This window comes from Kordiimonas sp. UBA4487, from assembly GCF_002389025.1.
Taxonomy (GTDB): Bacteria; Pseudomonadota; Alphaproteobacteria; order Sphingomonadales; family Kordiimonadaceae; genus Kordiimonas; species Kordiimonas lacus.
Genome location: NZ_DGNR01000013.1, coordinates 287,259 through 341,723 on the forward strand (window position 1 = coordinate 287,259; position 54,465 = coordinate 341,723).

Here is a 54,465-nt window from a genome sequence, read left to right on the forward strand (position 1 = left end):
ATCACGCCTTCAGCCACTTCAGACCGGGCGCCCAGGAAACAGTTGTCTTCAATGATCACTGGGCCTGCCTGCAATGGCTCCAGCACGCCACCAATGCCGGTGCCGCCGGAGATATGCACATTCTTGCCGATCTGCGCGCAGCTGCCCACGGTGGCCCATGTGTCCACCATGGTGCCCTCATCAACGTAAGCGCCCAGGTTGACGAAAGACGGCATCAGCACCGCACCCTTGCCGATGAAAGCAGAGCGGCGCACGATAGCACCCGGCACAGCGCGGAAACCTGCGTCGCGGAAGCGGTTTTCGCCCCAGCCTTCAAACTTGGATGGCACCTTGTCCCACCAGTTGGTGTTCTGGCCCGGGCCGCCTGCAATGGCTTCCATGTCATTGAGGCGGAAGGACAGCAGCACGGCCTTTTTCAGCCACTGGTTCACCACCCATTCGCCGCTTTCCTTGCTGGCCACGCGGGCTTCGCCGCTATCCAGGAGGTTCAGCGCGGTTTCAACAGCATCGCGTACTTCTCCGCTTGTGGAGGCGGAGATTTCGTCGCGGTTGTCGAACGCGTCGTTGATGGTGGTTTCCAGTTGGCTCATGGGCGCGGTTCCTCAGGCGTTAGATCTTCACAAAAATCGCAAGAACAATAGCGCCCGAGCCCCCCAAGTCAATCGCAGGAACAGCGTGTACGCCCTAGAATTCCTTACCTACCGGTTTAAAAAAGCGTGCAGCCAGGTGGCCAGATTGTCGGTTTCCGCATGAACGGTTTCCGGATCGTGGTCGGCCTGGCCCCAGATGCTGCCTGTATTGATCCACACCGTTGCCATGCCCATGGCGTGGGCTGGTACCAGGTTCCGGGCCATGTCTTCGAACATCACGGCACGCTTCGGGTCGATGCCGTATTTGCCAACGAACTTGTCATAAACCTCAGGTTTCGGCTTGGGTTCAAGCGCGGCTTCATGGATGTCGAAGATGTCTTCGAACTGGTCATCGATGCCAAGGCGCTTCAATACCTGGGCGGCGTATTTCTCATCGGCGTTGGTGAACACGACCTTGCGGCCCTCAAGCCGTTCGATCGCGTTGCGCAGGTGATCATCACGCTCAATTGGCGCAAAGTCGATATCATGCACGCTGTCCAGATAATGGTAGGGGTCCACAGAATGGTGCGCCATCAGGCCCTTGAGCGTGGTGCCGTGTTCCAGCAGATAATGCTTCTGCACTTTCCGGGCTTCTTCAGGGCTCAGGCCAAGCAACGTCTGCACATATTCACCGATCTTCTGGTCAATCTGGCTGAACAGGTTGCATTCGGCGGCATAGAGCGTGTTATCAAGATCGAAAACCCAGACATCGCGTGGGTCATCAAAGGTGGGGTGAAAGCTTTGCTTTTTAAAATCCAACATGGTTTCTATGATACTGCCATAAATGTCATTAAAGCTAGATTAACCGTGAGCGGGATAGTTTTTATGACAGGGGACCGGATTTCAGGCAATCTGGGTTGAAAGTGAGAGGGAAACAGTGGCCACACTGAAGAAAATGGCAGGTATTTCAGGCAGTTTGCACCGGTCGAAGTCTAGTGCCTTCCGCATCAATGCAGCGGGTGACGTGTTGGACAAAAGCCCGTCGGCAGGGCCGCTGGTGGCCCTGTGGAACGATGACCAGGGCCCGTTGCACCATACGGTGCATGAGGCGCTGACGTCAGGCCTGCCAACCGATGCCCGTATCGAGGACGGCAAAGGTTCCACCTATTGGCTGGTCGCTGTGCCGCAGGGTGATGAGGTGGTCGTTGTCACGCGGGATACCACGCTGCCCGACAAGGTTACCGAAGCGCTCTTGAAAAGCCGGACCATGCTGAAGGAACTGCTTGACGGTTCTGTCGACCTGTCGTTCGAGCTTGATGAAAATCATACCTTCCGGTTTATCTCCCCCCACAAAGCTTTTGGTCAGGAGACCGAACAGTGGCTGGGCCGTAATGCCACCCGCATTTTCTGGCCGAATGGCGACGCACCAGTGCGCAACCCGTTCACGGCCCGGCGCGAGGCCCAGTTCGACAATGTTCCTGCCATGTTCGAAGGTGAGGGCCGGTGCTGGCTGCATTTCAATGTGCATCCGCTTTTGAATGAAAAAGGTGAGCAAATCGGCTTGCGCGGTACATGCCGTGATATGACAGAACGCTATATGGCAGCCAGAAAAACCAAGCAGGACGGCCTCCGCTTCATGCTGCTGCAGCGCATCACCCGCATTCTGAACACGGCGGAAAGCGCGGACGATCTGTTCGACAGTGCCTCAGCGGCACTCCAGGAAGTCTTGCGCGCCGACATGGTGTGGGCGGCCATGCATTATGAAGAGGGGCTCGTGCCCAGTTCCATCATGGGCACCTACCAGGAAATTCTGGATATGGACTCGATCTGGGAGCAACTGAATGCAGCCGAAGATGCAGTCCTGCCATTTGAAAGCACCGGCGACCGCCAGCACCTGGCGCTTCGGATGCAGCGGGGTGACAAAGGCCTGGGGATGATGATTGTCAGCCGGGACACCAAGGTCAGCCCCTGGTCTGACCTGGAGGTCGAGCTTTTGGGCGGTGTTGTTGAGGTGCTGACTGCAGCTTTCGGCAAGGCTGAGCTGATTGACACGCTTTACCGCCTGTCGAGCAAGGACGAATTGACGGGCCTGATGAACCGGCGCGCGCTTCGGGAAGCGGTGGAGCGGCGGCTGAAGCACCAGTGCCGCACGGGCCTTTCCGGGTGCCTGGTGTTCATTGATCTCGACCATTTCAAGGAAGTGAACGACACACTGGGGCACAGGGCCGGAGATCTGGCGCTCAAAAGCGTTGCCAGCCAAATGCAATCCATGATCCGCCCGTGTGATTTTGCTGGCCGCTATGGCGGCGACGAATTTATCCTCTGGCTGGAGGATATGGATAGTGACGTTGCGGCGCGGAAGGCCGAGGACCTGATCGCGGCCATGCCGGCTATCCGCGAGGATATTGGTGGCGCGGAGCTGCGGTTGAATGCTTCCATTGGGGTTTGCCCCTCTGTGGCTGGCCAGGACATGACGTTCGAGGAGCTGGCCGACCGGGCGGACGCCGTGCTTTATGAGGTGAAGGAATCAGGGCGCGGGCATGTGGCCATCGCGCCAGTGAGCGAAGGCCCATCAGAGGCCGAAGCGGGGGAAGAGGAAGACTTAGATGCTGGGTAAACTGAAGGCACTCCTGGGGGGCAAGTCGGATAAAGACAAGGCGCTTCCCGAAACGCTGACCAAGGAAGACGAGCAGCGCATCCTGGAAACCGGGTCCGATCATCAGCGCCAGGCGCTGGCAACCCGCACGGACGCGCGACCGGAAGTGCTCTATTATCTGGCGGAGGATGCGTCCCCCGAAATCCGCCGGGCCATTGCCCAGAACCCCTCCACGCCGATCCATGCGGCCGAAAAGCTGACAAGCGATGAAGATGACGAGGTCCGGTCCGAGCTTGCGCGCAAGATCGGCCGTCTAGTCCCGGGGCTGCAGCCGGGCGAACAGACGGCACTTCGGGAAAAGGCCATCAAGGTGCTGGAAGCGTTGGCCGCTGACCAACTGCCCAAGGTGCGGGCCTATGTGGCCGAAGAGATCAAGAGCGCAGACAGCGTGCCGAAAGCGATTGTCGACAAGCTGGCGCGCGACGTTGAAGAGATTGTCTGCGGGCCGATCCTGCAATATTCCCCGCTCCTGAACGATGACGATCTACGCGAGATTATCGCGGCTGGTGTGTCTGGTGGGGCGCTCAAGTCCATCGCAAGCAGGGCCTTGGTCAGCGAAGCGGTCTCGCAGGATATCGCCGCCACCCTGGATGTACCGGCGATCGCGGCACTGCTCACCAACCCGAATGCCCAGATCCGTGAGGATACGCTGGACCAGATTATCGATCATGCCAAAACGGTCGAAGACCTGCACGCGCCGGTGGCGCTCAGGCCGCAACTGTCGATCCGGGCGATGAAGCGAATAGCGGGCTTTGTAGCCTCGGCATTGGTCCATGCCATGATGGAGCATGCGGAACTGCCCGAAGAACAGGCCGAAGAGCTGCTGGAGCGGGTGCGCGACCGGCTGCATAGCGAACGCCTGGGCGATGATGAAGAAGACAAGCTGGCCAAACAGGCCATGGAATATTTTGAGAAGGGCGTGCTTGATGACAAGTTCGTTCACGACCAGATTGAGGCAAACCGGCGCGAATTGTTGATGCAGTGCCTCGCCGTGATGGCGGATATTCCGGCCAAGACCGTGCGCCAGATCATCAATTCGAAAAGCGGGCGCGCGGTAACGGCACTGGCCTGGAAGGCCGGCCTTGTCATGCGCACAGCCTATGAACTGCAAACAAAATTCGCCCTGGTGCCCAAGGCGCAGCTTCTGAACGCCAAGGAAGGCCGTGATTATCCAATCGACGATAATGAGCTTGAGTGGCATCTGAGCTATTTCGTAGAGCAGGCAGAATAGGACAGGCAATGACAGACACCCGACAGGAAAGCGACAGTCTTGGCACTATTGAGGTGCCGGCGGACCGCCTGTGGGGTGCGCAAACCCAGCGCTGTCTGATGAATTTCCCGATCGGGACCGATATGATGCCAGTGCCTTTCGTGCGGGCCCTTGGCTTGCAGAAAAAGGCGGCTGCCCTGGCGAACAAGGACCTTGGCCTGCTGGACGCCAAACTGGCCGACGCCATCGCGGTCGCGGCAGGGGAGGTGGCCGAGGGCAAGCATGATGCGGAATTTCCCTTGCCGGTGTGGCAAACCGGCAGTGGCACCCAAAGCAACATGAACGCCAATGAGGTGATCGCCAATCGGGCCAGCGAAATGCTGGGTGGCACGCGCGGCAGCAAAGAGCCCGTGCATCCCAATGATCATGTAAATATGGGCCAGTCATCGAACGACACCATCCCCACGGTGATGCTGGTCTCTGCGGTGCAGGAGCTTGAGGGCAAGTTGCTGCCTGCGCTTGCCGGCATGGCGAATTCGGTCGCCCAGTTCCGGGAAAAGTTCGGGGGTGTGATCAAGCTGGGGCGCACCCACTTCCAGGATGCGACGCCGATCACCCTTGGTCAGGCCTTCTCGGCCTATCAGGCGCAGGTGGATGCCGCCACGGGCGCCCTCAAACAGCAATTGCCGCGTCTGAGCCAGTTGCCGCAGGGCGGCACGGCGGTGGGCACGGGCCTGAATTGCCATCCTGATTTCGCATCTGGCTTCTGTGATTACCTGTCGTCCCTGAGCGGGCTACCGTTCAGCCCTGCCGCCAACAAGTTTGTGGGCATCAGCGCCCATGATGAACTGGTGGCGCTGTCAGGGGTTCTGAACGGCGCGGCGGCTGCGCTGATGAAAATCGCGGGCGATATTCGGCTGATGGGCTCTGGCCCACGGGGTGGGCTGGCGGAACTGATCCTGCCGAAGAACGAGCCCGGATCATCGATCATGGCGGGCAAGGTGAACCCAACGCAGGTGGAAGCGCTGACCATGGTGTGCGCGCAGGTCATGGGCAACCACACGACTGTCACCATCGCCGGCAGCCAGGGGCAGCTGGAACTGAATGCCTACAAGCCCGTGATTATCTTTAACGTGCTGCAGTCCATTCGGTTGCTTGCCGACGCCACGGCCAGTTTCACTGCGAGGTGCCTGGACGGCTTGAAGCCCGACCCCGACCGCATCGACACATTGTTGAAAAGTTCCCTCATGCTGGCCACCTCACTTGTGCCGCATATCGGGTATGACAAGACGGCGGAGATCGCTCGTCTGGCAAATGACGAAAAGTTGCTGTTGAAGGAAGCCGCGCTCAAGCTCGGATATGTGACGGAAGAAGATTTCGACCGCTGGACCGATCCGTCCCAAATGACCCATCCGTCTGATAGCTAGCTGGCAGCTAAGCGAAAAGCACGGCGTACCGTGCTTTTCCTGTTTGCCATAGTACCGTATCGGAGCTTAAGGGGTAGCTCAGAAGTCGATCTGGGCAGCCGACAGATCAGCTGACGAGATACCGTCCAGAAAGACGCCTGTGCCTTCACCGGTTTCGATGTACACACCGATGACGAACGATGCGTCTACGGTGTCCACCTGGTCGGTTGCGTGTGCGAGCAAGCTTTCAAGGTCGGTAAAGTCGATTTCAGTGTCAGTGAAATCAAGCCGGTCTTCTGCAAGGTCGAAACCGATGATGGTATCGTCCCCATGTCCTTCAAGGAACACGAAGGTGTCGGCTTTGTCACTGGCGATGAAAACATCGTCAGCCTTTGTGCCTTCGCCGCCGCCATCGATGGTAACGCCCTCACCGGGCTCCAGCTCTGGCGGTGGTCCAGCACCGTCACCGATGCCGCCGTCGGGCTCGACCGGCAGGATGGTAACTTCACCGTCCGTGCTTTCGGCGTCGCCTTCCGCTTCCGGTGGCGGCCCGGCACCGTCACCGATGCCACCGTCCGGCTCAACCGGCATGATGATGCCATCACCATCAGGGCCCTCTGTGCCGTCAGTGTCCTCGGTGTCACCTTCAAGTGGTGGTCCGGCGCCGTCGCCGATACCGCCATCAGGCTCAACCGGCATTGGGTCACCTGTCGGGATGGGGCCAGCCCCGTCGCCGATGCCGCCGTCCGGCTCCATTGGCAGGATCGGGTTGCCGTCATCGGCGGACAGCCCAAACAGCCCCCTGTAGTAATCGCGCGCCCCGTCCGAGAACAGGTCGAGCTTTACCGTGGTTTCGGGTGCGGCAATGCCACTTGATACCCCAAAATTCCACGCCCCTGTCATTTCGATCAACATACCTCTCCTTAAATTGATCTTCATGTCCAAAAAAACTGGCCAGGGTTGCGGCCAGCGGTTGTATTTTTGGTTTTTGGGGCTGAACCCAATATGAACGGAAAATTCAGAAAAGGGTTTTCCTGTTAAGGAATCACAATATTCATTGTTTTGTCACAGGGGTTAAGTGTGGAATATCGTTCCCGTCCGATATGGGTGGCGGCGGGGAATGCTAGCAGGGGTTGTGGCAATGAAAAGGGGAGGTCGAAGCACCTCCCCGGATGTTGGCTCAATCAGCGAGCGGGTCAGCTTGCAGGCCGGATCAGTGTACCTGCACCGCGCTCAGTGAAGATTTCAAGCAGCATGGCGTGGGTCACGCGGCCGTCCAGAATGACGGCGCCCTTTACACCAGCTTCTACGGCCTTGATACAGGTTTCGACCTTAGGGATCATGCCGCCGGTGATGGTGCCGTCTGCCCTGAGACGCGCGATGTCATCCGGGTCCAGCTCTGTCAGCATTTCCTTGTCCTTGCTCAGCACGCCCGGCACGTCCGTCAACAGGAAAAAGCGCCGCGCACCCAGTGCGCCAGCGATTGCACCGGCCATGGTGTCGGCATTGATATTATAGGTATTGCCGTCGTCCCCAGCCGCGATCGGTGAAATCACGGGGATGATGCCGTTGGCGATGGTCTGTTTCAGGATAGTCGGGTCCACATGGGTGGGCTCACCCACGAAGCCAAGGTCTATGACCTTCTCGATATTGCTGTCAGGGTCCGGCTGGGTTTTTTCCATCTTGGTGGCGGTGACCAGCTTGCCGTCCTTGCCGGACAGGCTGACCGCCCGGCCGCCCGCAGCATTGATGTCTGCAACGATGGATTTGCTGATCGACCCGCACAGCACCATTTCGGCAATATCAACCGTGGCTTTGCAGGTAACGCGCAGGCCGTCGATAAATTCGGTTTGGATCGACAGCTTCTTGAGCATCTCACCAATTTGCGGCCCGCCGCCATGCACCACAACAGGGTTGATGCCGACTTGCTTGAGGAGCGTGATGTCCTGGGCGAACTGGCGGGCGAGCGTATCATCGCCCATGGCGTGACCGCCGTATTTGATAACAAACGTCTCGCCAGCGTACTTGCGCATATAGGGAAGCGCTTCCACGAGCGTCGCCGCCTTCTTCTGCAGTTTTTTCATATCACGGTCCACTGTAATCATGGCCTTATCCGTCCAAGGGGGTGAGTGTTGGGTTTAAGGCCAAGGCTGGCCCTAGTCAAATCGATAACCGCCAAAGTTTGTTGGTCGGTCGTCGGTCAGCATGACACCCAGGGTCATCATCAGCTGTGCGGCATAATAGGACGCCCAGACGAAATAGCCGACATATTCGGGCACGGACATGAACTGGCGGGCGCCGAGCGCGGCGTCGGATGCCACAAACAGCACCGCCCCGATGCCGGTCAGGCGGAAGGGGAACTTGCTGAGGAGCGCTGAGGTTGCCATGGCAGTCAGGACTGCCGTGTAGGCATATACATACATGCGCATATCGCCCAGGCTGTCATAGAGCATATAGCCGGAGATAAAGGCGAACAGCCATAGAAGTGACGACAGCCGCACTGGCAGGGTGCGCACGTCACCCATGGGTTGGCGGTTGGTCATATAGAGCACAATGAAGAAGACATGGGCAGCCATGAAACCCATCAGGCCGCGCAGGAACGCCTGACCCGCCGGTTCGGTGGGGATCGCCAGCAGTACATCGCCGGCCACAGACGCCAGGAGTGCAAAAAACAGCAGCGCGTGTCCGAAGGTGCGGATATTGACGGCGACAAACAGTGCGAGGAATGTCACGGCACTGGCCTTTGTGAGCACGACCCAGAGGATACCGTCCGGGTACCAGCCACCGCCATAAAGGACAGCCCCAAGGAGTGACAAAACAATGAAGGTCTGTCCCAGCGCCTCAAGGACCGGGCGTTTGCGGCGGCTAAAGATGCGTGTCACGTGTTTGTCCTCCTCGCGCCACTATATGCAGGCTCCGGGGGTTGCCACAAGTCTTTGATTCAAATGTATCAATTTTGATTGCCGGAGGCCATAGCCGTGCACAGGGGCAGTTTTCAATTTGCTGCCTCAACGCGCGCTTTCAGGCGAGTTGCCTGATGCAACAACAGAAGGTTTGCCACGGGATAGAGGATCAGGATCTGGATCACCGTCAGTCCTGCGGCTATCAGCGCGGCGGCTATCAGCGTGCCGCCTGCCATGAAGGCGCTGTTGAACACATTGTTGGCGGCAATGGCGCGGGACCGGGCCTCGCGCGGGGTATATTCCTGCAGGATGGTATAAAGCGGCACGATTACCATGCCAGCCATCATGGCCACGCCAATCAGGGCCACCAGCATGGGCCAGTTTCCGACGGTCTTGACGAAGGCGCCGATACCCACAACCGTCTCGGCGGTATAGGCAACTTCCGGCGCATCAGGCAGGGCCAGCACGAACAACAGGCTGACCGCCCCAAGCCCCATCAGCGCTTTTGGCGCGAGCCGGGCGGAAATCTCGCCCTTTAGGATGCGGCTGCACAGCAGCGCACCAACGCCGATGCCGACGGAAAAACAGGCGATCACCAGCGTAATCACCGTCTTGTCGCCGCCCATGCGGGCAAAGACAATCTCGGGGATTTGCGCGATATAGATGGAGCCATAAAGCCAGATCCAGCTGATGCCGATGATGGCAGGCCGGGCGATATCATTTTGCCAGGCGCTTTTCAGAAGCGTGCCGGTTGAAGCGAAAATATTGGTCCTGATCGCAAGGTCAGGGGCGGCCTGGCCGGTTTTGGGAACCATGCGCCCGGTCAGCGTGCCAATGACGGCGAAGGCGATCATGAGGCCGGAGATGACAAAGTTCTCCCCGTCCTGGTTGATTACAAGGCCACCCACCAGTATGCCCAGAAGAATGGCGACAAAGGTGCCGGCTTCAATCAGGGCATTGGCGCCCAGCAGCTCCTCCGTTTTCACCAGGTCGGGCAGGACACCATATTTGATCGGGCCGAAAAAGGTGCTCTGGAGCCCCAGGCCCGACAGCACGGCAACCATCATGTAGAAATTCTGGAAATAGACCGCGAAGGCGCCGGCCACCATCAGGCCGACTTCCCAGATTTTGATCCAGACAATCTGGTTGGTTTTCTCGTATTTGTCGGCCAGTTGGCCGGCCAGTGCGGAAAACAGGAAATAGGGCAGGATGAAAAGGCCGATCGCCAGGTTGGTCAGGATCGAGGGTTGGATGCCCATGTCCGCCGCCAGCTTGACGGTGATCAGGATCACCAGCGCCTGCCGGAACAGGTTATCGTTCAGGGCGCCCAGAAACTGGGTGATGAACAGCGGCAGGAAACGCCTTGTGCCGAACAGCTGCCACTGGGTGCGTGCCACGGGGTCGGCCTATTCTGCGGCTGCGGTGCGGTGGTGCGCCAGCTCATGGCTGGCCTGGCGGATAATCTGGAACGAGCCCGACAGGAAGATGGACGCCATGATGCCGGCCACGATCAGGTCCGGCCAGCCGGTGCCCGAGACCCACACGCCGGACGCGGCCACCATCACCATCACATTGCCGATGGCATCGTTGCGGCTGCACAGCCACACGGAGCGCACGTTGGCGTCGCCGTCCTTGAAGCGCATCAACAGGAGCACGCTGGCGAGGTTGGCGGCAAGGGCGGCTGCCCCCACGCCGCCCATGATAACAGCGGCAGGTTGCTGAAGGTAAAAGACCGAATAGATGGTGGACCCAAGCACCCACAGGCCCATGGCCGACAGGCTGAGGCCCTTGAACAGGGCGGCTTTGGCACGCAGTGTGCCCGCCTTGCCGATCACATAAAGCGACAGCGCGTAGGTGAAGGTGTCGCCCAGGAAATCAAGCGCATCAGCCTTCAGGGCCTGGCTTTGACCCACGAAGCCCATGGGCATCTCGATGAGGAACATGGCAGCGTTGATGATGATCACCAGGACAAGCGCGCGTTTGTAGCGCGGGTCCATGCCTTCGAACTTCACTTCATGACAACAATTTGCACCCATAACGGCCCCTCTGGTTTCACCTTATTTGGCCTGATAATATGTTGGTGTGCAAGGCAAAATTCTGGATGATATTCCATTACATATTTGCATTTGGGGCCTGTCTGTTGCGATGATAGGAGCCTTCTGGGGGTGCAGACGGAGCAGTGACCATATGACAACAGTTCGCCGATTGATTGCCAGCCTGATGATCGCCCTTGGGGCGGCGCAGGCATCGCTTGCCTGCATGACAGCGCCTGTTGAGGAAACAGGCGACCGGGTGGCGGGTGTGCCGGTGATCACGGGGCTGGATGCGGCACGTTTGCCGCAAGGCCGGCATGATTTCTATTTCCGCGCCGGGTGGCGCAATACCGGTGAGCCCATCCATGTGCCCGTGGTGGTGGTGCGCGGTGCGCAGCCGGGCAAGACGCTTTTGCTGACCGCCGCTGTGCACGGCGATGAGCTGAACGGCATCGCGGTGCTGCACCGGCTGCTGGAAGGGCTGGACGCAGAGACCCTGTCCGGCACTGTCGTGGCTGTGCCGGGGCTCAATCAGCCGGGCATCAACGCCAACAACCGGCGGTTCCCTGTGGCGTCGGGCGGCGGGGCGCTGGTGGATCTGAACCGTAATTTCCCGGGCACGGATGAGGTGGGGGGCAGCACATCCGGCCGCTACATCGGCGCGCTTTGGGGTGGCCTGTTACGGCCCAATGCCGATTTCGCGGTGGACATCCACACCCAGACGAGGGGTGCGGCCTATCCGCTGTTTGTGTTTGCCGATTTCGGCAATGCGAAAGCGCGGGCGGCGGCGCACATGCTGGGCCCTGACATGATCAAGAACGACGCTGGCCAGCAGGGTACGCTGGAAACCAGCCTGATGAAGGAGGGCATCCCCGCCGTGACGCTGGAAGTGGGTGCGCCCAAACAGTTCCAGCCCGAGCTGATCGACCGCGCGGTGTGGGGTATTATGAACCTGATGCGGCATGAGGGGCTGCTGCCGGGCGATGCGCAGGAACCGCAGGTGAAAGCCATCGTGGGGTCCAATTACACCAATATCTATGCCGACAGGGGTGGCATTGCCGTGCTGCATGTGGGGCTCAAAGACGTAGTCACAAAGGGTCAGAAGGTGGCGACACTGTATGACGCCTTCGGGCATGTCATCCGCACCTACAAGGCGCCGCATGACGGCTGGGTACTGGCCATTTCCACAGACCCGGTCCGGGAGGCGGGCAGCATGCTGCTGCGTATTCTGCAATAGGCCATCACAGATATCTGATTTTTTCATGAGCCAAAGGCGCCCAAGTATCGTAGAGATGGCGCAATCGATTTGATGAAGCGGCAGTAGGATTTATGACGAGCAGGAAACCGACAGATCACCCAACCGTGGCCCACGGCAAGCTGGGCATCCTGATGCTCTCGCTTGGCACACCGGACGCGCCGACCTACACGGCGGTCCGGAAATATCTGGCGGAATTCCTGTCTGACCCACGGGTGATTGAAACGCCGCGCCTCATTTGGCTGCCGATCCTTCATGGCCCGATCCTGACGTTCCGCTCAGGCAAGTCAGCCAAGGCCTACGCCAAAATCTGGGACAATGAACGGGGGGAGAGCCCGCTCAGGACCTACGCCCGCAGCCAGGCCGAAAAGCTGCAGGCCGCGTTCGGCGCGGAAGCCGAAGTCGAGTGGGCGTTCCGCTACGGCACACCTTCCACCAAAGATGGCCTCACGGCGCTCCGCGACAAGGGGTGTGACCGTATCCTCCTGTTCGCGCTTTACCCGCAATATAGCGCCACCACGACCGCGACGGCGTATGAGAAAGCCTTTGACGTGATGCGTGAGATGCGCTGGATGCCTTCCGTGCGCACAGTGCCAGCCTATTTTGATACGCTTGAGTATCCGTCAGCACTTGCGGCGAGTGTGAAAGACAGCCTCGCGGGCCTGGATTGGGAGCCGGAGAAAATCCTGGCCTCCTACCATTCAATCCCACGGTCCTACTGGGACAAGGGTGACCCATACCCCTGCCACTGTTTCAAGACCAGTCGGCTGTTGAATGACGCGCTTGACCTCGAGGACGGCAAGCTGGTGACAAGCTTTCAGTCGCGCGTGGGGCCCACCGAATGGGTGCAGCCCTACACCGACAAGACGGTGGAACAGATGGCCAAAGACGGCGTCAAAAAACTCGCCGTGCTCGCGCCCGCCTTTTCACAGGACTGTCTTGAGACGTTAGAGGAAATCAATATGGAACTCAGGGAAACCTTCCTTGAGAACGGCGGCACCCACTTCCACTATATCCCGTGCCTCAATGACACAGAGCAGGGCATGTGGGTGCTCGAAAGCGTGGCCAGGAACGAGCTCAAGGGCTGGTTGGGTTAGGACGATTCCACATGAGGTAGTGACGTATCTTTCTAACCAAGGCCGGAATCAGAAGTATTGCCATAGCTAAAAGTGCGATCACATAGGGCAGGGCCGGAATATGCAACCCCTGCACCAGAAAGCGGTTGTTCTTTTCAATAGCCGCCCATTTGTCGCGGCTGGCGGCGGCAAAGCTAGGGTTAGAAAATACCTCTGCGATGTCGCGGCGACTGCGATACCGCACAATCACTAGCCGTTCAAAGCCATCAGGGTTTGCCCCAACCCAGTTACTGCCAAAGATGGGGTGGGACGCCTGACGCGCCAGCAGCGGCACCATCACGCTGCTGAAGCGCTCAAATGCCGCCTGTCCGGAGAGCGGGAGGGTCTCTGCGTCGTCATAGTTGGCTACATCGTGATATTTATAGAAATTGACGGTGTAAAAAGGGCCACCGTCGTCCTGCTCCAGAAATTGCCGGAATGCTTGCTTGTCTGTATCGGATTTAAAAACTGCCGGATGCATCCGTGCCATATAGGATGCCACCTCTTTTGATGAAAGTGGTTGTGAGGTGCCGCTGTACCAAGAAAGGGCGACTGTCAATCCAAGTATGACCACACTGCTAAACAGCGCCAATTTTGAGATCATCTTCATCGTCATTCTCCAGCCCGGTGAAGGCAGCTTGCAAAATGCAAGTGAATGGTCATAGCAAGATTACTTGTAAAATGCAAGTAGTTGGCGTATGACCATTTTTATGGATCACAACTCTGAAAACTGTCGCTCAAACTGCCCGATCAATTTCGTGCTGGAAACCTTTGGGGACAAATGGACGCTGTTGATCGTGCGGGACCTGATGTTTAAGGGAAAGCGCTACTATGGCGACTTCTTGGCGTCAGACGAAAAGATTGCCACCAATATTCTGGCTGACCGGTTGAAGCGGTTGGAGCGACATGGAATCATCGCGAAGGCGCCGGATGCCAGTCATAAATCGAAGGCGATCTATAGCCTGACGGATAAAGGCAAGGATTTACTACCGGTAATGCTGGAGATCACTGCATGGAGTGCCAAATATGACAGCCATTCCAACACGTCGCCCAGCTTTCTTGAAGCCTTCACCAAAGATCGGGCGGCGCTGATAGCATCCTTCAAAGCAGGGATCGACCAGGCATAACCGCTTCCAGGCAGGCCCTTTACTGCATCCCCATCATGCCGGTGATCTCGACAATCACCTCGCGCTCATATTCGCCTTCGAACTCAAGCGTCAACGGGAAGACCTCGCCTTTCTTCAGCGGCCCGGTGAGGCCCATCAGCATCACATGATAGCCGCCGGGTGCGAAGGCGAAGGTTTCGCCGGGCTTTAGGGGCACGCTCATCACATGGTCCATCTTCATGATGCCGTCTTCCTCATAGGACCGGTGGATCATGGTGGTGCTGGCAATATCCGTGCTGGCGCCCGTCAGCTCAATCACATCGTGGGTGTTGTTTGTGATGGTCAGATAGACGGCGGCAGAGACCGTGCGGCTGGTTTTGCGCGCCCATACTTTTTCAACCTCAATGCCTTCGCCTTCATGCTCGCCGTGTGCAAGCGCGGGAAGGGCAAGGCCAAGGGTAACAAGAAGGGCGAGCAGCAATTTTTTCATCGGTCAGGTCTCCTTGAAACAAGCAGATACCTGACCAGCCTTGCGGGTGCAAGGGACATCAGGTCGCAGGGACCGCTATGGATGCTGAAACAAGTTCAGCATGACAGATAGTGTTTACGGTGGCGAAGCCTCCAGGGTCGTCACCCTGAACTTGTTTCAGGGTCCATACTGCCCTGTACCAATATTTGGTAGTCAGGTCGCGCCTAGGCCGCATCCGTGGCGCAGATCAGCTCATGCTGGATTGCGGGTTCGAACGCCGAATGGCCAGCCACCGGTACGATCCTCAGGTTGGCCCATGGCATTGCCTGTGCCAGTTCCCACGCGCTGGTCGGCGGGCAGATGGCGTCATAGCGGCCCTGCACAATGGTGACGGGCACGCCCCTGAGCTTATGGGCGTCGTCCAGAATCTGGTTGTCGGTTTCAAGGAAGCTGCGGTGCTTGAAATAATGGGCCTCGATGCGCGCGAAGGCGAGCGCGAACACGGGGTCCACCGAATGGGCGCGTTGTTCCTCGTCTGGCACCAGGGTCACCGTGCTGCCTTCCCACAGGCTCCATTCCTTGGCGTAGGTCAGGCGGTCTTCTTCCCAGGCCGGGTCCACCAGGCGCTTATAGTAGGCACTGATCAGGTCATCGCGCTCTTCCTCAGGGATCGGGCTGATGAAACGGGCCCAGGATTCAGGGAAAATGCTGCTGGTGCCGCCCTTGTAGAACCAGTCCAGCTCGCGCTGGCGCGACAGGAAAATGCCGCGCAGGATCAGGCCGCGTGTGTGTTCGGGATAGGCTTCACCGTAGAGGAGCGACAGCGTGCTGCCCCACGAGCCCCCGAACAGGAACCAGCTGTCGATGTTCAGATGCTGGCGGATGGCTTCCATGTCAGCCACGAGGTCCTGGCTGGTGTTACTCTCGAGCGATGCGTGCGGGCGGCTTTTGCCGCAGCCGCGCTGGTCAAACAGGATGATGCGGTATTTCGCCGGGTTGAAGAACCGGCGCTGGATCGGGCTGGTGCCGCCACCGGGGCCGCCGTGCACAAAGACAATGGGAATGCCCACCGGGTTGCCCGATTGCTCCACATATATCTCATGCCCGCCCGGTACCTTCAGGCGTTCGCTCACATAAGGCTCGATGGATGGATAAAGAGAGCGGAGGGTCGTTGTACTGTCTGCGCGCACCGTGCTGTCCCGTAGTTTTTTGCCGTCTGAGGTTTTATTCAGGATAAGCGGCAGAGGTTAATAAAACAAGAAACACGATTGCGCGTCTGGCGGGCAATGAAAAAGGCGCCATGTGGCGCCTTCTCACTGTCATACTTGGGCGGTTATTCCGCTGCCTGGCGCCGTGACTTCAGGATACGTTCGGTCAATGCGAAATCACCCGGGTTGTCCACATCGATCGGCGCGTCCGCAAACGGCATGCGAACCACGCGTACGTCCAATTTCCAGCGCCGCGACATCATCCGTGCAAGCTGGTCGATGGTCGCCAGTTTATAGCGGTACAGCAACATGAACATCAGGCCGAAGGCCTTCATGATACGCTGTGGCTTCTTGCCGAACTGGCCGCCGCCTTCGAATATCTTGGCCGCCTTGAGCGCCTTGTCATTGGCCAGCGCATAGAGGTTGCAGCTTGACCAGCCGCCATCCTTCAGGTTGTGGAACGCCCGTTTGCCTTCGGGGTATGCTTCCAGAATCACGGATGCCGGGGTCATGGCAATGGCTGCGTCGGGCTTGCTTTCAGCAATGTCCGCGCAGAAATGCTCGACCATTTCCGTGGTATGAAGCGCATTGTCACCGGTGGTGATCACCATCGGATACGGGTCTTCGATCTTGGCGGTCGCTTCTGCGACAGACAGATACAAGTTGTCCGCGCTTGGCACAAAGTGTATTTCACCCTTGTTCAACATGGCCGCCAGCGTCGGCACAGACCGAAGCAGTTCTTCGCTTTCGATGGAAACAAACACCCGGTCGATGCCGCGGGCGTTCTTGATTTCGTTGACCACGCGCTCGAGCATCACAACATCGTCCAGCGTTACCAGGCATTTGTGGCTGACACCCTGGATTTGGGCAACGGCGTCGGCTGGTCCGCGGCGACTTGCTGCCAGCACGAGGGCGGTGGCTTTCTTTGTCTCAGTCATAGGGATGTCCCTCCTACCCAACAGGGCATAGTGTAAATCAGGCTAGTCCGATAAGGAAGACATGAGTTTTCGCGCGGGTGCGTCACTTTGAAGCGCCATCAATGTCTCTCTTGCAGTCCTATATCGTTCGGTATCCAGAAGGGTACCCACACAGCCGTCGAATTTGTCCCAAAGCTGGTCCAGCGTCAGGGGCGCAGCACTTGAGCCCACAGGCATTTCCACACTGATGCTCATGGTGGTGCCGGATTTCAGCGTGACATGAACTTCGGTCGGGAAATCGCTTTCCAGCTTTTCCACATATTCCTTGCGAACAAGCGGTAGAAGAGCGGTAACTTCCGGGCGATCAATCGCAGACTCTTCATAGTCCGCAAGTGTCGCGTTGCCAGTCAATAAGCCAACAGCGAGGCCATATTCAAGGCTGAATTTGGCTTCCATCGAATTTGTTGGCCGCTCATACATCAGGTTGCGGAGGTGCGCGGCTGGCGCGCGGACGAATATTTCCGCCACATCTGGGGCCTCAAAACCATGCTTTTCCTTTAGCGCCAGCAGGCCATCGAGCGACCGGTGCACGCTGCCGCAATTGGGGAAACGCTTCAGCTTCAGGCCATATTCCTCAATGTGCAGCGGCGTACCGATGTCTGTGGTGGCGAACTGGACCTTCTGGCCGTATTCGTCCTTGTCGGCCATGATCGCCCGCAGTTCTTCCACGTCCTGCCCCACCATCAGCGTGCCCATGCCATTCGGTGCATGCAGCGTGTTTGCCCCTGCCGTGATGCCGGCTTCGGCAAACTGGGCGGCCTGAACGGCGCCTGCGGCGGCGAGGCCAGCGTGCAGCGGTTTGGTCATGGTGCCAAACTGGCTCATGAAGCCGCCCGCAAGGCTGGTGGACAGGGAAATGGCGTGGGCTGTTTGTTCCTCGGTCAGCCCCATCAGGCGTGCGCACCCAGCCGCCGTGCCCACGGCACCCACGGTTGCGGTGGCGTGCCAGCCGCGGCTGCGGTGGAAGGGGTTCACACCCTGACCCACGCGGCCAATCATCTGCAGGCCAACGATATAGGCGTCAAGAAGCGCATGGCCCTTCAGGTCGCGCTCATCCGCGATGGCCAGCAGCGCAGGCGCCAGAACGGCGCTGGCGTGGGCTTTCGCGGGGTCGAAATTGTCGTCAAAATCCAGGGCATGGGCAGCCGTGCCATTCACCAGCGCCGCCATCGGCGCCGACAGGCCTTCCGTGAAGCCTACAGCGCGGCAGTCACCCCGGCCCCATTTGGCCGCCAGCGAGAAGACCTTGCCTGTGACGTCCTCGACGGCGCCAGGGATCATCACAGCAACGGTGTCAATGAAGGCATCGCGGGCCCGGTCAAGCGCGAGGCCCGACCAGGAGGCGTCCACGCCAGCCGTCCATGCTGCAAATGCGTGCAGCGGGTTATCCGAATTGACCTTCATATGTCCCTTGGTGTTTTATATGGCTTGTGTGTTGGTCTGAATTCAGCAAGATTTATTTATAGTTAAATAAAACCGGCAGATAAAGTCCGTGTTTGTTTTTCAGGCGGCTTCTATGTGCCGCTTTAATAGGATTTATCAAGAGGGAAGTGGCAAAAAAGTGGCGGGAGCGCTGACAGATAACGGCTTTGTAACGGTGGAAAGCGGTAGCCCGAGCGCCATGGTGCGCCTGCACGGCGACTGGACCATCGACAATGCCGTGGATATCGACAGCGCCATGCCCGGCGTCGTTGCCGCCTGCAAAGCGGGCGCGGTGGTTGATTGTTCCGCCATTGGTAGCCTGGATACCACAGGCGCCGTTTTGATCCGGCGCTACTGCGCGGCCATTGAGGAAGCGGGCGCTGCTGTGCTCACTGGCGTGCTGGCGGCCCACAAGACCCTGCTTGATGTCATCACCTGCTGTCCGCCACCCGCGGCCACGGAGCCAGACCATGCGCCGTGGTACCTGTTGCCGCTTCTGCAGGCGGGCGAGGCCACCATGACGGCCCTTCGGTCTTCGGCCCGGCTTCTTGGTTTCCTTGGACTGGTGCTGATGCGCCTGTTCGGCTCCCTGTTTGACATGGGTCGTGTTCGCCTCGTGCCAGTGATCCATCAGATGGAAGTGGTGGGGCTTCAGTCCATGGGGATTGTGGGTCTGATCTCTTTCCTGATCGGTGCCGTGATGGTGAACCAGGGCGCGATCCAGCTGGCGCGGTTCGGCGCTGATATCTTCGTCATCGACATGCTGGGGATCGGCCACCTCAGGGAACTGGGTATTCTTTTGACCGCCATCATCATCGCAGGCCGGTCCGGCAGCGCTTTCACCGCCCAGATCGGGTCGATGGTGCTGCATGAAGAAGTGGACGCCATGAAAACGCTGGGAATGAATCCTATCGACGTGCTGGTGCTGCCGCGCCTTGTGGCACTTGTGGTGTGTCTGCCGCTACTGGCTTTCTATGCCGATATTGTCGGTATCGCGGGCGGGGCCCTGATGGCCTGGATCCAACTTGATATCACCCCGGCCAATTTCCTGACCTACTTCCGCGAGGTAATCTCGATCGACCATTATTGGGTCGGCATCATCAAGGCGCCTTTCTTTGCCGCCGTCATTGCCACCACCGGCTGTTACCACGGCCTTCGGGTGCACGGCAGCGCCGATGCGCTCGGCATGCGCACGACCAGGAGCGTCGTGCAGTCCATTTTCCTGGTGATTGTGCTGGATGCGCTGTTCGCCATCTTCTTTACCAGTGTGGGGCTATAGGCGTGGCGGATAATCGGGACGACATTGTGGTGAAAGTGCGCGGCCTCAAGACCGCCTTCGGCCCCCATGTGGTGCATGACGGGCTGGACCTCGACGTGAAACGCGGCGAAATTTTGGGCGTGGTTGGTGGCTCGGGTACGGGCAAATCAGTGCTCCTGAAGGCCATTATCGGGCTTTTGAAGCCTGAGGCCGGCACCATTGAGATCAATGGTCAGGACCGTGCCGCTATGACAGACGAAGAAGACCGCCTGTCCCGCCGTGACTGGGGGGTACTGTTTCAGGACGGCGCGCTTTTCTCGTCGCTTACGGTCGGGCAAAATATCCAGGTGCCGCTGAGGGAACATTTCCATATGTCCCATAGCCTGATGAAAGACCTGGCGCTTTCAAAGCTGCAGATGGCGGGGCTTTCGCTGGATGCGGCGGCCAAGTTCCCAAGTGATCTGTCTGGCGGCATGCGCAAGCGGGCGGCGCTGGCGCGCTCGCTCGCGCTGGACCCGGACCTTCTGTTTCTGGATGAACCCACCGCGGGCTTGGACCCTATCGGCGCAGCAGCCTTCGACGAACTGGTGCAGGAGCTCAGCCGATCGCTGGGGCTTACGGTATTTCTGGTAACCCATGATCTCGACACGCTTGTCAGAGTATGCGACCGTATCGCGGTGCTGGGGGATAAGAAAATCCTGATCAATGCGCCCCTTAAAGAGGTGATGGCCTATGACCATCCCTGGGTGCAGGAATATTTTCATGGTCCCCGTGCGCGGGCCGCCGGCGCACAAGACTAAGGCCAAAGACTAGGTAGGACATAGGCAACGACATATGGAAACTCGGGCATCACATATATTGGTTGGCAGTTTCGTGCTGGCGTTCCTGGCTGGCCTTATCGCCTTTGCTATCTGGATTGCCAAGGTGGATCTGGACGCCGAATACCGCGAATATGACATCCTGTTCGATGGCTCTGTTTCGGGCCTCTATAAGCGCAGTATTGTTTATTATCTGGGTATCCCGGTGGGTGATGTGCGCGATATCACGCTGGCGCCAAACGATACACGCAAGGTGCGGGTTCATGTGCGCCTCAGGGACGAGGTGCCGGTCAATGCCAGCACCACGGCGCGGCTTGAATTCCAGGGCCTGACCGGCGTGGCTTACATTGAGCTGAAAGGCGGTGCACAGGGCGGCGAGCGCCTGAAGGCCGAGCCGGGGCATGAGTATCCAGTGATTGCGGCCGAAGCGTCTCCTTTGATGGAGTTTTATGAAAGCGCCCCAAACCTGGTGAATGAGGCGATCCTGGCGATTGTTCAAGTACGGAAGCTGCTGAGCGACGAAAATATCGGCAAGGTTGCCAGTGTCCTTGATAATGCCAACCGGGCGGCGACGAACCTGGCGGACGGCACAGAGGATTTCGACACCCTTGTGGCGGACGCACACGAGGTGATGCTTCAGGTGAATGAAACCGCTGCCAAACTGGGCGCGTTGGCGGATAGCGGCAACAAACTGTTGGCCGAAGACGGGGAACAGCTGATGGCCGAAGCCATCGAGACCATGAACGCCGCCCAGGCCATGTTGGAGCGTGTTGATGCGCTGGTGGCGGCTAATGAGGATAGCGTGACCCAGTTTGTGTCGGGCAGCCTGCCGGAAGTGTCGCGGATGATCATGGACCTGCGCAGTACGGCGCGCAGCCTGTCCCGCCTGGTCAGCAAGATTGAACAGAACCCGGCAGAAACCCTGTTCGGGCCAAACCAAAGCAAATACGACCTTGATGCGCGCAAGGTGAAGGAGACGAAAGAGTGAGGCAGGTTTTCAAAAGCAGTGCGCTGGGCTTGTTGGCCGCCTCCTTTGCCCTAGCGTCATGTGGCCCCATCGTTTCCTTTGGCGATGAAGGTCCGGCAGATACCATCTATACACTGCGCTATCAGGGCGGCTTTGCTGACGGCAATGGGCCTGTGGTCTATGTGGATGAGCCAACGGTGGCGGACGGCCTGAAGGGGGAAGCTGTGGCTGTGGCTCTGCCTGACAATCAGCGCAGCACCATTGGCGGCGTGCGCTGGTCTGCGCCGGTGTCCGACCTGACGCGGGACTATTTCACCCGGTCGTTCGGTAGCGAGACCGATGCACTGTTGGTCGGCGATGGCGGCCTGGACATCCGGGCGGCTTGCCGTCTGGGCCTGAAGGTCTGGGAACTTGAATATGTTCCTGGCGAAAGGGCAAGGGATGACCGCGTCTCGATTGCCATTGAAATGTCGCTTGTGCGGCTGAAGGACAATCACCTGATCAGCAAAACCACGTTCAGCCAGACCCCCACTGTTGCTGGAGAGGGTACAGACGCTGTCATGGCGGCCTTCAATGGTGCCATGGCTGATCTGTCAGGTGACGCTGTGGCCTGGTTCGGTGCCCGTTTTTCCCAGTGCGAGGCTGGTTAGGCCTCACCTTTCCTGAGTTCCCAGAAACTCCACGCCAGCAGCGTGCCGCTGGTCAGCGCGATGGCGTAAAACAGCGGTGCCGGTGCGGCTTTCGTATACAGAAACCCTGCGGCCAGCGGGCCAGCTACCCGGCCAAGCGCTGATATGCCGCTTGATAACCCCAGCGCGGCCCCTTGATGACGCCGGTCCGTGCGCTGCGAAAGCAGGCTGTTGAGCGCGGGAAACGAAAGGGTCATGCCGCTCATCAAAAGCGGGAAGGCAATCAGCGCCACCAGGAATGAAGGTGTGGCAAAAATAATCACCATACAGCCGATCAAATGAATGGTGCCGCCCAGCACCAGCGCCTTGAGTTCGCCAATGCTTTTGAACAGTGGCCCTGTGGCCAGGGATTGGATCGCGGCGATACAAAGGCCGATGGCGCCCATCAGGTTGCCTACTTCCTCCTGGCTCCAGAACAGGAGGTCCTTTGTCCAGAAAGGCATGATGGTGAAGGCCATGATCTGGCCGGCGGAGGTGACGATGAACATGGAAAATAGGGCCAGTTGCGCCGGCGTTTTCAGGAAGGTGGACCAGGGTGCTCTCTTTGGCGCTGTGTCAGCTTCTGTTTCCTGGGGGCTGGATATCGTTTCGGATATGAAATAATAAGCCATAACCGCCGCTATGAGCGACAGGCACGCTGCCGCAAGCCCAGGCAACAGGATGGCGGACCCGCCGCCTGCGGTGCTCAGCCCACTAAGTTGGCCGCCCACCAGCGGGCCGAAGGCGAACCCCAGCCCGAAAACCGCACCGATCAGCCCCATGGCGCGGCCGCGGTTGCTTTCGTCCGTCAGGTCGGCCATGGCAGCCATGGCGATGCCCACATTGCCTGCCATGGCACCCGAAAAGGCGCGGGCGACAAAAAGCATCAACAGGCTGTCTGAAAAGGCCAGCAGGATATAGGACGCCATGGCGCCAAGGAAGGTTGCGGCCAGTGCCGTGCGCCTGCCGATGCGGTCGGACAGTCGCCCCCACAGGGGCCCTGCCGCAAAGGCCGTCAGCGAATAGATTGAAAACAGGCCCGCACCCAGCGTGGCTTCATCCAGCACGACACCGCCCACCGTGACCGTGCCCACATAAGGTCCAACCAGAAACGGCAGGATCGGCACGATGATACCGAAGCCCAGAAGGTCGATAAAAATGGCAAACAGGATGGCTGGCATGGCCTGATAAACTCTTGCTTAGTGGCTTTGTTTGATTGGTGGCACACTTGAACACACTTTGGCGCTGTCGTGTATCACGAATTTGCGAGAACGGGATAAAGTGTGCGGCCCGCGCGTTAGCTTGAAAGCGCGTCCACTTTTTCCTTGAGCGCCGCAAGCTGTGCCTGAAGATCGGCGATTTCCTTGTCCTTCTCGCCCGCCTTGGGCGCCTCCGCCGCGGGTTGGGCTGCGGGTTTTCTTGCAGCCTGGGGGCCGGACGTGAAGGTGCGCATGCTTTGTTCGAACAGTGCCAGATTCTGGCGTGTCAGTTCTTCAAAAATTGGCATGAAATTGCCGGTGTCCACACCTTCGCCGCATGTCGAACGGATCTGCTCCTGATGCCGTGTCAGCACTTCCATCGCGCTTTGCAGGTAGCTTGGCACCATGGCCTGAAGGCTGTCACCATAAAGGCTGATCAGCTGCCTGAGGAAGGAGATTGGCAGCATGTTTTTTTCGCGGGTTTCTTTTTCAAAGATAATCTGGGTCAGCACCGCGCGGGTGATGTCTTCGCCCGTTTTGGCATCGCGCACCACGAATTCCTCACCGGATTTGATCATGTCAGCCAGGTGGTCAAGCGTCACATAACTCGAGGTCTCGGTGTTATAGAGCCGCCGGTTCGCATATTTTTTGATGATGATCGGTTCGCCGTGGTCGCGTTTTTTCCGTGCCATCTTCTGTCCCATCCTGCCGCCCGGGTCCCCTTTCCTCGCATGTGCGAAAAAATCCGAAAGTGCGGCAAATCCTTGATTAATTCGCGGAATTAAATGGTATTTGGTGCGCTGCCGCAAGGAAAATTGTGCAAATGCACAAAGAAAATGACTTTGCGCTAAATCATGGCTTCCTATAGTGATTTTGTCATGCGCGACGAAGATATTGAACAAGCGGCCGACCTGTTCCTGACCTTGTGGCAGGAGAATATCCGTCTGTGGGCAACCGAGAAGGACCTGCTGCCGCACGCCGAACTTGCAGCCCTGCTGGAAGTGCCGCTGGATACTAAACCCGATGCCGGGGAAGACGCATGACCGCCGAACCACAAGACACGGCCCGCCCCTGGGGCGAGATTGAGGCGCAAATTCGTGGGCCACGGCCCATGTCGCTTCACCTTGCCAACAGCCTGATGATCTGGCGCGAAGCGGGCGCAGGTGTCCGCCGCCTGCGGGCCGGCACGGGCATGTGGCATTTGGGTGTGCGCGACAGCCTGGAGGCGCTCAAGGGTCTGATGCGCACGGAAGAGGACTGGCAGCGGCTTTATGCGGCGGTGGAAAAGAAAGCGTCAGGCCGGGCCGACACCATGTTGCGCGGCATCGCCAAATATATCGCACACCCCTACAAACGGCCGGAAAGCGCCGCGGCGCTCGCGCTGAAGATTGGCAGCTGTCGGCTCTATGATTTTGGTGGGTCGGGTAAACCGATCCTGATGGTGCCCAGCCTGATCAACCCGCATTATGTGCTGGACCTGAAGCCCGGGCGCAGCCTGGCCACTTTCCTGAAGGAACGGGGCTACCGCCCCTATCTGGTGCATTGGTATGACCCGGGCGAGGAAGAACTCAGGTTCGGTATTGGTGATTTTGTCATGAAGCGGTTGAAGCCGTTCCTCGAGCATGTCGCGGGTGTCGCCGGTGAGGCGGTGCCTGTGCTGGGCTACTGCATGGGTGGCACCCTGACAACCGCGCTTGCGGCGCGAGCAGCGGACATGGTCTCGAAGCTGGCGCTGGTGGCCGCCCCGTGGGATTTCGATACCAAAAAGCCGCACGCCGGCAAGAAATATGCGCCCGTGATGGCCGAAGCGCTGGCCAAACTGCCCACTGGCATGCCCCTGCCGGTGGATGCAGTACAGACCTTTTTCACCAGTGTTGACCCAACGCTCAACGACCGCAAGTTTCGCAAGTTCGAAGCCATGGACCCTTCAAGCGAAGCGGCCGAGTTTTTCGTGGCCCTGGAGACCTGGGCCAATACAGGCGCGCCACTGCCGCGCAAGGTGGCAGAAGAAACCATGTTGGGCTGGTACCGCGATAATACGCCGGGTCGGGGTGCGTGGTATGTGGGGGATGCACCGGTGCGGCTGGAGGACATCACCTGCCCTGTATGGATTGCCGCGCCCGAGGAAGACCGCCTTGTGCCGCAGGAAAGTGCCTACGCGATGCTGGATGGTTTGCCGAATGCCGTGGCGCACGACCCGGGCGCCGGGCATGTGGGTATGATGGTGGGCAGCAAGGCCCGCACGGGGCTTTGGGAGCCGCTCCTGAAGTGGCTGGAGGACGATCATGCGGCCTGACGTCCTTGCCTTGTACCGTTTCTACGAGAGCGCGCTCGGGCGCGCCAGTTGCCCGATCATTTCGGCCAAGCTGGCGCGGCTGACAGCGCCAAAGGCTGACAGCATCACAATCGGATTTGGGTTTACCTTGCCCTATCTGGATTATCTTGCGCAGGCCGAACAGGACGCGGGGAGCCGGTATCTTGGCTTTATGCCCGCACAACAGGGTGTCTGCCATTGGCCGGCCCATGTGGGTAGCCGCACGGCGCTGGTTGAGGAATATAACCTGCCGCTGGCCGATAGCTCGGTTGACCGGATGATCCTGGTGCATGCATTGGAGCATGCCAACAGGCCGGTGAATCTTTTGAGGGAAATTTGGCGTGTGCTGGCGCCAGGAGGCCAGTTGATTGCGGTTGTACCCAACCGGATGCGCAGCTGGGCGGCATATGAAGGTACACCCTTTGGCCATGGCAGGCCCTATTCAAAAGGGCAGCTGGCGACTTTTCTTGAAGAGCAAATGCTACCGGTGGACGGCTGGGATACGGCCCTGATGATGCCGCCCTTCATGCGGCCGATAGCTTCCAGAATGCTGAAGTATGGCGAACGCCCCATCGGCGTTCTGGGCAGGAACCTGGGTGGGGCGCTGATTGTCTCGGCGCGCAAACAGGTTTATGGCACCATCCCGAAAAGCGCCAAAAAGGTTGGTGTGATGCCGGTACTAACAGGCCCTTGAGGTGAGACTCTTGCTGAATTGTATAAAATCAGTATTAATTAAATTTATTAATAAAATATGCGAAAAATCTTAAAATCGTGCGTGAAATAATTGCCATATGCGCTAAATAAAATTTTTTTGTTATCGCTTAATATGGTTTTCTGGGGCCTGAGATGGGGCGCCAGCTTCAGGAGAGGTTGGCCTATCAAAGTTTAACGGGAAACCACAGATGACGACCAGAAAACCACTGAAGGAAGACCCCGCCAAATTGGCGGCCCTGTCCTCTAAGCGCATTTTCATCAGCGGAAACCGGAATGCCTCTACCTGGGCCATGCGGGCATGGCTCGCGCTCAAGGAAGGCGGTATAACGTTTGATGACTATGAAGTGGATTTACGCCGTCCGCAGCGCTTTCAGGGCCTTGAATTGTTACGGTCGGTTTCTCCTTCTTTGTCTGTGCCGGTGTTGCTGGATGGTGGCGTTGGCATCTTTGACTCGCTGGCCATCATGGCGCATGCAAATGACTTGTCTGGTGGCAAGCTTATGCCCGACGACCCGAGGTTACGCAGCCGTGCGCATTCGATGCTGGCTTGGCAACATGCCGGACTGTCGGGGTGCTGCGGAGCCCTTTCTTTTGAAAGCGCGTTCCACCCGCAAAGGAGGGCATTGACCGACCGGGAGCAGCAGGAAGCAAGCCAGCTGTTTGCAACTATTCATCAGGAAATATGGCGCTATGGCGGGCCGTTCCTGTACGGCGACATAACACTGGCGGATTTGGCGCTGGTGCCCACCTTCGTCCGTATTCTGGCCTATAAGCCAGTCATCGAAGGGTGCGATGAGGCTTTGGCATGGGTAGACCTTTTGCTGAACCGGCCAAGTGTCAAAGAGTGGATGGCGGAGGCAAATCGGTTGGCACCAGTTTATCCCGACGCTGATGGGCCAAAGGAGGACTGAGCCTCACGCGCCGAAGTTCTTTTGCCAGACGTCTTCTAGCGTGGGCAGGGCATCGACCCGTTCAGCTACGGCATAAAGCTTGGGGCAGTTTTCCTTGAACCAGGTGCGGCGCGGTCGCCAGCGGGTCATGGCCGCGATGTAAATATCAATCAGGGTCATCTGGCTTCCCATCGCCCAGGGGGCAAAGGGCAGGGAGGCTTCCATGTGATGCCAAAGGGCCTGGCGGCGGTCGTCTGTTGCCTGCCTCAGGGCCTTGGCGCCGGCTGTTTCCGCGATATAGCGTTCGGGGTGATCGCCATAAGTGAAGGTGGGGTAGATGCTGGCCACCAGCCACACCAGCCAGCGCAGGAAACTGGCACGCTCCGGCGCGTCGGGAAGGGGTGCAAGGCCGCTTTCCGGGTGCCGGTCCGCGGCCCACAGGCCAATGGCCGCGCTTTCAGTGAGCACAGTCCCGTCCGCAAGTTTCAGGGCCGGGATTTCGCGCATCGGATTGATCTTTGAGAAAGCGTCGTCTGCCTGATCAAACTCACCCCATTCCATGGTGGCCATGTCATAGGGCTCACCAGCAAGCGTCAGCACGGCTTCGACAATGGCTGACCCGCCGCCCAAGGCACCGTACAGAATGGGTTTTACTGCCTTTGTCACCCGTCTCTCCTGACGTGATAGAGTTGAACATGCTGCAGAAGAACCCCGTGAGCATAGCGCGCGGCGAGGCATTTTCCAGCGTCAGGCATGAAAATTCTTCGGATTTCTGGCCTTGTATTATTATTGCGCAGATAATATGGTTTTGGTCATAAAATTATTCGAAACGTCAAGCTAGTGGAGAGCAATATGACGAACGAGACCCCTAATGATTCGACGATGGAAGAAAGCAAGGAAATGGCGATCCGTCAGGTGGCAAATGCCCTGCACCGCCTGAACGATGCTGTTATCTCCGCCGTGGGCAAAGGGGTAACGGTCGAGCTGATGCGTGCTTCCCGCTACCATAACGAAGAAGGCGCCTGGGGCGACATGCTGGTGCCGATCATCCACAAGCAGGATTAGGCCATGCCGAACGGGGAGATTGTGACGCCAAAGCTGGCGACGGCGGACGTGTGCGATGCCATGGGCCGCGCCGTTTCCATTCTCCCTGTGGATTTCAAGGATTTCGGCGGGTCGGTGGATTTCGCCGGCCCAGCCGTCACGCTTCGTACGCTTGATGACAACACCAAGGTGCGCATGCTTCTTGAAGGCAAGGGCGAAGGCCGGGTGCTGGTGGTGGACGGTGATGCCTCCACCCGCGTGGCGCTTTTGGGCGGCAACCTTGCGGCACTGGCGGCCAAGAATGGCTGGGCTGGTGTGGTGATCTATGGCTGCGTGCGGGACCGGCACGAACTTCTGGCCGAAGATGTGGGCATCAAGGCGCTCAGGAGCTGCCCCAAGAAATCCGAAAAGCTGGATCGGGGCGACGTGAATGTGGAAATCGCCATCGCGGGCGTGCCCATCCACCCGGGCGACTGGGTCATCGCCGACGCCGACGGCGTGGTGATCGCCAAGGAACTGCCGAGCCTTTAAAAAACGACCACTGCCTGGCTTAGGGACAGTGGTCGAGTGCTCTCAGAAATTATTCTTCTAAAATCTATTCGTTTACCTGAACAGCGACAGCACAGCTTGAGGTGCCTGGTTGGCAATACCGAGTGCCTGGAGACCCAGCTGCTGCTTGGTTTGGAACGCCTGCAGGTTGGCGCTTTCCTTGGCCAAATCGGCATCCACCAGATTGCCCACGCCTGTTTCGACGGTATCGCTCAGCTTGCTGTTGAACTCGATCAGGCTATCAAGCCTTTTGGATGTCGCGCCAAATTGGGACAGGCCCTGATTTACGTCGTCAAGGGCATTTTCAATGACCGTCACAGTAGCCTGCGCGTTGGTGGCGTTATAAAGGTCAATGTTCGGCAGCCCGAACTGAAGATGTATGGCGCTCATATCGTCCGCAGGGAGGGTCAGAGTCGCGCCGTCTTTGCCGGCCAGGACACTCGAATCGGTGGCGCCTACGGTCACCAGGTTGACGCCGTCAAATTCCGCATTGTTGACGATGCTGTCGATCTGCGCGCGAAGCGCAAAGAAATCGTCGTTGAGCGAATTATAGGTATCTGTATCCAGACCCTCCTGCGACGCAGCAACGGCCTTTTCTTTCATCTCGATCAGTGTGTCGGAAACAGCTTCGCCGGCGGCGATCGCGATGTCCATGATCTGCTTGCCGCGATCCAGGCTGGCTTTAACAGCTGACAGCTCAGCAAGATCGCCCTTCATGGATTGGGCAATAGAATATATCGCCGCATTATCCTTGGCGGACGCGACTTTAAGGCCGGTATTAATTCGGGATTGGGTCTGGTTTAACGCGCCTTGGGTGGCATTCAAATTTTGCAATGCCGCAAACGCACCAGCGTTGGTGTTAACCGAGAATGACATGTTCTATGCCCTGCAATACGTTTCTGTATCTCAAGGTCCCTTTTGGACCCTCGGCCCATTATGGGCCAATTGATAGGCTACCTCAACGTGTGTTCAAGAGTCTAGAAAAATGATTCAAATTTTATCTATTGAGGCGCCTTATCGAGTAATGACGGCCTTATGGGATAGCCTTTAGCGTCTCTTCGTATACCTCCAGAACTTTAACAGTTCCCACAACCCTGCTTGCTTCTTGAAGGTTAAAGATGCGACCCGGCCACATGGTGTGTGGATAGACTTCTGGCATAATAAACCAGATGTTTGCGCAGGCTGTTTCACCGGGATAGACCCATTCCTTGTCGAGATACTGATGAGTTCCACTTGTTAAATAGTCGTCTTTGACAAGATGATTGGGCCGGTAGCCGGACCTAACGGGGCAGTTTTTGCCACCGTCGTCCGTCCTTAAGAAATTTACTTCAGCTTTGATATGCGGAAGGCCGTATGCGCTGAAGTCATCCATGATTTACTTCTCTAATAGGAAAAGCGCCTGGTCGGCCGACCAATTGGCACGGGTGCGGCCATAATTGAGGGGCGTGCCGTCCGCTTTGTGGGGTACGAAAGTGCGTACCGTCAGGCCCTCTTCCTCGATCAGGTCAAAGAGGTCCAGAATGGTGCAGAAGTGGATATTGTCCGTATTGTACCAGGTCTTGTCGAGCGCCTTGGTCACCGGCATCCTGCCGCGCCCCACCAGGCTCATGCGCACCTTCCACTGGCCGAAATTCGGGATGGTGACAACGGCGCGTTTGCCGATCCTGAGCAGTTCCCGTAGCACCAGTTGGGGCCGGTGTACGGCCTGAAGCGCTTTTGACAGTACGACATAATCAAAGCTCTGGTCCGGGTATTCCTCCAGGTCCTTGTCCGCGTCGCCCTGGATCACGAAAAGGCCCTTGGCTACGCAGTCGTTCACGCCCGCCTGGCTGATTTCGATTCCGCGGCCGTCCACGCCCTGCTTGTGCACCAGATAGTCCAGAAGCTCGCCGTCGCCACAGGCCACGTCCAGTACGCGGCTGCCCGGCTCAATCAGTTCTGCGATCAGCTTGAGGTCGGGTCTGAGATTATGCATCACCCGTCTCCTGGTCATCGAAGGACAGGCCGTTGGTTCTTGCCGCGGCCTTCACGAAGCCAGTCAGCATATGGTCCATTTCGGGCACATCCAGTAGGAAGGCGTCATGGCCGAAAGGGCTTTCGATCTCGGCAAAGCTCACAGGTACGCCTGCGGCGTTGAGCGCGTGTACGATGGATTTGTTTTCAACGGTCGGATACAGCCAGTCAGACGTGAAGCTGATCACGCAGCAGCGTACATGGGCTGCGGCCTTGAAGGCGTCCGCCAGCCGCCCGCCGTGGCGCGCGGCGATATCCAGATAGTCCATCGCGCGGGTGATATAGAGATAGCTGTTGGCATCGAATCGGTCGACGAAACTAGACCCCTGGTGCCTGAGGTAGCTTTCCACCTGGAAGTCGGCTTCAAAGCCGAAGGTTACTTCCTCGCGGTTCTGCAGGTTGCGACCGAACTTGGCCGTCAACGCGTCCTCTGACAGATAGGTGATATGCGCCGTCATGCGCGCCACCGACAGACCCTTGGCGGGCTTGACGTCATGATCATAATAGCGCCCGTCACACCAGTCCGGATCGGCCATGATGGCCTGCCGCCCCACTTCGTGGAAGGCAATATTCTGGGCTGTGTGGCGCGGGGCCGTTGCCAGCATCACGGCGCTGTGCAGTCGCTTGGGGTAGGTGGTCAGCCATTCCTGCACCTGCATGCCGCCCATGGACCCGCCGATGACCATCATCAGCTTGTCGATGCCCAGGTGAGCCACAAGGCCTGCCTGCACACGTACCATGTCGCGTATGGTGATCACCGGGAAACTGGTGCCCCAGGGCTTGCCGGTTTCGGGGTTTTTCTGCCACGGGCCGGTGGTGCCCAGGCAGCTGCCCAGCACGTTCGAGCACACAACGAAATATTTATCGGTATCGATCAGCTTGCCGGGGCCGACCAGCCGTTCCCACCAGCCCGGTTTGCCGGTGATGGGGTGGGTGGATGCCACATATTGGTCGCCCGTCAGCGCGTGGCAGATAAGAACCGCGTTATTGCCGGCGTCATTGAGCGTGCCATAGGTCTCATACCCCACCGTCACGGGCGACAGCACGGCTCCGCCGTCGAGCGCGAGCGGCGTGTCGGTGAAAAGCGTTGCTGTCTTGCCTGCGGTTGGTGTCACGAAACCTGTCCTAATCCTTGGGCCCCATGCGTCTTTTGCCCGGGCCTTGTGGCTGCACAGAAAAGCGGGCGCGGGCCCTTATGTCAATCGCCCTAAAACTTACGCGGTAGATTAGGAAAGTTTCCTTTGCCTTTAAGGGGGCGGCGCTTTATCCCTTTTCCTTGTATTTTTTGCGTATTTCCGGGTGTTTCCCGGTGTGTTGGAGGTTTTCATGGGTGCGCCCAAAGCACATGACTGGATAATGGACCTTGAGGCTTATGTGCCCGGCAAGGCGACGGCAGATGGCGTCAAGAATCCGGTAAAGATGTCGGCAAACGAATCTGCGCTTGGGCCAAGCCCCAAGGCGGTAGAAGCGATCAAGGCGTCCGCCGCTGGCGTGATGCGCTATCCAGACCCGGCTTCCCATGACCTGATCACCGCCATTGCCAAGGTGCATGGCCTGAAGGCTGAACGCATCCTGTGCGGCACCGGATCTGACGAGCTTCTGACGCTTCTGATCCATTCCTACGCGGGTGTGGGTGATGAAGTGATCTTCTCTGAGCTGGGCTTTTCCGTTTATCCCATTCAGGCGCAGGCAGCGGGCGCGACACTGGTGCCGGTCCCGAACAAGGGCTGGGCCGCAGATGTGGACGGTATGCTGAAGGCGGTGACGGACAAAACAAAGCTTGTGATTGTCGATAACCCCAATAACCCCACGGGTGCCTACCTGCCGTGGTCTGAGGTTGAGCGCCTGCATAAAGGCCTGCCTGACCATGTGCTTCTGGTGCTGGATGCCGCTTATGCGGAATGTGTGACCGCGGGCGACTATGAAGCGGGCGAGGAGCTGGTCGACAAGTTCGAGAATGTGGTGATGACCCGCACGTTCTCAAAGCTTTATGCGCTGGCAGGACTGCGCGTGGGCTGGATGTATGCGCCCGACCATGTGGTTGATGTGATCAACCGCTGGCGCATGCCCTTCAATGTGGCAAACCCGGCGCACGATGCGGCGCTTGCAGCCGTCAAGGACCAGGCGTATCTGGATGAGGTGGTGTCCTTCACTGCCGAGTGGCGCGATTGGCTGACCGCAGAGCTGACGGCCATCGGCCTCGATGTGGTGAAAAGCCAGACCAACTTCGTGCTGGTGGGCTTCCCCGAGGAAAGCCCCTTCACGGCTGAGGAGTGCAACGCCTACCTGATGAAGCATGGCTATATCGTGCGCAAGTTTGGTGTGCTGCCGAACCACCTGCGGATTTCCGTGGGAACGGAAACCCAGAACAGGGGGCTGATTTCGCTTGTTCGCGGCTTCATGAACGGCTCCCCAGATGAACTGGACGGTGAGGCTGGCCAATGACGGATAAGATCCACTTCGACCGTATCGCCATCATAGGTGCGGGCCTGATCGGGTCATCGGTTGCGCGAGCCATTGGCCGTGCGGGTGCTGCCAGCACGCTCGTGGTCTCTGACCGCGACGCTGATGTGCTGGATGAAGCGCGGGAGATTGGCTTCGCTGACGCCTTCACGCCCGACGCGGGCGAGGCGGCCAAGGACGCTGATCTGGTAATCATCGCGGTGCCGGTGGGCGCCATGGCGGCAGTCGGTGAAGCGATTGCACCCAACCTCAAGGAAGGGGCGATTGTCTCTGATGTGGGGTCTGTCAAGGAAGCGGTGTTCAAGGCGCTGGACCCAGTGCTGCCAAAACATACCCATCTGATTCCCGGCCACCCGGTGGCAGGGACGGAACAGTCGGGCCCCAAGGCGGGGTTCGCGAGCCTGTTCGATGGCCGCTGGTGCATCATCACACCGCCCGAAGGTGTGGACAAGGGTGCGCTCGAGAAGCTCACCAAGCTCTGGGAGGCCATGGGCAGCACGGTCGAGATCATGACCGCCCCGCACCATGATCTGGTGCTGGCGATCACCAGCCACGTGCCGCACCTGATTGCCTACAATATTGTGGGTACGGCATCGGACCTTGAAGAAGTGACGCGGTCAGAGGTGATCAAATATTCGGCTGGTGGTTTCCGGGACTTCACCCGGATCGCGGCATCGGACCCCACCATGTGGCGCGATGTGTTCCTCAACAACAAGGATGCCGTGCTGGAGATGCTGGGCCGGTTCAGTGAGGATCTGACGGCGCTCCAGCGCGCGATCCGCTGGGGGGACGGCGACGCGCTCTATGACCTGTTCAGCCGCACCCGCGATATTCGCCGCCGCATCATTGATGCCGGCCAGGACGAGGAAGCCGCCGACTTCGGCCGCCACCACGAGGAATAGAGAAAAGGCCGGGATATCCCGGCCTTTTGCGTCTTACCAAACCTTCATCACCTCGGTGGGCAGGCGATCGACCACTTCGTCAGGCACGAAGAAGTCGGGCACCAGCGGCCCTTTGGCGTGTGGCGCATATTTGGTGAAGTCGGTCACGCCTTCTTCGCGCAGAACTTCCTCATCAATGAAGAAATTGCCCGAACATTCCTTGGCGCTGCGCATCAGGATGGCGTGTGCCGCGTCTGCCATAATCTCCGGCGTGCGGCTGTTCTTGGCCATCTCGCCGTCGCCGATCACGTTCCGGATGGCCGCCGTGTCAATCGCGGTGAAAGGCCACAGGCTGTTGACGGCAATGCCCGCCGCCTTGAATTCAGCCGCCATGCCCAGCGTGCACAGGCTCATGCCGTATTTGGCGATGGAGTAGGCCACGTGAGGGGCGAACCAGCGCGGGTTCATATCCAGTGGCGGGGACAGCGTCAGGATATGCGGATTGTCTGACTTCAAGAGATGCGGGATGCATTTCTTGGATACCAGGAAGGTGCCGCGCGTGTTGATGGTGTTCATCAGGTCATAGCGCTTCATGTCGGTCATTTGCGTGTTGGTCAGAGAAATGGCCGACGCGTTATTGACGCAGATATCGATGCCGCCGAAGGTCTCAACCGTTTTGGCAACGGCTTCGTCCACTTGCTCTTCAAACCGGATGTCACACAGGAGCGGCAGCGCCTTGCCGCCGGCTTTCTCGATCTCTTCCGCAGCCGTATAGATGGTGCCTTCAAGCTTCGGGTGCGGCTCCGCCGTCTTTGCCCCGATGGCCACATTGGCACCGTCCTGTGCCGCCCTGAGTGCGATGGCCAGGCCAATGCCGCGGCTGCCGCCGCTCATGAAAATGGTTTTACCCTTCAGGCTCATGATTTTTCTCCTCTTCCCCACGAAATCAGATGCGTCGCATCCGTCCTTGATCTGATAATAGCGCGTTTGGCGCTCAGGGTAGGCAAAGAGTAGCGAAAAGGGCAGAAAAAATTGGGCGTGCCTAGTCGTCCAGGAGCGGCTTGAGCGCCGTCACCTGCTGGCCTTCGAGCGTCAGGACGCCCATCTGCAACATGGCGGACAGTTCCTCGTCGCCTGCACGCGCCAGGGCTTTGGCAACATCTGGCAGCCCAATTGCCTTGATCTCTGCCGCGATAACCTCGGGGCCGACAAGCTTGAGGGTGGCGCTGCCCAGCGGCCGGAATTTGTCGTCAAGTGTCAGGCTGGCATTGCCGCCCAGACGACCCCCGCCCGTCACCAGCTTGACGGCGTCCAACTCCAGCAAACCGCCCGCGTCCCGCCAGGCACCCAAAGAAGTCTGGGTCCAATCCCTGATTACGGGGCCCATGATGCCGCCGCTGGCTTCAAGCTCGGTCGCGCCGGTGTCGACCACCAGTTTGAAATCCAGGAAGCGATCTTCATAGAGGCCGCTTTCAGGCTCGTGGTGGGTCGGGTCAGACCGCAGGAACAGCTGCCAGTTCTTCAGGAGTTTCGGCCCGGTCACGCCCGGTGCCTTGAGTAGGCTGAAATCCGACATGTCGCCGGAATCCAGCACAATAACGGCCTTGCCGTCTTCGTGGATGCGGTAGCTGCCGCGCATGCTGCCGTCGGTGGCGGAAACCGCGTCATCGGCGGCCCTCACGCTTACGTTGGTGGCGTCCGCCACCCAGTGGCCGGGGGTCCACAAGTGGCTGACCAGCATGATATTTTCCGCGCCCACGTTCAGGCCGGGGCCGCGGGTGCGCACCTGCAGCCCATCCACCGTGATGACGATACGGTAAGGAAAGCCGGATAGTTTCACCTTGCCGTGCTCTACCTTCAGGCCCTTGTCGCGCCAGCTGGAGAACATGGCTTCTGTGTCTTTCCGTGCCTGGAAGCTGCTGGTGTACCAAAGCCCGGAATAGACCAGGATGCCAACGATAAGAAAACCCGCGAATGTGCGTATCTTGGTCATGGCTATGCGGCCCCTGTGGCTTTCATTGTTTGCGCTGTCGGAGCGTCCGGCGCGCGTTTGAAGGCTTCACCAATCACGGTGAAGACATATTTGTTATATTCGTTCGCCAGATAGAGCACCGGCCACTCACCCTTGACCGGATGGGCGAAAATCGTGGCCCCCGGCATGGCGCGCCGGAACAGGATCAGGCTTCTGGGCATATGATAGTCGGCGGTCACCAGTACAAGGGTGCGGTACCCACGTGCCTGGGCCCAGAGGTTGCTTTCGGTCGCATTGCCTGCGGTGTTGGGGGCGGCCCGGTCCAGGTCCACGCAGCAGTCGAACAAGGCTTCTTCGGTGCCCGTCAGTGCGCTGAGTTCCCGTGGTTCGACCACCGGGTTGACCCCCGAAATCAGCATGCGGTCAGCCACTTTGGCTTCAAGAAGCGCGAGCCCGGCTTCAAGACGCCCGGCACCACCCGTCAGTACGATGATGCCGTCGCTTTTGGGGGTGGCCCCTTCGGGCACAGCCGGCGGCAGGGTCAGGGCAAAATAGCCGAACCCCAACAGCCAGGCGGCGATCAGGTAAAAGGGCGCTTTGATCAGCATTCGGACAGGGGATTTTCTCTTCTTCGCCATGGGCTGCCCGCTACATCATCTGCGCAAGCGCGCGGCGTACGGTAATTCTGGCGGTGATCATGGTGATCAGGGCAGAGAAAAGCGGCAGCAGCGCCAGCCAGCTCAGGTTGGCATTGTCGGGTATGGTTGCTGTGATCAGCCCCTGGCCCATTTCGCCGGCCAGATAGTTGATCAGGTAAAGCGTGCCCGCAGCCAAGAGCACTCCCACAAGGCCGCCCTTGAGGCCGTGCGCCATATAGCGCTCGTCAAAGGCTTTCGAGATCATTGCATCCTCCGCGCCCATCAGGTGCATGATCTCAATGCTTTCCCGGTGGGTAGCAAGGCCTGCGCGGCAACCAAAAATCACGATCGCGACGGTGGAAAGCACCACCATCACCACAATACCGGCCAGCACCAGCTGTACGGCTGAGGCCAGATGCAACACTTGGCTCATCCATTCCTGGTGATCATCAAGCTGCGCGCCGGGAGCCGCTGCCGCCAGGCGTTCCTTCAGGCCGTCGATATGCACGGCATCCGGCGAAGACAGCGACACGTCAATCAGGGTCGGCAAGGGCAGACCGGCGTCGAACGGCACGTCGCCAAGCCAGGGCGACAGCAGTTCCAGCACATCCGCTTCCGCCAGCACATAGGCGGATGTGATGCCCGGTGTGGCGCGCAGGAGCGTCAGTGCATCTTCGGTTTGTTTGGCACGCCTGGCCTCATCCTCGACCACGATCTGGACGGTCAGGTTGGTGCTCAGGCCCGCACTCCAGCGTTCGATGCCTTTGCCGAGCGCCAGGCCACTCGCAAGTGCCAGCGTACACAGGAACAACATAACGCCAATGACCCACGGCAGCAGCCCTTCGCGCTGGTGCTGTTTGGGTAGAAACTGCAATGTCCGGCCCCACATGCTCATGCTCCGGGATCGATCGGCGTGCCGCCCGGCACATGTTCCAGATCGCCCTTGCTGAGTTTCAGGATGGGGGCCCCGATGGATTGCACCAGGCCCTCGTCGTGGGTGGCGACCACTGTCGTGGTGCCTTCTTTGTTGAGGGCGACAAACAGATGCATCAACCGACGTGACATTTCAGGGTCCACGTTGCCTGTGGGTTCATCGGCCACCAGAAGGTCGGGTTTATTGATAATGGCGCGGGCGATGGCCACGCGCTGCTTCTCCCCGCCCGACAGGGTTGCGGGGCGCGCGTGCATGCGGTCTTCAAGTCCAACCCAGCACAGGAGCTCCTCCACATGGTCTGCGACCTGGGCCTTTTTTGCGCCCTGGATACGAAGCGGCAGCGCCACATTTTCGAACGCGCTCATATGTTCGAACAGGCGGAAATCCTGGAACACCACGCCGATCCGGCGGCGCATCCGGGGCAGGGCTTCGCGTTCCATGGTCATCAGGTCGCGGCCAAAGAAGTTGATCAAACCGCGTGAGGGGCGGTGCGCCAGATAAAGAAGCTTGAGGAGTGTGGTTTTGCCGGCGCCCGATGGGCCAACCAGAAAATGAAACGACCCACGGTCGAGTGAAAAGCTGACATCCCGGAGGACTTCAGCGCCCATTCCGTACCGCATGCCGACATTTTCAAAAGTTATCATCTGGTACTCCCGCCAAGTTGCGCGCAGAATTGCATATAGGGGCTTTTGCGTCCAGTGGCATGCTGCAATGAAGGGTGATAAAGTTGCGCCGCGTTAACCATGACAAGCGCCCTTGGTGCTGCGGGGAAGGCAGGCTGGCCCAAGCCATGCAAGTGCTTGTGTTATGGGGCAGTTTTCCTATAGTGTTAACACTTATTTTATCGACAGGGGCTCATACTTGCGGCTCATTGGGAAGAAAGTTCAGGCGTTGATATGATCCTTGTTTGTCCTGCATGCGACGCGAAATTCAAGATTCCGGACGGCGCCATACCGCCGGCTGGCCGTAAGGTGCGCTGTGCCAGTTGCAAGCATAGCTGGCATGCGGTTCCGCAACAGATCGTCAAAGCGCCGCCGGCAGTACCACGGCCGGCACCAGCTGCTGCGCCACGACCGCAGGCTGCCCCAACGGCACCGCAGGCGGCTTTCCCGCCACCCGAGGATATGGATGCAGGTGCGGCTGCCCGTGCTGCGGCGATCCGACAATCTGTGCAGTCGTTCGGCGGCGACGAAGCGGCTTCGACTGAAGCAGACACAGATGACCGGGACATGTTCGACGAAGACGGCGCGCCCGACGTGCATGCGACACCGCCGGGCGACGAGTTTGATGAAGATCACGGGTCATCGGATTTTGGCGATGATTTCGGTATCGGCGCTGTTGCGAAGGAACATCTAGGCGACGATTTCAGCCTTGATGAAGATGACGACCATGAAGGCGGGGACGAAGAAGATTTTGATGCGGGTGATTTTGTTGCCCGCCGCCGCGCCGAACAGCGCCGCGACGCCGAACGCCGTGCCCAGGCTCGCAAGCGGCAGTTTATGGTGTTCGGATGGGGGCTTCTTGTTGTGTTGTGGCTGGCGGTGATGGGCGGCATTGTGTTTATGCAGGATACTGTGGTCAAGACCTTCCCGGGCATGACCAGTTTCTATGAAATGTTTGAAGGGGCCAGCGATGTTGAGCGCTTCCGCCCCGAAGAAGGCGAGCCTTCTACTACGCCGCTGACCGAGCGCGAGATTTACCTGACGGCCAAGCTTTACAACGACCGAACCAGGGTTGAGACCAGGGACGGCAACCCGGTGTTGATGGTGCGGGGTTTTGTTGAAAACCCAAGTACAGCCGAATTCGGGCGCACGGCCTCGGTTCCGCGGGTGCAGGTGGACGTGCTGGACCGCAGCGGCAATGTGCTGGAAACGGTCATCACCGACCCGGAAGGCTTCGCCATCCGGCGGGGCGCCAGAGTGGATTTTGAAACCAGCATTTATCCGGTGCCCGCGGGTGCGACAAATGTATCGGTGAAGGTGCTGGAGGGGACGCGGTCTCGGGTCGTGCGCAGCAGTAGCTGACAGCTTTGGGGCAGAGGACATAAGGGGCAGCAGGGGGCAGCAATGGATTATTTTTTCGACTGGGACAAAGCCGGCGACGCCCATGTCGGTATTGAGCCCGTCTTCACGGCAGATGAAATCGTCAACAAGGTGGATGAACTGGCTGGTCGCCTGACCCGTTGGTTTGACACCGAACCCGTGGCCCAGGTGGCGATGAATGGCGCCATGATGTTTGGGGCAGACCTTAGCCGTGCCATGTCAATGCGGGGCTGTGTCATGGAGATGGATTTCATCCATGTCACCAAAAATAGGCAAAAATCGACCATTGAACTAAAAGCCACCACAGATTTGCCCGTAAAAGGCCGCGATGTGTTGATAATAGATGATATATTCGAGCAGGGTAGAACTTTAACCGCAATGCGCGAATATTTTCTATCATTGGGTGCAGAGTCAGTAACGAGCGTTGTGCTTCTTGATAAAAGCGGTAATAATATAACTAATATTAGGCCAGACTTTGTAGGTTTTGAGTGCCCCGATGTTTTTGTCATCGGATATGGAATGGACATTGCATACCGTTACCGGGAATTGCCCTTCATAGGCAAAATGGGCCGGGCTTAGATCGGTGAAGATGCATTAATTAAGTGTCTTCCGTTTTTTAGGAAGGATGTCCCCGTGGCACGGGTATTGGTAGTTGAAGATGATGAAGCAGTCCGCGACTTTGTTTGTCGCGTGCTTTCGATGCATGGCCACAGCCTTCTGACCGCCCATGATGGCGCCGAAGCTGTCGAGCAGATGAATGCCCACCATTTCGACCTTCTGATTTCCGACATCGCCATGCCGGTGATGGACGGTATTTCGCTGGCGCTGAAAGTTCGCGCCTCCAGGCCGCATGTGCCGATCATCCTGATGACCGGTTACGCCAATGAACGCCAGCGCGCACACAATCTGTCATTGCTGATCGAAGGGCTCCTCTCGAAACCCTTCACCATGGATCAACTGCTGTCTGAAGTGGGCAATGCGCTGAAGGCTGCTCGCGCCCGCAAGGCGGAAATGGAGGCGGCAGGCGCCCCCATTTCAGCTCAATCGCCTGAGAGCCAGGACGGTATTTCGTCCAGCGACAGCAATTCATCCAGCGACTGACGTTTCCTGATCACCGCAACCTTGTCACCGTCCACAAGTACCTCAGGTACAAGCGGGCGGCTGTTGTAGGTTGACGCCATCACAGCACCGTAGGCCCCGGCTGACTTGATCGCCACCAGGTCCCCTGCCTTGAGAGGGGCAGTATTGCGTTGCTTGGCGAACACGTCGCTGCTTTCGCAGATGGGCCCGACAAAATCAGCCTTCAGCGTTTCGTCACCAGACGGTTCCGCAACAGGCACGATGGCGTGGTAAGCATCATACATGGCGGGACGGCTGAGATCATTCATCGCAGCGTCCAGGATATAGAAAGTGCGGTTTTCGCCCTGCTTCTCATAGAGCATTTCAGTGAGCAACAACCCTGCGTTCCCAGCAATCAGGCGGCCGGGCTCGAGAATGATGTTGCAGTCCATGTCCCCAAGGACCTCGCGGATCATGGCGCCGTAATCAGCGGGCGCAGGCGGGGTTTCGGCGTCCGGGTCATAAGGGATGCCCAGGCCGCCGCCCAGGTCGATGTGGCGGATGTCATGGCCCTTGGCGCGCAGGTCGCGCACCAGGCCAACCACGCGCTCAAACGCCAGGCGGAAGGGCTCCAGGTCTGTCAGCTGCGACCCGATATGCAGGTCTACGCCCACGGCCTTGAGGTTCGCAAGTTCGCCAATACGGGCATAGACCGCGTCCACTTTCTGCCAGGCGATACCGAACTTGTTTTCCGATTTGCCGGTGGAAATCTTGGCGTGGGTCTTTGCGTCCACGTCCGGGTTCACCCGTACGGATACCGGCGCTACCATGTCCATGCTGGCGGCAACGTCATTCAGGGTTTCAAGCTCGGCTTCGCTTTCGGCATTGAACTGCATGATGCCGGCCTCGAGGGCGGCGGCCATCTCGGCTTTGGTTTTTCCCACACCGGCGAAAGCAATCTTGCTGGCCGGGATGCCGGCTTTCAGCGCGCGCTTGAGTTCGCCCAGACTGACCACATCCGCGCCCGCGCCTGCTTTCGCAAGTACACGCAGCACCGCAATGTTGCTGTTGGCCTTGACGGCAAAGCACACCAACGCATCCAGCCCCTGAAAGGCCTCGGAAAACACACGGAAGTGGCGCTTCAGCGTTGCCGTTGAATAGACATACACAGGCGTGCCTACCTGTGCGGCGATCTGCTCAAGCGGTACATTTTCGGCCATCAACTGACCGTTGCGGTAATGGAAATGATCCATGGATAAACCTATCTACTCGGAAGGGTCAGTTTGATGATGAATAGCCAGCGGGCGGTTTGACATCGCCCTTCTTGCCGCAAGCCCCAAGGCTGCCGGCGGCCAGCAGGATCATGGAAATGGTCAGCAGTTTACGCATCTTGGCTTCCTTACTTGAGGGCTTTACGGGCGGCCTTGACCGCCTTCTTGACATTCGCGGGCGCCGTACCGCCAAAAGACGTGCGGCTTGAGACACTGGCGGACACGCTCAACACGTCGAACACGTCCGACGTGATGCGCGGCTCGATGGTCTGCATGGCTTCAAGGGGCAGGTTCTCAAGGTCCACGCCCAATTGTTCGGCCGCTTTCACAACCGCGCCCGTTACATGGTGGGCATCGCGGAACGGTAGCCCGAGAACGCGGACCAGCCAGTCGGCCAGGTCTGTGGCAGTGGAGAAGCTCTGGCCTGCGGCAGCGGCCATGGCATCCGTGTTTGGCTTCAGGTCTTCGATCATGCCGGTCATGGCAGCCAAGCACAGCTCAAAATCATCCACGGCCTGGAACACGGGTTCCTTGTCTTCCTGCATGTCTTTTGAATAAGCCAGCGGCAGGCCTTTCATGACCATCATCAGGCCGTTCATGCTGCCGCTGATGCGGCCCACCTTGGCGCGGATCAGTTCGGCGGCGTCCGGGTTACGCTTTTGCGGCATGATCGATGAGCCGGTCGAATAGGCATCCGACAGCGTCAGGAAGCGGAAGGCCGCTGACGCCCACAGCACAATCTCATCCGCCAGGCGCGACAGATGCACGGCGGAGATCGAGAGTACGCTCAGAAACTCAAGCGCGAAGTCCCGCGCTGAAACGGCATCCAGCGAATTGGCCATCGGGCGGTCGAAGCCGAGCGCCTTGGCGGTCATGTGCCGGTCGATCGGGAAGCTGGTGCCGGCGAGGGCTGCGGCGCCCAGGGGGCTTTCGTTTACCCGGGCGCGGCAGTCCTTGAGGCGCGCGCGGTCACGGCTCAGCATCTCATGGTAGGCCATCAGATGGTGACCAAGCGTGACGGGCTGCGCGGTTTGCAAATGGGTGAAGCCCGGCATGACGGTGTCAGCATGCTTTTCAGCCTGGTCCACCAGCGCGGCCAAAAGGCCCTTGAACAGGCCGTCCAGCGCATCGATGGCGCCGCGGGTCCAGAGGCGGAAGTCGGTTGCCACCTGGTCGTTCCGCGACCGGCCGGTGTGCAGGCGTGCGCCGGCGTCGCCGATAAGCTCACGCAGGCGGGATTCCACATGCATATGGATGTCTTCAAGCGCGGGGTCGAACACCATCTTGCCGGCTTCGATCTCGCCTGCGACCTGGTCGAGGCCCTTGTGAATTGCGTCGCAGTCCTCGTGGCTGATCACGCCGACAGATGCCAGCATGCTGGCATGCGCCTTGGAGCCTGCGATGTCTTCGCGGTAAAAGCGTTTGTCGAATCCGATCGAAGCATTGATTTCCTGCATGATGGCCGAAGGGCCGGAAGCGAAGCGTCCGCCCCACATGCTCTGGCCGCCTGCCTGCTGTTCAGCTGCGTCTTTATTGTCGGATTTGTGATCCACGGTGGTCTTGCCTTTCGTACCAGCCTGACTATTGTTTGGCCGATTGTTAACGGTCCTGTCTGGAGACTAAAATGCCTAAAAAGGCCTTATTGCCTGCTGTCATCCTTGTCGTCCTTCTGGGCGCAGCAGCTTATCGGCTGTTTTTGCCTTCGACAACGCCCTTCCCCGCAGATGCGCCGATAAATTCTTATCTGAAAGGCGAAATGGCCAAGCTTTCCTTGCCCGAGGAACCAAAGGGCCTGACAGACCATATCATCATGCGCGAAGACGGCTCGCCCATCAAGCTTTCGGCCATGAAGGGCAAAGCCATGCTGATCAACCTGTGGGCCAGCTGGTGCGCGCCCTGCCGGGCCGAGATGCCTGAGCTTGCCAACCTGCAGCGCGAGCTCGGTGATGACACATTCGAAGTGGTGGCGATCACGGTGGACCGGGGCGGCGTGTTGCAGGCGAAAGACACGCTCGCAGAATGGGGCGTGGAGGGGCTGAACCTCTATGCCGAACCCACGATGGCCATCGCGCTTGAGTTGGCGGACGGCAAGCTGCCCACCAGCTATATTGTCGGTGCGGACGGCAAGGTGCGTGCCTATTTCCTGGGGCCCCTGAAGTGGGACACGCCGGAAGCCATCGCCCTTTTCACAGCGCTGAAGAAGGGCGAGCTTTAGTAATCCCTTCCAAGGCTGATCTCCTTATGGCATTATAGTTCGTGTCATGAGTGCATGAACAGAGTGTCAATCACAGTGGGGTTGAGAAGATGAAGCGATTAAACGCATTGACTGTCGGTGGCTTGCTCGCTGTGGCAGTGTCCTTGGGCGCCGGCGCCAAAGAACAGCCTGTGGATCGATACCTGACGGGCGATCTTGAAGGCATGCATGCTTTTGATGCCAGTCTGGACCTGTCTGGATATCAGGTCGTGACAGGGTTTGATGGCCAGGACAAGCAGGTTGAAAAACTATCGGCCAAAAAGGGCAAAACCCTTTTGATCACCTTCTGGGACCGGTCCTGCCTGATTTGTCGCAGCTATCTGAAAGACCTGGATGAGCTTCAGCGCCAGATGGGCGATGACAAGTTCGAGGTGGTGGCCATCGATATTGGCAGGAATACCTTCAGTTACACGGAAAATTCATTCAAGCGCTGGGGCGTGTCGTCCTTGAAGCCCTATGGCAGCCACCACAATGGCATTGTGAACGAGGTGAAGGCGAACCCGATGTTCCGCTTTTACGGCAAGGAACCGAAAAGCCTCCTGGTGGACGGCAGTGGCAAAGTCAGGGCCTATTCCAGCGTCACACGTGACTGGCTGTCGGACGAAGGCAAGGCCCTGATCGATGCGCTCAAGAAGGGCGAACTCTGATCAGCCCAGGCTTGTTGCATCGGCCGGAATTTCATCCACTTCCACCACCTGTGTCTCAGTGGCAGCGTCGGCGATCCATTCCTTCATATAGGGGTGGTTCAGCACCGCCTGCTGGTACGCCCGTGCGGTATCGCTCAACTTAATGTCGTAAGTCTCGAAGCGGGAGGCCACAGGGGCATACATCATGTCTGCCGCGCCGAACGCGCCATAAAGGAAATCGCCCCCGGCACCGAAGCGGCTTCGGGCGTCAGTCCAGATGGCGTCGATGCGGCTCACGTCCTTCTGCACAGCTTCTGAAAGTTCAAGGCCGGTCCAGCGCCCGCGCATGTTCATCGGCGCGTTGCCGCGAAGGCCCATGAAGCCGCTATGCATTTCAGCGACGATAGAGCGTGCGTTCGCAAAGGCTGCTTTATCTTCCGGCCACCAGAATTTCTCAGGCGCGATGCGGGCGCAATAGTCGATGATGGCAAGCGAATCCCAAACCCGCACGTCACCGTCCAAGAGGGCGGGAACGCAGGATGTAGGGGAATAGTCTTTGATGGCTTCATAGAATTCCGGCGTATCGAGGCGGAGTTTGATTTCCTCGAAAGGAAGGCCGGTATGGCGAACGGCAAGCCATCCGCGAAGCGACCAGCTGGAATAGGTCTTGGTGCCAACAATGATTTTAAGGTCTGACATATGTCGTGACTCCCTGATTTTCTTGAGGGGGAACAGGTTAGTCCCGCAGTCTTTACCACAAGCCCCCGACGCCGTCGCCCGAATGTTTCTAAGGCAACCCCTGCGAAAAATTAATGCTGCCACGACAAGCCTTGGATGATTCTTTTCTTGCAATTAAGAATGATTATTAATAATGAGGAGGGGTAGCCAAGAATGAAACCGGGGGTTTTACACGATGATCATGGAACGTGGGTTCGAGAAACAGATGCGGCGCTGCACGTGTCACAAGGAAAGCCGGGCGCGGCCCGCCCTGGGGACCGTGATGAAGCTGACCACGGTTGGCCTCAGGCAGGCCTGTGCGGCGCGGGCACAGGCGCTTGCCTTCGAGTGCGCCGACGCGCTTGAGGCGCGGCTGGCGGTCACAACAGGCGACAGTGAGCTGATGCGCCTGTGGGACGCGCCGGTGGCCAAACCCATCGCGGTATCAGACGCCGTGTGGCAGCTGATGCGGGTGGCAAATGAACTGGCGTTCCGCACTGACGGTATTTTCGACGCGGCGGCCTCCGGCAGCGATGGCCAGGCACACTGGACGGATATAGATCTTTCCAAGCGGGGCTACGTGCGCTTTCGCCGCAAGATGCGGTTTGACCCCACGGGGCTGGTGAAAGGCTTTGCCGCCGATATTGCCGTGCAGGCGATGAGTGAACAGGGTGCGCGTCGGGGCTTGGTGGATGTGGGCGGCGTTATGCGCGCCTTCGGGCCGCAGGAATGGCGCGTGCAGTATCATCTGGCGAACAGTAAGCATCCGTTGCCTGTTGCCCTGACAGACGGCGCGCTGGCGGGGGGCGGCTCCAACAGCGGAAGGCTTTTTGACCCGGCAACCGGCGTCATGCACGCGGGCCAGGAATGGCGGGATCTGCGGCTGATTGTGCGCGCTCGCACGGCGGCTGTGGCTGACGGCCTGACCAAGGTTGCCATGCTGGCGCCAGGGCGCGCAGCCACGCTGCTGCCGCGTCTTGGGGCATCGGTTGCCATGCTGACAAATGAAGGCGCCCACGCGCTGGAGTATGCGTCCTGATCAGGCGAGGGCAGCCAGGCTGATGCCTTCCGTGTTGCACACCTGGCGGACCACCTTATGGGCCGACAGGCGCTTCAGGTAAGCGCCCAGGCGGGGAAAGCTTTGGGGCGGGACGGGCATATCATCGGCCCAGATGCACAGCATCAGGAGGAAATAGTCACAGATGGTGACGGTATTGCCCACCAGATAGGGTTGGCCTTCAAGGGCTTCATCCAGAATCTTGAAGGCTGCCGCGACACGGTCGCTGTGGGCGGCCTCCACGGCCATGGCGCCAAGCGGGTCCTGCGTGTGCTTTTCCGGGTAGCAATAGACCATATAGTCCGCCTGCAACGTGTTGGTCAGATACATCAGCCACTGCAGGAACTTGGCCCGGTGCGGGCTGCCAGGCGCTGGCGCGAGGCAAGCGTCCATGTGACGTTCAGCCAGATACAGGCAGATGGCTGGGCTTTCAAACAGCACGGTTTTGCCGTCCACAAGCGTGGGAATGCGCCCCGCCGGGTTAAGCTTCAGATAGTCGGCTGACTTCTGCGCGTCCGCTTTGCGGTCTACCAGCTCAAGCGAAAAGGGAACACCAAGGTGGGTGAGCACAAAATGCGGCGCCAGACTGGCGTTTTTTGGATAGTAAAAAAGCCGGTACATGGTCGTGGGTCCTGTCTGAGGCTAAAAGAAAGGCGCTTCGGTAGGGAAGCGCCTGATCTTTCATTCTGTTGCTGTCGCTTACCGGGTTGGTACCGGGATATCGCCGCGATAGTCGTAGAAGCCGCGGCCCGTCTTGCGGCCCAGCCAGCCGGCTTCAACATATTTAACGAGCAGCGGACACGGACGGTATTTGCTGTCCGCCAGGCCGTCATAGAGTACCTGCATGATAGAGAGGCAGGTGTCGAGGCCAATGAAATCTGCGAGCGTCAGCGGGCCCATCGGATGGTTGGCACCCAGCATCATGGCGTCATCGATGGCTTCCACGCTGCCCACGCCTTCATAGAGCGTATAGATGGCTTCGTTGATCATCGGCATCAGGATACGGTTGACGATGAAGGCCGGGAAGTCTTCGGACACCACAGTGGTCTTCTTCAGCTTTTCCGTGAACACATGGAAGCGGTCGAAGGTTTCTTCACTGGTGGCAATGCCCGGGATCAGCTCAACAAGCTTCATCACAGGTACGGGGTTCATGAAGTGAACGCCCATGAATTTTTCAGGCCGGTCGGTCGAGGCAGCGAGACGGGTGATGGCAATGGAACTGGTGTTTGATGCCACCAGCGCGTCGGCCTTCAGGTGCGGGCAAAGTTCCTTGAAGATGGTCGTCTTGGTCTTCTCGTCCTCAACCGCGGCTTCGATCACCAGGTCGCACTTGTTGTGGGCGGCGAGTGTGTCGGCCAGCTTGATGCGTCCGATCGCGGCGTCCATGTCAGTGTCTGTGATCTTGCCCTTGGTCACCTGACGGCCCAAGTTGCCGCGGATCACCTCAAGCCCGGCTTCCGCCCGGTCCATCGACACGTCAGACAGGAGCACGTCCATGCCCGCGAGCGCACAGACATGGGCGATCCCGTTGCCCATCTGGCCTGCGCCAATAATCCCTACCTTCTCAACCATGATATTCTTTCTTTGCCACGTGTTAAGTCGTGACTTTTTCTAACATATTTTTTGATACTGGGGCAAAAAAGGGCGCGCAATTGGTGCGAATTTTAGTCGCACGCGCTGCACGCCCTTTGGAATGTGTTAGCCGAGGGCTTTTTCAAGCGCCGGCACGGCTTCAAACAGGTCAGCCACAAGGCCGTAATCCGCCACCTGGAAGATCGGGGCTTCTTCGTCCTTGTTGATTGCAACGATGATCTTGCTGTCCTTCATACCAGCCAGGTGCTGGATCGCGCCGGAAATACCGACAGCGATATACAGCTCTGGCGCCACGATCTTGCCGGTCTGGCCGACCTGGTAATCGTTCGGCACGAAGCCGGCGTCCACAGCCGCGCGGGATGCGCCAACGGCAGCGCCCAGCTTGTCAGCCACAGCGTCGATGATCTTGAAGTTCTCGCCTGAGCCCATGCCGCGGCCACCGGAGATGATGATCTTGGCGGACGTCAGTTCAGGACGGTCAGATTTCGACAGCTCAGCCCCCACATAGGACGACACACCGGACGCTGGCGTGGCAGCGATGCTTTCAACAGCAGCGGAGCCACCTTCAGCGGCCGCCTTGTCGAAGGCTGTGCCGCGCACGGTGATCACCTTCTTGGCGTCAGACGATTTCACGGTCGCGATGGCGTTGCCGGCATAGATCGGACGCTTGAAGGTGTCTTCGGAGACAACTTCAATGATGTCGGAGATCTGCGCAACATCCAGGGCCGCTGCAACGCGGGGCAGGAAGTTCTTGCCCGACGTGGTGGCCGGCGCCAGGATCGCGTCGTAGCCGTCAGCGATGGATAGCACGATTGCGGCCAGTTCTTCCGCCAGCGGATGCGCGTAAACCGCATCATCGGCAACCAGAACTTTGGACACACCGTCGATTTTCGCGGCGGCGTCTGCGGCTGCACCGCAATCCGAACCCGCGACCAGCGCGTGTACTTCACCAAACGCTTTGGCCGCTGTGACAGTGGCAAGCGTTGCGTCTTTTACCGACGCGTTATCATGTTCTACAATTACGAGAGCGGTCATTAGATTACTCCCTTTTCTTTAAGCTTGCCCACGAGTTCCTCAACGCTTTCAACCTTGATGCCGGCTTCGCGTTTCGGAGGTTCTTCAACCTTGATGGTGGTCAGGCGTGGTGCCATCTCAACGCCAAAGTCGCCGGGTGTTTTCTCATCAATCGGCTTGCGCTTTGCTTTCATGATGTTCGGCAGCGTCGCGTAGCGTGGCTCATTGAGGCGCAGGTCGGTGGTGATGACCGCCGGAAGGCTCAGCTTCACGGTTTCAAGACCGCCGTCGATTTCGCGCGTTACATTCACGCTCTCGCCGTCTGCAGCAACTTCAGAAGCGAAGGTGCCCTGCGGCCAGCCCAGGAGCTGTGCCAGCATCTGGCCGGTCTGGTTGCAGTCGTCATCGATCGCCTGCTTGCCCAGAAGCACGATGCTTGGGTTTTCTTCTTCCACGATGCCCTTGAGGATTTTGGCAACCGCGAGAGGTTCGGTCTCGCCGTCATATTCAACCAGGATGCCGCGGTCGGCGCCCATGGCGAGGCCGGTGCGCAGGGTTTCCTGTGCCGCCTTCGGGCCGATGGAGACCACAACGATCTCTTCCGCCTTGCCGGCTTCCTTCAGGCGGATTGCTTCTTCGACAGCAATCTCGTCAAAAGGGTTCATGGACATTTTAACGTTTGCGAGCTCAACGCCCGTATTGTCGGATTTAACGCGAACCTTCACGTTATAATCGACGACCCGTTTTACGGGGACCATGATCTTCATGGGGTTCTTTCTCCCAGTTTTTTGTGCAGGGCAACAAAGCCCCTGAGAACCTTGGTTGACAAAGTCGGGGCAAAAGAGGCCCCAACCCTTGGAAATATTAGGGATACACAGCGTTAAACCAGATAAAAACCCGAGTCAATGCAGTGCAGCATTTTGGGCTGCGCCGTAGCGGCAATCGGGTTTACCTTGTGGCGCCGGGCACCCACAAAACGTCCGAAGCACCATCCTTATTGAGGTGCCTTGAAAGGACAAATAGGTGGTCCGAGAGACGATTCAAATATTTTATCGCCGCCGGATTGATTGAAACCTCCCGCGCCGCCTTGATGGCATGCCTTTCCGCCCGTCTGATCACGGTACGCGCCAGATGCAGATGTGCGCTGGCCGGTGACCCACCGGGCAGGATAAAGCTGGTGAGCGGCTGCATCCGTTCGTTCATGCGGTCGATCTCTTCCTCAAGCCGCGTGACTTGCGCGTCCGTCACCCTGAGCGTCATCTCGCCAGGGGTGAAATCCTCGCCCGGGGTTGAAAGGTCAGCGCCCAGATCAAACAGCTCATTCTGGATGCGGGCCAGCATCTGGTCGGCGGGGCCTTGTGTGGTCAGGCGCGCAAGCCCGATGACGGAATTGGCTTCGTCCACCGTGCCGTAGGCTTCGATGCGGGCGTTATCCTTGGCCACACGGTCACCGCCGGTGAGCGAGGTTTCGCCCTTGTCGCCGCCGCGCGTGTAGATTTTGGTCAGCTTCACCATGCCGCGCCCCTAAAGCGTGAAGGCGAACAGGGCAAAGAACAGGATGGCCAGCGCCTGCGCCGCTACCCGTGCTTGCATCAGCTTGTTGCCATATTTCTTGTTGAAGTCACCGCCTTTCGCCATGGTGCCAAAGCCCGCGAACAGGATGAACAGGGTGAACAGCATGAACAGCATGCCGAGTACCAGGAAGATAAACATAAGGGTTGGTCTCTCTTTTGCGTTTTGCCCACTATAAACCACTACGGGTATGGGGCAACAGCAGACCAATGGGTGCGGCAAAATGCTCGGCCAATGTGGGGTGGGTGCACCATAAATCATAGGTGGTTTTTGGATATCGCTAAAATTGTCCGCGTCTCTTCCCTTCCTGCGCACCCTGGATGTATGATGGACGCGAAGTGGGTTAAGATTGGGGGATCAGGCCATGACTGGTGTGAAAATGCTCGCGTTTGTGGGCTTCATTTTGATGGCGGCGGGGCTGATGAATGGCTATCAGGCCAACCGTGACATGGAAAACAAGATGAAGCGGCTGGTGGAAAATGTGCAGCCGATCCTTCCGGCCACATCGGCGGATGGGCGCATTGTCGTTGACCGGGTGACCTATGATCACAAGGGCCTGACCATGTATGGGCGGCTGTTAGTCGGTGCCGATCAGTTAAGCCCGAAAAGGCTGCGTGCAGAAGTCCGCGCAATGGGGCGTTTGCCCCTGTGCGATCACCCTGGGATCATCGCGCTGCTTGAGATGGGTGCAGAGCTGCGGCTAGAGCTTGGCAACCAGGAAAACTACAAAATAATCGATCTGATGTTGGACCAGGAGCGTTGTACCGCGGCTTAGAGTGCGTCGCCTGCCATCAAGCCTGATGTCAGCACCTTTGGGTCAAGACCACTTTCGCGCAGACTCTCAAGGGTCACCGATTTGTTCCTTTTGGCGAAACGCTCGCCGCGCTCGTCCAGCAAGAGTCCGTGATGGTGATAGACAGGCGCGGGGTACCCGAGCAGTTTCTGCAGCACGATGTGGATATGGGTGGCGTGGAAAAGGTCCTCGCCGCGAATGATGTGGGTGATGCCCTGAAGCGCATCATCCACCACGACACTCAGGTGATAGCTGGTGGGCGTGTCCTTGCGCGCCAGCACCACGTCGCCCAGTGCTTCGGGCGTGGCTGTCACCTCACCCTTGAGTTCATCCTGCCAGACCAGCGGGTCGCCGATGTGCGCCAGCGCTTTCGCCAGGTCCAACCGCCAGGCGTGTGGCGTGCCCTCAGCGAGCAGGGTGCTGGCATCGTCGCGCCCACGGCAGATGCCGGGATAAATGGGGCCGTCGGGACCGTGCGGCGCGCTCTCGGCAGCGTCGATTTCGCGGCTAATGTCTTTCCGTGTGCAGAAGCACGGGTACACAAGCCCCATGGCCTTCAGGCGGTCGAGCGCATTCTGGTAATCACCAAAATGCTCGCTCTGGCGCCTGACCGGTTCTTCCCAGCCAAGGCCCAGCCATGTGAGGTCCTCAAATATGCCGTCCACGAATTCGTTTCGGCACCGAACTGTATCAATGTCTTCAATGCGCAACAGGAACCGCCCGCCCGCTTCCTGCGCGCGCCGGTAGGCCAGCAGCGCCGAATAGGCATGCCCCTTGTGCAGCCGTCCGGTGGGGCTGGGGGCAAAGCGCGTGACAAACTGTTGCGTTGGATGCGTCATGGCGGCACTTTAGAAAGAAGCGGGACACAAGGAAACGGCAAAATGACGGATATGGCCCCCTTTCAGATCGGCAGCCATCTGGCGGACGACGCGCCGGTGGAAAGCATTCGCTATCTGGCAGGGAAATCGAAAGCGGTCCTCAATGCACTTGATATCCATACGGTCGGGGACCTGAAGCGCGCAGGCGTTGTGGATACCTATCTGCGCATCAAGGCGGCGGGCTTCCCGGCGTCCCTCAATTTTGTCTGGGCCATGTATGCCGGGCTGATGGACACGGATATCAACCGCCTGCCGCCGGAGTTCAAAGACGCTGTGAAGGCGGAGATCGGAAGCGCGCAGCGTTAGATAGATATTTCACAGGCTGCCTTGTTGATGGCGCTGGCAAGCTCCGCCTGATTGATGGGTTTGCCAACACAGTCGTTCATGCCAGCTTCGAAATAAGCGGATTTGTTTTCTTCCATGACATCGGCAGTAAGGGCGATGATCGGGATGATGCCTTTTGTGCCGGGCAGGGCTCGTATCCTGCGCGTGGCTTCCGGGCCGGACATTTCCGGCATGCGCACATCCATCAGGATCAGGTCAAAGTCGTTGGGCTCTTCCATAAGGCGCAAGGCCTCCTTGCCGCTTTCCGCAATGGTCGCCTTATGGCCCAGCTTCTTGAGCGCATTTTGGATGATCATCTGGTTGATCTCATTGTCCTCAGCCACCAGAATGGAAAGGGCCAGTTGGTTGGCGTCAACGGTTGGCGCACTAGTTTCCTCCGACGGCAGGTCTGCGGTAGTGGCGGTATCATAGGGCACTGAAAACCAGAAGGCGCTGCCCATACCGGGTGTGCTTCTGGCACGAATATCACCGCCCATGCGCTCAACCAGCTTCTTGCAAATGGCAAGGCCCAGGCCTGTGCCGTGATATTTGCGGCTGGTGGTGGCGTCGGCTTGTTCAAATTCCTGGAACAGGCGGTTCAGCATGTCTTCGTCCATGCCGATTCCGGTGTCGATGATCTCGAATTCCAGCTGCCGCCTAGCTTTGTTATGGTCACAGACCAATGTCACCGAACCCCGGTCGGAAAACTTAACCGCATTGCCCATCAGGTTGACCAGCACCTGCCGCAGCCGCGTAGGGTCCGCGCAAACGACCTCCGGGAAGGAGCGGGAGACCTTGGCGGTAATTTGCAGCGTGTCTTTCTTGTCGGGCGGGCAGGTCTGGTAAAACATTTGCACCACTTCATTGGCCAGGATGTCGGGCCGGAAAGGAATTTTCTCAATCTCGAACTTGCCGGCGTCCAGCTTTGAGATGTCCAGAATATCGTTGAGAATACGCAGGAGGGCTTGCGCCGCGCCTTTGATCCGACCGACCTTTTTCTTGCTGTCGTCAGCCAGGTCGTCTTCCAGCAGCATGTCTGCAAAGCCCAGAATGCCGGTCATGGGGGTTCGGATTTCGTGGCTCATGGTGGCGAGGAATGCGCCTTTTGCTTTGTTGGCCTGGTTGGCCTGCTGCTCGGCATAGCGTCGGTTCGCCATCTCGCGCATCAGGCGGTACAGTGCCACCGCATAGAATACTGCCGTCGCCGCGATGGTGATCAGGATGGGTGCCAGCGCCTTAAGGCGCGCGCCCGTAAGATTTTCGCGGGAAACCTGGGCAACCAGCTTGAGCTCCAGATTATGCGCCACGCTCAGGTGGTTTTCCGAAGCCTCGATTGTTTGCCATGTCCACAGGCCGGATTGGGTTTCAGCATAGCCGCTGGCGCTTGTGTTGATCTTCTGCCATGCCCTGGGATGGCGCGTGCCCATGGTTGCCGTGTTGCCCAGCATGAAGCCCCATTCATCCGCCGGATTGGCAGATTTCAGCCAATAACCTTCGGCATTCAACAGCATGATATTTTCCGTGGCAGAATAATTCCTGACCTGGTCTAGCATTGGTCCGGCCGCGATGTTCAGGACGATCAGGCCTCGGGGGCGGCCGTCATTGCCGTAGGCC

62 protein-coding genes (2 of these 62 running past the window's edge) are annotated in these 54,465 nt (G+C 58.7%); 26 read left to right on the forward strand and 36 right to left on the reverse strand.

The window, feature by feature from the left end; translation table 11 throughout:
* Both dapD and B3Z17_RS12905 read right to left on the reverse strand, forming a co-directional pair.
* Positions 1-590, reverse strand: the 5' portion of a protein-coding gene (gene dapD, locus B3Z17_RS12900) for a 2,3,4,5-tetrahydropyridine-2,6-dicarboxylate N-succinyltransferase (RefSeq protein WP_286830128.1). 250 nt of this gene lie to the left of the window's left edge; the window shows 590 of its 840 coding nt (coding positions 1-590); it begins with the start codon at positions 588-590; the stop codon falls past the left edge of the window.
* A 108-nt stretch (positions 591-698) separates the two neighbouring features.
* Positions 699-1,391 carry a pyrimidine 5'-nucleotidase gene (locus B3Z17_RS12905; RefSeq protein WP_068301581.1) on the reverse strand — a complete coding sequence of 231 codons (693 nt, stop codon included), beginning with the start codon at positions 1,389-1,391 and terminating at the stop codon, positions 699-701.
* Between the two features lie 115 nt (positions 1,392-1,506).
* Between B3Z17_RS12905 and B3Z17_RS12910 the strand changes: the two genes are divergently transcribed.
* The 3 genes from B3Z17_RS12910 to B3Z17_RS12920 are packed head-to-tail and all read left to right on the forward strand — an operon-like array spanning position 1,507 to position 5,862.
* On the forward strand, positions 1,507-3,186 hold the full coding sequence (locus B3Z17_RS12910) for a sensor domain-containing diguanylate cyclase (protein ID WP_286830130.1): 1,680 nt from the start codon (positions 1,507-1,509) through the stop codon (positions 3,184-3,186).
* Positions 3,176-4,456, forward strand: coding sequence for a DUF2336 domain-containing protein (locus B3Z17_RS12915; RefSeq protein ID WP_286830131.1), 1,281 nt, complete (start codon positions 3,176-3,178; stop codon positions 4,454-4,456). The genes B3Z17_RS12910 and B3Z17_RS12915 overlap by 11 nt, the downstream gene beginning before the upstream one ends.
* An 8-nt stretch (positions 4,457-4,464) precedes the next feature.
* Positions 4,465-5,862, forward strand: a complete 1,398-nt coding sequence (locus B3Z17_RS12920; protein ID WP_286830132.1) for a class II fumarate hydratase — start codon at positions 4,465-4,467, stop codon at positions 5,860-5,862.
* Between the two features lie 78 nt (positions 5,863-5,940).
* Here B3Z17_RS12920 and B3Z17_RS12925 read toward each other — a convergent pair whose 3' ends face one another.
* The 5 genes from B3Z17_RS12925 to B3Z17_RS12945 all read right to left on the reverse strand — a co-directional run bounded on the left by B3Z17_RS12925 (position 5,941) and on the right by B3Z17_RS12945 (position 10,780).
* Positions 5,941-6,756, reverse strand: coding sequence for a hypothetical protein (locus B3Z17_RS12925; RefSeq protein ID WP_286830133.1), 816 nt, complete (start codon positions 6,754-6,756; stop codon positions 5,941-5,943).
* A 281-nt stretch (positions 6,757-7,037) separates the two neighbouring features.
* Positions 7,038-7,946, reverse strand: coding sequence for an acetylglutamate kinase (gene argB, locus B3Z17_RS12930; RefSeq protein WP_286830134.1), 909 nt, complete (start codon positions 7,944-7,946; stop codon positions 7,038-7,040).
* A 51-nt stretch (positions 7,947-7,997) separates the two neighbouring features.
* Complete coding sequence (locus tag B3Z17_RS12935; protein ID WP_068301594.1) at positions 7,998-8,723, reverse strand: lysoplasmalogenase; 726 nt, start codon at positions 8,721-8,723, stop codon at positions 7,998-8,000.
* A 113-nt stretch (positions 8,724-8,836) separates the two neighbouring features.
* Complete coding sequence (locus B3Z17_RS12940; protein WP_286830136.1) at positions 8,837-10,141, reverse strand: MFS transporter; 1,305 nt, start codon at positions 10,139-10,141, stop codon at positions 8,837-8,839.
* Between the two features lie 9 nt (positions 10,142-10,150).
* Positions 10,151-10,780 (reverse strand): cation transporter, encoded by a 630-nt coding sequence (locus B3Z17_RS12945; protein ID WP_286830138.1) that lies wholly within the window; start codon positions 10,778-10,780, stop codon positions 10,151-10,153.
* Between the two features lie 151 nt (positions 10,781-10,931).
* Between B3Z17_RS12945 and B3Z17_RS12950 the strand changes: the two genes are divergently transcribed.
* Positions 10,932-12,014 carry a succinylglutamate desuccinylase/aspartoacylase family protein gene (locus B3Z17_RS12950; protein WP_286830140.1) on the forward strand — a complete coding sequence of 361 codons (1,083 nt, stop codon included), beginning with the start codon at positions 10,932-10,934 and terminating at the stop codon, positions 12,012-12,014.
* Positions 12,015-12,106: 92 nt separating this feature from the next.
* On the forward strand, positions 12,107-13,129 hold the full coding sequence (hemH, locus tag B3Z17_RS12955) for a ferrochelatase (protein WP_286830141.1): 1,023 nt from the start codon (positions 12,107-12,109) through the stop codon (positions 13,127-13,129).
* Here hemH and B3Z17_RS12960 read toward each other — a convergent pair.
* The gene (locus B3Z17_RS12960) at positions 13,110-13,757 is read right to left on the reverse strand and encodes a hypothetical protein (RefSeq protein WP_286830142.1); all 648 of its coding nucleotides are present in this window, start codon (positions 13,755-13,757) and stop codon (positions 13,110-13,112) included. The two genes, hemH and B3Z17_RS12960, sit on opposite strands and share 20 nt — an antisense overlap.
* Before the next feature lie 88 nt (positions 13,758-13,845).
* On the opposite strand from B3Z17_RS12960, the gene B3Z17_RS12965 reads away from it, so the two are divergent.
* Positions 13,846-14,274, forward strand: a complete 429-nt coding sequence (locus tag B3Z17_RS12965) for a winged helix-turn-helix transcriptional regulator (RefSeq protein WP_286830143.1) — start codon at positions 13,846-13,848, stop codon at positions 14,272-14,274.
* A 19-nt stretch (positions 14,275-14,293) separates the two neighbouring features.
* Here the strand turns inward: B3Z17_RS12965 and B3Z17_RS12970 are convergent, their stop codons facing one another.
* From B3Z17_RS12970 to B3Z17_RS12985, 4 genes are all read right to left on the reverse strand, one after another.
* Positions 14,294-14,743: a copper chaperone PCu(A)C gene (locus tag B3Z17_RS12970; RefSeq protein WP_286830145.1), complete on the reverse strand. Its 450-nt coding sequence runs from the start codon at positions 14,741-14,743 to the stop codon at positions 14,294-14,296.
* 203 nt (positions 14,744-14,946) lie between these two features.
* Positions 14,947-15,912, reverse strand: coding sequence for a prolyl aminopeptidase (gene pip, locus B3Z17_RS12975; RefSeq protein ID WP_286830147.1), 966 nt, complete (start codon positions 15,910-15,912; stop codon positions 14,947-14,949).
* A gap of 143 nt (positions 15,913-16,055) precedes the next feature.
* Positions 16,056-16,868, reverse strand: a complete 813-nt coding sequence (locus B3Z17_RS12980) for an NTP transferase domain-containing protein (RefSeq protein ID WP_286830149.1) — start codon at positions 16,866-16,868, stop codon at positions 16,056-16,058.
* Positions 16,869-16,910: 42 nt separating this feature from the next.
* A complete protein-coding gene (locus B3Z17_RS12985) occupies positions 16,911-18,311 on the reverse strand; it encodes an MmgE/PrpD family protein (protein ID WP_286830150.1) in 1,401 nt (466 codons plus the stop codon).
* A gap of 157 nt (positions 18,312-18,468) precedes the next feature.
* Here B3Z17_RS12985 and B3Z17_RS12990 point away from each other — a divergent pair, with 157 nt between their 5' ends.
* From B3Z17_RS12990 to B3Z17_RS13005, 4 genes are read left to right on the forward strand one after another with little or no spacing between them, the layout of a single operon-like run.
* Positions 18,469-19,608, forward strand: a complete 1,140-nt coding sequence (locus B3Z17_RS12990; RefSeq protein WP_286830152.1) for an ABC transporter permease — start codon at positions 18,469-18,471, stop codon at positions 19,606-19,608.
* A gap of 2 nt (positions 19,609-19,610) precedes the next feature.
* Positions 19,611-20,387 (forward strand): ABC transporter ATP-binding protein, encoded by a 777-nt coding sequence (locus B3Z17_RS12995; protein WP_286830154.1) that lies wholly within the window; start codon positions 19,611-19,613, stop codon positions 20,385-20,387.
* Between the two features lie 34 nt (positions 20,388-20,421).
* Entirely contained in the window at positions 20,422-21,393 is a 972-nt protein-coding gene (locus B3Z17_RS13000) for an MlaD family protein (protein ID WP_082714431.1), read from the forward strand.
* A complete protein-coding gene (locus B3Z17_RS13005; protein WP_286830156.1) occupies positions 21,390-22,022 on the forward strand; it encodes an ABC-type transport auxiliary lipoprotein family protein in 633 nt (210 codons plus the stop codon). Before B3Z17_RS13000 ends, B3Z17_RS13005 begins: the two co-directional genes overlap by 4 nt.
* Here the strand turns inward: B3Z17_RS13005 and B3Z17_RS13010 are convergent.
* Together B3Z17_RS13010 and phaR are read right to left on the reverse strand one after the other, a co-directional pair.
* Complete coding sequence (locus B3Z17_RS13010; RefSeq protein ID WP_286830157.1) at positions 22,019-23,221, reverse strand: MFS transporter; 1,203 nt, start codon at positions 23,219-23,221, stop codon at positions 22,019-22,021. The genes B3Z17_RS13005 and B3Z17_RS13010 overlap by 4 nt on opposite strands.
* 116 nt (positions 23,222-23,337) lie before the next feature.
* Complete coding sequence (gene phaR / locus B3Z17_RS13015; protein ID WP_068303089.1) at positions 23,338-23,931, reverse strand: polyhydroxyalkanoate synthesis repressor PhaR; 594 nt, start codon at positions 23,929-23,931, stop codon at positions 23,338-23,340.
* A gap of 162 nt (positions 23,932-24,093) precedes the next feature.
* Here phaR and B3Z17_RS13020 point away from each other — a divergent pair, with 162 nt between their 5' ends.
* The 4 genes from B3Z17_RS13020 (at position 24,094) to B3Z17_RS13035 (ending at position 27,178) form a co-directional block, all read left to right on the forward strand.
* Positions 24,094-24,282, forward strand: a complete 189-nt coding sequence (locus tag B3Z17_RS13020; protein WP_068301635.1) for a hypothetical protein — start codon at positions 24,094-24,096, stop codon at positions 24,280-24,282.
* Positions 24,279-25,535 (forward strand): alpha/beta fold hydrolase, encoded by a 1,257-nt coding sequence (locus B3Z17_RS13025; RefSeq protein ID WP_286830158.1) that lies wholly within the window; start codon positions 24,279-24,281, stop codon positions 25,533-25,535. The genes B3Z17_RS13020 and B3Z17_RS13025 overlap by 4 nt, the downstream gene beginning before the upstream one ends.
* Positions 25,525-26,247, forward strand: a complete 723-nt coding sequence (locus B3Z17_RS13030; protein ID WP_286830161.1) for a class I SAM-dependent methyltransferase — start codon at positions 25,525-25,527, stop codon at positions 26,245-26,247. The genes B3Z17_RS13025 and B3Z17_RS13030 overlap by 11 nt, the downstream gene beginning before the upstream one ends.
* 208 nt (positions 26,248-26,455) lie before the next feature.
* Positions 26,456-27,178, forward strand: coding sequence for a glutathione S-transferase family protein (locus B3Z17_RS13035; RefSeq protein WP_286830163.1), 723 nt, complete (start codon positions 26,456-26,458; stop codon positions 27,176-27,178).
* Between the two features lie 3 nt (positions 27,179-27,181).
* Here B3Z17_RS13035 and B3Z17_RS13040 read toward each other — a convergent pair whose 3' ends face one another.
* On the reverse strand, positions 27,182-27,823 hold the full coding sequence (locus tag B3Z17_RS13040) for a glutathione S-transferase family protein (protein ID WP_286830165.1): 642 nt from the start codon (positions 27,821-27,823) through the stop codon (positions 27,182-27,184).
* Between the two features lie 186 nt (positions 27,824-28,009).
* On the opposite strand from B3Z17_RS13040, the gene B3Z17_RS13045 reads away from it, so the two are divergent.
* Together B3Z17_RS13045 and rraA are read left to right on the forward strand one after the other, a co-directional pair.
* A complete protein-coding gene (locus B3Z17_RS13045) occupies positions 28,010-28,222 on the forward strand; it encodes a hypothetical protein (protein WP_068301645.1) in 213 nt (70 codons plus the stop codon).
* Between the two features lie 3 nt (positions 28,223-28,225).
* The gene (gene rraA / locus B3Z17_RS13050; protein ID WP_068301647.1) at positions 28,226-28,732 is read left to right on the forward strand and encodes a ribonuclease E activity regulator RraA; all 507 of its coding nucleotides are present in this window, start codon (positions 28,226-28,228) and stop codon (positions 28,730-28,732) included.
* 72 nt (positions 28,733-28,804) lie between these two features.
* Here rraA and B3Z17_RS13055 read toward each other — a convergent pair whose 3' ends face one another.
* From B3Z17_RS13055 to metX, 4 genes are all read right to left on the reverse strand, one after another.
* Positions 28,805-29,626, reverse strand: a complete 822-nt coding sequence (locus B3Z17_RS13055) for a flagellin (protein ID WP_068301650.1) — start codon at positions 29,624-29,626, stop codon at positions 28,805-28,807.
* Between the two features lie 157 nt (positions 29,627-29,783).
* Positions 29,784-30,122 (reverse strand): hypothetical protein, encoded by a 339-nt coding sequence (locus B3Z17_RS13060; protein ID WP_068301653.1) that lies wholly within the window; start codon positions 30,120-30,122, stop codon positions 29,784-29,786.
* A 3-nt stretch (positions 30,123-30,125) separates the two neighbouring features.
* Positions 30,126-30,725 carry a methionine biosynthesis protein MetW gene (gene metW / locus B3Z17_RS13065; protein ID WP_286830169.1) on the reverse strand — a complete coding sequence of 200 codons (600 nt, stop codon included), beginning with the start codon at positions 30,723-30,725 and terminating at the stop codon, positions 30,126-30,128.
* Positions 30,718-31,878, reverse strand: coding sequence for a homoserine O-acetyltransferase MetX (gene metX / locus B3Z17_RS13070; RefSeq protein WP_286830171.1), 1,161 nt, complete (start codon positions 31,876-31,878; stop codon positions 30,718-30,720). Before metX ends, metW begins: the two co-directional genes overlap by 8 nt.
* A gap of 211 nt (positions 31,879-32,089) precedes the next feature.
* On the opposite strand from metX, the gene hisC reads away from it, so the two are divergent.
* Both hisC and B3Z17_RS13080 read left to right on the forward strand, forming a co-directional pair.
* A complete protein-coding gene (gene hisC, locus B3Z17_RS13075) occupies positions 32,090-33,208 on the forward strand; it encodes a histidinol-phosphate transaminase (protein WP_286830173.1) in 1,119 nt (372 codons plus the stop codon).
* Positions 33,205-34,128, forward strand: coding sequence for a prephenate/arogenate dehydrogenase family protein (locus tag B3Z17_RS13080; protein WP_286830175.1), 924 nt, complete (start codon positions 33,205-33,207; stop codon positions 34,126-34,128). The genes hisC and B3Z17_RS13080 overlap by 4 nt, the downstream gene beginning before the upstream one ends.
* 33 nt (positions 34,129-34,161) lie before the next feature.
* Here the strand turns inward: B3Z17_RS13080 and B3Z17_RS13085 are convergent, their stop codons facing one another.
* The 5 genes from B3Z17_RS13085 to ftsE form a co-directional block, all read right to left on the reverse strand.
* On the reverse strand, positions 34,162-35,028 hold the full coding sequence (locus B3Z17_RS13085; protein WP_286830176.1) for an SDR family oxidoreductase: 867 nt from the start codon (positions 35,026-35,028) through the stop codon (positions 34,162-34,164).
* A gap of 121 nt (positions 35,029-35,149) precedes the next feature.
* Positions 35,150-36,100, reverse strand: a complete 951-nt coding sequence (locus B3Z17_RS13090) for a DUF2125 domain-containing protein (RefSeq protein WP_286830177.1) — start codon at positions 36,098-36,100, stop codon at positions 35,150-35,152.
* A 2-nt stretch (positions 36,101-36,102) separates the two neighbouring features.
* Entirely contained in the window at positions 36,103-36,717 is a 615-nt protein-coding gene (locus B3Z17_RS13095; RefSeq protein ID WP_286830179.1) for a YdcF family protein, read from the reverse strand.
* Positions 36,718-36,727: 10 nt separating this feature from the next.
* Positions 36,728-37,606 (reverse strand): cell division protein FtsX, encoded by an 879-nt coding sequence (locus tag B3Z17_RS13100; RefSeq protein WP_286830180.1) that lies wholly within the window; start codon positions 37,604-37,606, stop codon positions 36,728-36,730.
* Between the two features lie 2 nt (positions 37,607-37,608).
* Positions 37,609-38,295 (reverse strand): cell division ATP-binding protein FtsE, encoded by a 687-nt coding sequence (gene ftsE / locus B3Z17_RS13105; protein WP_068301687.1) that lies wholly within the window; start codon positions 38,293-38,295, stop codon positions 37,609-37,611.
* A 252-nt stretch (positions 38,296-38,547) separates the two neighbouring features.
* Between ftsE and B3Z17_RS13110 the strand changes: the two genes are divergently transcribed.
* The 3 genes from B3Z17_RS13110 to B3Z17_RS13120 are packed head-to-tail and all read left to right on the forward strand — an operon-like array spanning position 38,548 to position 40,794.
* The gene (locus tag B3Z17_RS13110; protein ID WP_286830182.1) at positions 38,548-39,675 is read left to right on the forward strand and encodes a zinc-ribbon domain-containing protein; all 1,128 of its coding nucleotides are present in this window, start codon (positions 38,548-38,550) and stop codon (positions 39,673-39,675) included.
* 42 nt (positions 39,676-39,717) lie between these two features.
* Positions 39,718-40,272, forward strand: coding sequence for a phosphoribosyltransferase (locus B3Z17_RS13115; protein WP_286830184.1), 555 nt, complete (start codon positions 39,718-39,720; stop codon positions 40,270-40,272).
* A gap of 54 nt (positions 40,273-40,326) precedes the next feature.
* Entirely contained in the window at positions 40,327-40,794 is a 468-nt protein-coding gene (locus B3Z17_RS13120) for a response regulator (protein ID WP_068301696.1), read from the forward strand.
* Here the strand turns inward: B3Z17_RS13120 and lysA are convergent.
* From lysA to argH, 3 genes are read right to left on the reverse strand one after another with little or no spacing between them, the layout of a single operon-like run.
* Positions 40,734-42,005 carry a diaminopimelate decarboxylase gene (gene lysA, locus B3Z17_RS13125; RefSeq protein WP_286830187.1) on the reverse strand — a complete coding sequence of 424 codons (1,272 nt, stop codon included), beginning with the start codon at positions 42,003-42,005 and terminating at the stop codon, positions 40,734-40,736. The two genes, B3Z17_RS13120 and lysA, sit on opposite strands and share 61 nt — an antisense overlap.
* 25 nt (positions 42,006-42,030) lie before the next feature.
* Positions 42,031-42,141 carry an LPS translocon maturation chaperone LptM gene (gene lptM / locus B3Z17_RS19670; RefSeq protein ID WP_414672775.1) on the reverse strand — a complete coding sequence of 37 codons (111 nt, stop codon included), beginning with the start codon at positions 42,139-42,141 and terminating at the stop codon, positions 42,031-42,033.
* Positions 42,142-42,151: 10 nt separating this feature from the next.
* Positions 42,152-43,519, reverse strand: a complete 1,368-nt coding sequence (gene argH, locus B3Z17_RS13130) for an argininosuccinate lyase (protein ID WP_349680329.1) — start codon at positions 43,517-43,519, stop codon at positions 42,152-42,154.
* Positions 43,520-43,647: 128 nt separating this feature from the next.
* Here argH and B3Z17_RS13135 point away from each other — a divergent pair, with 128 nt between their 5' ends.
* Together B3Z17_RS13135 and B3Z17_RS13140 are read left to right on the forward strand one after the other, a co-directional pair.
* Positions 43,648-44,238: a TlpA disulfide reductase family protein gene (locus tag B3Z17_RS13135; RefSeq protein WP_286830191.1), complete on the forward strand. Its 591-nt coding sequence runs from the start codon at positions 43,648-43,650 to the stop codon at positions 44,236-44,238.
* An 89-nt stretch (positions 44,239-44,327) separates the two neighbouring features.
* Positions 44,328-44,924, forward strand: a complete 597-nt coding sequence (locus tag B3Z17_RS13140; protein WP_286830193.1) for a TlpA disulfide reductase family protein — start codon at positions 44,328-44,330, stop codon at positions 44,922-44,924.
* Here the strand turns inward: B3Z17_RS13140 and B3Z17_RS13145 are convergent, their stop codons facing one another.
* Positions 44,925-45,602 carry a glutathione S-transferase family protein gene (locus B3Z17_RS13145; protein WP_286830195.1) on the reverse strand — a complete coding sequence of 226 codons (678 nt, stop codon included), beginning with the start codon at positions 45,600-45,602 and terminating at the stop codon, positions 44,925-44,927. It lies immediately after the preceding gene.
* Positions 45,603-45,816: 214 nt separating this feature from the next.
* Here B3Z17_RS13145 and B3Z17_RS13150 point away from each other — a divergent pair, with 214 nt between their 5' ends.
* Positions 45,817-46,659: an FAD:protein FMN transferase gene (locus B3Z17_RS13150; protein ID WP_286830197.1), complete on the forward strand. Its 843-nt coding sequence runs from the start codon at positions 45,817-45,819 to the stop codon at positions 46,657-46,659.
* On the opposite strand, the gene B3Z17_RS13155 is transcribed toward B3Z17_RS13150, so the two are convergent.
* The 6 genes from B3Z17_RS13155 to B3Z17_RS13180 all read right to left on the reverse strand — a co-directional run bounded on the left by B3Z17_RS13155 (position 46,660) and on the right by B3Z17_RS13180 (position 50,997).
* Positions 46,660-47,298, reverse strand: coding sequence for a glutathione S-transferase family protein (locus tag B3Z17_RS13155; protein WP_286830199.1), 639 nt, complete (start codon positions 47,296-47,298; stop codon positions 46,660-46,662).
* A 78-nt stretch (positions 47,299-47,376) separates the two neighbouring features.
* Complete coding sequence (locus B3Z17_RS13160) at positions 47,377-48,249, reverse strand: 3-hydroxybutyryl-CoA dehydrogenase (RefSeq protein WP_068301720.1); 873 nt, start codon at positions 48,247-48,249, stop codon at positions 47,377-47,379.
* Positions 48,250-48,375: 126 nt separating this feature from the next.
* Positions 48,376-49,305 (reverse strand): electron transfer flavoprotein subunit alpha/FixB family protein, encoded by a 930-nt coding sequence (locus tag B3Z17_RS13165; RefSeq protein ID WP_068301723.1) that lies wholly within the window; start codon positions 49,303-49,305, stop codon positions 48,376-48,378.
* The gene (locus B3Z17_RS13170; protein WP_286830203.1) at positions 49,305-50,051 is read right to left on the reverse strand and encodes an electron transfer flavoprotein subunit beta/FixA family protein; all 747 of its coding nucleotides are present in this window, start codon (positions 50,049-50,051) and stop codon (positions 49,305-49,307) included. Before B3Z17_RS13170 ends, B3Z17_RS13165 begins: the two co-directional genes overlap by 1 nt.
* A 181-nt stretch (positions 50,052-50,232) precedes the next feature.
* Positions 50,233-50,799, reverse strand: a complete 567-nt coding sequence (locus B3Z17_RS13175; RefSeq protein WP_286830205.1) for a cob(I)yrinic acid a,c-diamide adenosyltransferase — start codon at positions 50,797-50,799, stop codon at positions 50,233-50,235.
* 9 nt (positions 50,800-50,808) lie between these two features.
* Positions 50,809-50,997: a twin transmembrane helix small protein gene (locus tag B3Z17_RS13180; protein ID WP_068301739.1), complete on the reverse strand. Its 189-nt coding sequence runs from the start codon at positions 50,995-50,997 to the stop codon at positions 50,809-50,811.
* Positions 50,998-51,220: 223 nt separating this feature from the next.
* Here B3Z17_RS13180 and B3Z17_RS13185 point away from each other — a divergent pair, with 223 nt between their 5' ends.
* Entirely contained in the window at positions 51,221-51,631 is a 411-nt protein-coding gene (locus B3Z17_RS13185; RefSeq protein WP_286830206.1) for a hypothetical protein, read from the forward strand.
* On the opposite strand, the gene gluQRS is transcribed toward B3Z17_RS13185, so the two are convergent.
* Positions 51,628-52,488, reverse strand: coding sequence for a tRNA glutamyl-Q(34) synthetase GluQRS (gluQRS, locus tag B3Z17_RS13190; RefSeq protein WP_286830207.1), 861 nt, complete (start codon positions 52,486-52,488; stop codon positions 51,628-51,630). The two genes, B3Z17_RS13185 and gluQRS, sit on opposite strands and share 4 nt — an antisense overlap.
* A gap of 42 nt (positions 52,489-52,530) precedes the next feature.
* Here gluQRS and B3Z17_RS13195 point away from each other — a divergent pair, with 42 nt between their 5' ends.
* Positions 52,531-52,833: a TfoX/Sxy family DNA transformation protein gene (locus B3Z17_RS13195; RefSeq protein ID WP_286830208.1), complete on the forward strand. Its 303-nt coding sequence runs from the start codon at positions 52,531-52,533 to the stop codon at positions 52,831-52,833.
* Here the strand turns inward: B3Z17_RS13195 and B3Z17_RS13200 are convergent.
* A protein-coding gene (locus tag B3Z17_RS13200; RefSeq protein WP_286830210.1) for a hybrid sensor histidine kinase/response regulator crosses the window boundary here: on the reverse strand, positions 52,830-54,465 show its 3' portion. The gene runs 548 nt beyond the window's last position; the window shows 1,636 of its 2,184 coding nt (coding positions 549-2,184); the start codon falls outside the window, past its right edge; the stop codon is at positions 52,830-52,832. The two genes, B3Z17_RS13195 and B3Z17_RS13200, sit on opposite strands and share 4 nt — an antisense overlap.

Bases quoted from the DNA above. Each gene is read 5' to 3' on its own strand.
- argB (WP_286830134.1), bottom strand. From the start codon at position 7,946: ATGATTACAGTGGACCGTGATATGAAAAAACTGCAGAAGAAGGCGGCG.
- B3Z17_RS13030 (WP_286830161.1), top strand. From the start codon at position 25,525: ATGCGGCCTGACGTCCTTGCCTTGTACCGTTTCTACGAGAGCGCGCTC.
- B3Z17_RS12905 (WP_068301581.1), bottom strand. From the start codon at position 1,391: ATGTTGGATTTTAAAAAGCAAAGCTTTCACCCCACCTTTGATGACCCA.
- B3Z17_RS13170 (WP_286830203.1), bottom strand. From the start codon at position 50,051: ATGAAGATCATGGTCCCCGTAAAACGGGTCGTCGATTATAACGTGAAG.
- gluQRS (WP_286830207.1), bottom strand. From the start codon at position 52,488: ATGACGCATCCAACGCAACAGTTTGTCACGCGCTTTGCCCCCAGCCCC.
- B3Z17_RS13000 (WP_082714431.1), top strand. From the start codon at position 20,422: ATGGAAACTCGGGCATCACATATATTGGTTGGCAGTTTCGTGCTGGCG.
- B3Z17_RS13100 (WP_286830180.1), bottom strand. From the start codon at position 37,606: ATGTGGGGCCGGACATTGCAGTTTCTACCCAAACAGCACCAGCGCGAA.
- B3Z17_RS13045 (WP_068301645.1), top strand. From the start codon at position 28,010: ATGACGAACGAGACCCCTAATGATTCGACGATGGAAGAAAGCAAGGAA.
- lysA (WP_286830187.1), bottom strand. From the start codon at position 42,005: ATGGATCATTTCCATTACCGCAACGGTCAGTTGATGGCCGAAAATGTA.
- B3Z17_RS12965 (WP_286830143.1), top strand. From the start codon at position 13,846: ATGACCATTTTTATGGATCACAACTCTGAAAACTGTCGCTCAAACTGC.
- B3Z17_RS13010 (WP_286830157.1), bottom strand. From the start codon at position 23,221: ATGCCAGCCATCCTGTTTGCCATTTTTATCGACCTTCTGGGCTTCGGT.
- B3Z17_RS13185 (WP_286830206.1), top strand. From the start codon at position 51,221: ATGACTGGTGTGAAAATGCTCGCGTTTGTGGGCTTCATTTTGATGGCG.
- argH (WP_349680329.1), bottom strand. From the start codon at position 43,519: ATGTGGGGCGGACGCTTCGCTTCCGGCCCTTCGGCCATCATGCAGGAA.
- B3Z17_RS13180 (WP_068301739.1), bottom strand. From the start codon at position 50,997: ATGTTTATCTTCCTGGTACTCGGCATGCTGTTCATGCTGTTCACCCTG.
- B3Z17_RS13095 (WP_286830179.1), bottom strand. From the start codon at position 36,717: ATGGCGAAGAAGAGAAAATCCCCTGTCCGAATGCTGATCAAAGCGCCC.
- B3Z17_RS13115 (WP_286830184.1), top strand. From the start codon at position 39,718: ATGGATTATTTTTTCGACTGGGACAAAGCCGGCGACGCCCATGTCGGT.
- B3Z17_RS12985 (WP_286830150.1), bottom strand. From the start codon at position 18,311: ATGAAGGTCAATTCGGATAACCCGCTGCACGCATTTGCAGCATGGACG.
- B3Z17_RS13175 (WP_286830205.1), bottom strand. From the start codon at position 50,799: ATGGTGAAGCTGACCAAAATCTACACGCGCGGCGGCGACAAGGGCGAA.
- B3Z17_RS13025 (WP_286830158.1), top strand. From the start codon at position 24,279: ATGACCGCCGAACCACAAGACACGGCCCGCCCCTGGGGCGAGATTGAG.
- B3Z17_RS13035 (WP_286830163.1), top strand. From the start codon at position 26,456: ATGACGACCAGAAAACCACTGAAGGAAGACCCCGCCAAATTGGCGGCC.
- phaR (WP_068303089.1), bottom strand. From the start codon at position 23,931: ATGGCACGGAAAAAACGCGACCACGGCGAACCGATCATCATCAAAAAA.
- B3Z17_RS12945 (WP_286830138.1), bottom strand. From the start codon at position 10,780: ATGGGTGCAAATTGTTGTCATGAAGTGAAGTTCGAAGGCATGGACCCG.
- B3Z17_RS13155 (WP_286830199.1), bottom strand. From the start codon at position 47,298: ATGTACCGGCTTTTTTACTATCCAAAAAACGCCAGTCTGGCGCCGCAT.
- B3Z17_RS13135 (WP_286830191.1), top strand. From the start codon at position 43,648: ATGCCTAAAAAGGCCTTATTGCCTGCTGTCATCCTTGTCGTCCTTCTG.
- rraA (WP_068301647.1), top strand. From the start codon at position 28,226: ATGCCGAACGGGGAGATTGTGACGCCAAAGCTGGCGACGGCGGACGTG.
- B3Z17_RS13160 (WP_068301720.1), bottom strand. From the start codon at position 48,249: ATGGTTGAGAAGGTAGGGATTATTGGCGCAGGCCAGATGGGCAACGGG.
- B3Z17_RS12925 (WP_286830133.1), bottom strand. From the start codon at position 6,756: ATGTTGATCGAAATGACAGGGGCGTGGAATTTTGGGGTATCAAGTGGC.
- B3Z17_RS13110 (WP_286830182.1), top strand. From the start codon at position 38,548: ATGATCCTTGTTTGTCCTGCATGCGACGCGAAATTCAAGATTCCGGAC.
- B3Z17_RS13150 (WP_286830197.1), top strand. From the start codon at position 45,817: ATGATCATGGAACGTGGGTTCGAGAAACAGATGCGGCGCTGCACGTGT.
- B3Z17_RS13090 (WP_286830177.1), bottom strand. From the start codon at position 36,100: ATGACCAAGATACGCACATTCGCGGGTTTTCTTATCGTTGGCATCCTG.
- B3Z17_RS13020 (WP_068301635.1), top strand. From the start codon at position 24,094: ATGGCTTCCTATAGTGATTTTGTCATGCGCGACGAAGATATTGAACAA.
- B3Z17_RS13085 (WP_286830176.1), bottom strand. From the start codon at position 35,028: ATGAGCCTGAAGGGTAAAACCATTTTCATGAGCGGCGGCAGCCGCGGC.
- B3Z17_RS12960 (WP_286830142.1), bottom strand. From the start codon at position 13,757: ATGAAGATGATCTCAAAATTGGCGCTGTTTAGCAGTGTGGTCATACTT.
- B3Z17_RS12950 (WP_286830140.1), top strand. From the start codon at position 10,932: ATGACAACAGTTCGCCGATTGATTGCCAGCCTGATGATCGCCCTTGGG.
- B3Z17_RS12970 (WP_286830145.1), bottom strand. From the start codon at position 14,743: ATGAAAAAATTGCTGCTCGCCCTTCTTGTTACCCTTGGCCTTGCCCTT.
- hisC (WP_286830173.1), top strand. From the start codon at position 32,090: ATGGGTGCGCCCAAAGCACATGACTGGATAATGGACCTTGAGGCTTAT.
- B3Z17_RS13080 (WP_286830175.1), top strand. From the start codon at position 33,205: ATGACGGATAAGATCCACTTCGACCGTATCGCCATCATAGGTGCGGGC.
- B3Z17_RS12915 (WP_286830131.1), top strand. From the start codon at position 3,176: ATGCTGGGTAAACTGAAGGCACTCCTGGGGGGCAAGTCGGATAAAGAC.
- B3Z17_RS13140 (WP_286830193.1), top strand. From the start codon at position 44,328: ATGAAGCGATTAAACGCATTGACTGTCGGTGGCTTGCTCGCTGTGGCA.
- B3Z17_RS12920 (WP_286830132.1), top strand. From the start codon at position 4,465: ATGACAGACACCCGACAGGAAAGCGACAGTCTTGGCACTATTGAGGTG.
- B3Z17_RS13165 (WP_068301723.1), bottom strand. From the start codon at position 49,305: ATGACCGCTCTCGTAATTGTAGAACATGATAACGCGTCGGTAAAAGAC.
- ftsE (WP_068301687.1), bottom strand. From the start codon at position 38,295: ATGATAACTTTTGAAAATGTCGGCATGCGGTACGGAATGGGCGCTGAA.
- lptM (WP_414672775.1), bottom strand. From the start codon at position 42,141: ATGCGTAAACTGCTGACCATTTCCATGATCCTGCTGGCCGCCGGCAGC.
- B3Z17_RS13145 (WP_286830195.1), bottom strand. From the start codon at position 45,602: ATGTCAGACCTTAAAATCATTGTTGGCACCAAGACCTATTCCAGCTGG.
- B3Z17_RS13055 (WP_068301650.1), bottom strand. From the start codon at position 29,626: ATGTCATTCTCGGTTAACACCAACGCTGGTGCGTTTGCGGCATTGCAA.
- B3Z17_RS13195 (WP_286830208.1), top strand. From the start codon at position 52,531: ATGACGGATATGGCCCCCTTTCAGATCGGCAGCCATCTGGCGGACGAC.
- B3Z17_RS13060 (WP_068301653.1), bottom strand. From the start codon at position 30,122: ATGGATGACTTCAGCGCATACGGCCTTCCGCATATCAAAGCTGAAGTA.
- B3Z17_RS12980 (WP_286830149.1), bottom strand. From the start codon at position 16,868: ATGACTGAGACAAAGAAAGCCACCGCCCTCGTGCTGGCAGCAAGTCGC.
- metW (WP_286830169.1), bottom strand. From the start codon at position 30,725: ATGCATAATCTCAGACCCGACCTCAAGCTGATCGCAGAACTGATTGAG.
- hemH (WP_286830141.1), top strand. From the start codon at position 12,107: ATGACGAGCAGGAAACCGACAGATCACCCAACCGTGGCCCACGGCAAG.